Origin of the sequence: Vibrio panuliri (assembly GCF_009938205.1) — a bacterium.
In the GTDB taxonomy this organism is placed as follows: Bacteria; Pseudomonadota; Gammaproteobacteria; order Enterobacterales; family Vibrionaceae; genus Vibrio; species Vibrio panuliri.
Genome location: NZ_AP019654.1, coordinates 2,710,403 through 2,768,073 on the forward strand (window position 1 = coordinate 2,710,403; position 57,671 = coordinate 2,768,073).

Genomic DNA, 57,671 nt, shown 5'->3' on the forward strand with positions numbered 1-57,671 from the left:
ACACCGTCAACATCCGTCCAGATCTCACAACACTCTGCACGTAGACACGCAGCCAAAACTGCCGCCGAGTAGTCTGAGCCGTTGCGACCTAGCGTCACCAGCTCGCCTTTTTCATTACCAGCGGTAAAGCCGGGCATAATATTGACGTGGCCTTGTGGAAGCGGCTTCGCGCGGAAGTTCTCAGTCGACAGTTCTACATCAACTAACGCTTCAAGGTGTTCACCGCTCGCCAGTAAATACTCTACAGGGTCAATCAAGCTCGCAGCCTGCCCTTTCGCTTCTAAGACCGCTTTCATCAATTGAATTGAGACGCGCTCTCCTTTACTGATAATACGGGCGTTAACGTTGTCAGGACACATACCGAGCAACTTAATACCATTCACGAACTGGCGCAGTTGAGACAGTGACGCTTTGAGTTGATGGTTATAGCCACTAGGATCAAGATTCGGCAACGTTTGCTGAACTTCTGCCAATAGGCCGCGGAATAAATCCTCAATTTCAGCAATTTGCATTTCGGCATCACTGCCTTTTAGTGCAGCTTCAATCACTGCGACAAGTTTATTGGTGGTTTTGCCGGGGGCTGAAAGCACCACCGCGACTTCTTCTTGCTGTGCATTGTTGGCAATGATATCTGCCGCTCTCAAAAAGCGGTCAGCGTCCGCCAGTGATGAACCACCAAATTTTAAAACTCGCATCCCTTCCTCCGAATTCTCGATAAATTGGTATAAAAAAAGGCCTGTTCCATTTGGGATACAGGCCTTTTTTTGAATTTCTTACGCTTAGCAGCCTGCCCCAACGCGTGTCGTGTCGGTAATAATAATGGTTGTGGTCATTACGTTTAGGCTGTCAAATTGCATGGTTAAATATCTAATATGTGATTGCTTACTGATACGTTTACCTTATTTCCCAACATTTAGTCAACGAAAACTTTGTTTTTTAAGCTGAGAAATTACCCAAACTGGTGAGTTTATCGAGCAATTCTTGCTTGGAAACAGAACAGATATAGCAACTTTGATCATCTTTCGTTAAAAAACACACCTAGTTCTTTAGTTTTATGCTTTAATTGAGTATGCAGTGGATGTATAGACCAAGTAACATGGATTGAGGCGGCGTATGAAAAAACTAATTAGCCTGACTCTAGCCTTGCTTAGTTGCGGGGTGAGTGCTGCCGATCTTCCAAAACTGCAATTCACTCCAGATGAGTCTCCTCACAGAATGTTCCTATCAACCGACAGCAACAAGAACAGTTATGATTCTTGGACAATCGAAAGTGGGTATGCCTACAGTCTGTTTGACAAAGTCGACGTGTACGTGGGCACACGAATGGAGCAAAATAAAGAGAGTGGTTTTTTAAGCGGTTTAAGCTATCAAATCTCTCCCAAGCTATCGCTGAAAAGTTCGCTGCACTCTTATACCGATGAGAAAGCCCCACTAGGTCAAGAAAGTGGTATTGCCGCTGAAGTTTCAAGCCGTGTGCATCTTACTGAACATTTAGATTTGCACGCCACTCTCGATTATCAAGAGTGGCAGCAGGGTTTCGAAGTCGGTATCGGATTTCGTTTCTAGGGCCGTTAATTCCAGTTCAGCAATTCATTAGAAGTGAGTACGCCATTCCAGTCTGCGTAGATGTAATCGCCAGGCTTAATCAATTGATTACTGATGGTTAGCATCACATTGATTTCACCCGCTCCACGCTTTTCTGTCTTCAATGGACAAGTACCGAGAGCTTGAACACCTAGGTCCATTTCCGCGATCATTGCGGCATCACGAATCGCACCGTTGACAATTACGCCTTCCCAATTGTTTTCGATAGCGAGAATAGCCAGTTGATCGCCTAGCAAAGCGCGTTGACACGAACCATTGCCATCCACGACTAAAACTTTACCCGTACCATCACTTCCTAGTACTTCCCGTACTTTTGAATTGTCATGATAACAACGCACAGTGACAATCTGTCCCCAAAATGCGGTTCTATGCCCAAAGTTGCTTAGTGGTAAGTTTACGTAATTTATGTGACTTTCAAACTTGTCACAAATATCAGGTGTTATGTCTCTCATGTCTTCCTCCATGAATTGAAATTAATATCCTTATTTGATCCTATGTCGCCATTCCCCTAGGTTAATTTTTGTTCTATCTGGCAGGCAAGATAACAAATAGAGTTGGTCATCTTGAACAAAGTAGATAGCATTCTGCTGATATTTTTGTCCAAGCTCAATAGCTAAATTGATGGGAATTGGGCTGGCGAAACTCTCTTCACACCATGAGAAATCCACATTGCCTACCACAACAATGGCGAAATTATGTAGCGCCAGATCACACTGCAAACATCTATTTCTTATAAGGTTTTCTTGATCTGGTAGCCTCTGACTTTCCGGATTATTCGCCGTAACTATCACAAAATCGCCAGTTGGAATTGTATTTTCAAATTTGAAGTATGGATCACAGTAAGCTTTCCAAAAATGAGCATCTATCATCATATAACCAATATATTTACAACTGTCATTTACTATTAATATCTGTTACAAAGAATCTCTTGATATAAATCAACAAAGTGAATGGAATTAACATTTGAGCATTGTTAGCATGCTGTTAACTCTATAAAATCCGAGTCAAACGCCTAATAGTATGAATGAGGATAAGGAACCTCTTCTGAAAGAAAGTAACACCAAGGATGGCGGGCATGTAAAGAACGGTTTTTTTATAGTCTTTGGTTTATTGTCAAAATCAATTACCTGTAAGTAATGTTTTTGCCTAGAATTTATTCTATTAGCACATTTGTTTCACAAGTTTAGGTAACGCCAATGCAAACCCCGCAGATTCTTATCGTTGAAGATGAGCAAGTAACTCGTAACACACTAAAGAGTATTTTTGAAGCAGAGGGATACGCTGTTTTCGAAGCCAGTGACGGTGAAGAGATGCACCAGATTTTGACTGAAAGTCAAATCAACTTGGTGATCATGGATATCAACCTTCCAGGTAAAAATGGTCTGTTGCTAGCACGCGAACTTCGTGAGCAAGCTAACGTAGCACTAATGTTCTTGACTGGCCGCGACAACGAAGTCGATAAAATCCTTGGCCTTGAGATCGGTGCAGATGATTACATCACTAAACCATTTAACCCACGTGAGTTGACGATTCGTGCACGTAACCTACTAAACCGCTCAATGAACTCTAGCTCAGTTCAAGAAGAAAAGCGTAGCGTTGAAAAATACCAATTCAACGGTTGGGTGCTTGATATTAACAGCCGCTCATTGGTTAGCCCTGATGGCGATAGCTACAAGCTTCCTCGCTCAGAGTTCCGTGCACTACTGCACTTCTGTGAGAACCCAGGCAAAATCCAGACTCGTGCTGATCTACTGAAAAAAATGACTGGTCGTGAGCTTAAACCGCATGACCGTACTGTTGACGTAACTATTCGTCGTATTCGTAAGCACTTTGAATCAGTATCTGGTACACCAGAAATCATCGCGACTATTCACGGTGAAGGCTACCGCTTCTGCGGTGAGCTAGAAGATTAATCTTCAATTATTTTAAGAAAGGAGCCTAATGGCTCCTTTTTCATTTTCAGCGCTCTCGGAAGTAAAAAAAACGCCCATCGAAGATGAGCGTTTGATTGGGGTCTGCGTCAGGTTGAACTAACCTTTGCCACCTTTAATCGCGTTGATGATTTCACTGGTTGAACAGCCATCTTCAAAGTTAAGCACTTTAACTTCACCACCGTTAGCAATCACTTCTTTACCACCAGCAATCTCTTCTGGTTTGTAATCACCACCTTTAACCAATAAGTCAGGCAGAACTTCAGCAATTAAACGCTGCGGTGTATCCTCACCAAATGGAACCACCCAATCCACTGCACCAAGGCCAGCAAGAACGGCCATACGGCGATCTGTCGGGTTAACCGGACGACCAGGTCCTTTAAGACGTTTCACTGACTCATCCGTGTTTACAGCAACAATCAGGCGATCACCTAATTCTGCGGCGTGGTTAAGGTAAGAAACATGACCCGCATGTAGAATGTCGAAACAACCGTTCGTCATCACCACTTTCTCACCGCGTTCTTGTGCCTTTTTCACCGCTTCAATTAAAGCCGCTTCTGAAATCACACCAAAATCGGTGTCGTGGCTACCATGAATCGCTTCTGCCAGTTCAATAGTCGAAAGCGTTGATGTGCCTAGTTTACCCACAACAACACCCGCTGCAGCGTTAGCTAAAGCACATGCTTGATCTAGCGGTTTGCCAGCAGAAACAGAGGCTGCCAATACAGAAATAACCGTATCGCCCGCACCAGTTACATCGAACACTTCTTTGGCTTGAGTTGGTAAGTGGAACGGCTCTTGTCCACGACGGATCAACGTCATGCCATTTTCACTGCGTGTCACCAACAGCGCTTCGAAGTCATACTGTTCAATCAGACCGAGCGCTTTATCAATCAAATCTTGTTCTGATTTAACTTTACCCACTACCAGTTCAAATTCAGCCATGTTTGGCGTCAACAGCGTTGCACCACGGTAGCGTTCAAAATCTGCCCCTTTAGGGTCGATGAATACTGGAACATTTGCTGCACGAGCTTTTTGAATAAACTGTTGCACGTGTTCAAGCGCACCTTTGGCGTAATCTGACAACACCACCGCTTTTACTTTCGGTAATGCATGGTCCATTCGGTCTAGAATCAGTTCAGGGTCAACACCTTCGAACGGTTCTTCAAAATCTAGACGAATTAACTGCTGACCACGACTCAGTACACGTAACTTAGTAATGGTTGGCAAGTTTGGTAGTGATACGAAGTCACATTTCACTTTTAACGCCGACAATGTCTCATTGAGGACTTTAGCTGGCTCATCAATCCCTGTTAAACCAACGATATGAGCATGTCCACCCAGTGAGGCAATATTCATTGCTACGTTTGCAGCACCACCCGGACGCTCTTCGTTGTTTTCGACTTTCACTACTGGCACTGGCGCTTCTGGCGAGATGCGCCCTGTTGGACCATACCAGTAACGGTCTAGCATTACGTCACCAATAATTAGCACACCCGCTTGACTGTAGTCAGGTAGGATTGGTTTCATCATGTAACTCCACTATTTAATTCATGACAAAGTTTATCATAGCCCCTAAACGGGCTAAACCTTTAGATTCTTTACCCAGCAAGATAACGCTAGCCTAACCATTGTTGCCATGTATCGACCACGAGTTGGCGCTCTTGAGTGAATTTTTCGTCAGCCACATCCGCATCTAAGTTAAGCAAATTGCGTCGATGGATTTGGTCACGCATTGATGTGTAAGCGTTTGTCACTGCTAACGCTTGCCCTTCATCCATAATGCCTTGTGCAATCAAAGATTCAAAGATACGCACATTGTCAGACCACCGAGTTAGCTTCGGTTTTTGATGGCTAAAATTGAGCACCAGATATTGAGCAAGAAACTCGATATCAGTAATGCCGCCAGGGTCTTGTTTAAGCATAAACCGCCCAGCTTTCTTGCCTCCTAAATGGTCACGCATTTTGCTGCGCATATCGACCACTTGCTGCTTCAATTGTTGTGGCTCGCGCTCTAAACAGAGAATCGAATGTCGGATCTCATGAAACGCTTTTTGCAATGGCTCATCACCATAGATCATCCGCGCTCGAACCAAAGCTTGATGCTCCCAAGTCCATGCCTCGGTACGTTGATATTCTTCGAATGCATCAGTTGGACTGACTAAGAGACCCGAGGCTCCTGATGGACGTAAGCGAGTGTCCACTTCGTATAGAATGCCTGATGCGGTGCGGGTTGAGAAAATATGGATAATGCGCTGCGCCAATCGCAAATAAAACTGGCGTCCATCAATATCTTTCTTGCCGTCAGTATACGCACTGACAGGGCAATCATGCATAAACACGATATCAAGGTCAGAGTTATAACCAAGCTCCCATCCACCAACTTTACCATAGCCGACCACAGCAAAACCCTTACCTTCACGGTCTTTAAGATGGTTAGGCTGGCCATATTTCGCCACCATCTGCTGCCAAGCTTGATTCACGACACACTCAACAATCGCTTCAGATAAATAGGTTAAGTGATCACTTACTTTCATCACAGGAAGTACACCTGCGATATCCGCAGCAGCGATACGCAAAATACAGATTTGCTTAAACTGACGCAAAGCTTCCATCTGTTGCTCCATGTCATCTTCTGGAATACGCGCTAGATAATCACGTAACTCCGTGCGATATGACGTTAACGGAATTGGGTTGTACAGGTGCTGCGGGTCAATCAATTCATCCAATAGGATAGGGTAACGTCCAAGCTGCTCCGAAATCATCGGGCTGGCGGTGCACAACCGCACTAGTTGGGTCAGTGCTGCGCTATGTTCATCCAGCAACTCTAAGTAAGTCGTACGCGTAACAATTCGATGCAGTAAGTGGAGCACTCTCGGCAAGCCAAATTGTGCATCAGGGTGAGCAAATATCGCTTCAAACATCTTTGGCATTAATCGATTGAGCACTTCTCGACCTCGTGGTCCAAGAGTCTTTTTCGCCAAATCTTGTTTAAAACTAATTATGGTTTTCGCCATACTTTCCGGCTCTGCCACTTGGAGATCATTGACTAAGATGTTTTCAATCACATCACTGTGTTGTGCCATGTCCCAAAGCTCACTGAAGTGTTTTGCCACTTCTCCATGCTCTTCTTCATCATCTCCAATCAAGTGGGTAAATACGTTGTGAACATTCGCCATATTGAGCTGAACTTGCTCAAGCAATTGATCCCATTGTGAATACCCCATCGCAACCGCCAATTGCAATTGCTCAACCTCGCCATCAGGTAACGTTTGGGTCTGCTTGTCAGCCATAGCTTGCAGTAAGTTTTCCAACCGACGTAAGAAACGATAAGCGGTGCGCAAATGCACGACCTCTTCTTTTTTCAGCAATTCCAGCTCTTCGATAGCATCAAGCGTGACCAATAGTCCTCGTTGACGCAGACTCGGTTCGCGTCCGCCACGAATCAGTTGAAATACCTGCGCGATAAACTCGACTTCACGAATACCACCAGCGCCGAGTTTGATGTTGTTACTCAGCCCACGACGACGCACCTCACTGCTGATCATCGACTTCATTCGACGTAGTGATTGAATGGCACTGAAATCGATATAACGACGGAACACAAATGGACGCAGCATTTGACGCAGCTCCTGATACTCAGGATACATCTCACGCCCCATGACTCGCGCTTTAATCATCGCATAGCGTTCCCAGTCTCGCCCTTGCTCCTGATAGTAATCTTCCAGCGCCGCATAGCTCATGACTAAAGGCCCGCTGTCACCAAATGGGCGGATACGCATATCAACTCGGTAGCAAAAACCATCAAAGGTTTGCTGATCGAGCGCCTTGATAATCCGCTGTCCTAGGCGAGTAAAAAACTGTGCATTGGCAATGCTGCGACGTGCGCCTTGAGTTTCGCCATTCTCTGGATAGGTAAAAATCAGATCAATATCCGATGAGAAGTTCAGTTCGCCACCACCTAATTTACCCATACCAATAATCAACATAGGCTGTGCTTCACCTTGTTCATTACAAGGGGTGCCATAGAGTTCACAACAGGCTTGATATTGCCATTGATAGGTTTCAAAGATCATCGCTTCAGCAAGTTGCGAAACGTGTTCCAAGCTCTCTTCCAAACTCCAAGATGCAGAAAAATCACGCCAAGCAATATAAGCCATTTCACGATTTCTAAACTGACGCAAGACGCGCTGGCCACTCATTTCATCGCTGCATCCCATCAACTGCTCAGATAGCAATTGTCGATATAAACTCACTCGCTCTGATTGCGCTAACATCGCAGGCAATTCCGTACGAAGTTGCTCATCTTTTGCCAAAACATCAATAACAAATTGGCTCAGTCCGGCGACATATTCAAGTTGGTGATAAACATCTTCTGGCCACTGCTGATCTAAGTGGTAATGCGCTAAGTTTTCCAATGCAGACTGCGATATCGAGTTGAGAGATGAAGGCAACGGCATGATTCTTCCTTGTAGATGAAAGCTGTGTTTAAACTGGGTCAACGGCCCGTTTGATATGTGCGCTTAGTTATAACAAACTTTAGCCAATAAAAAACGCCTGCTAATCAATAGCAGGCGTTTATTCATTCAGTCTGTGAGATCACACCTTGAACGAGGCGATTTTGGTATCCAGCTCTTCGGCATTTTTCTGCATGATCTCAGACGTTTCGAGCAGCTCCGTCACCACGGTCACCGAGGCTTCAACCAGTTCACGAACATTGGTTAGGTTCTGGCTCATCTCTTCTGCCACACTGCTTTGCTGACCTGCAGCGGTAGCAATTTGGAAGTTCATATCATTAATTTGGTTAACTTGCGTCACAATGCCATCGAGCTCACTACCTGCATTGGTCACCAACTCAACGCCCTCTGCTGCCTCAACAACACTTTTCTCCATTAACTCAACCGCAGAGTTAGCACTGCTTTGCAGTTGTGAAATCATTTCCTGAATCTCAACGGTTGCTTGTTGAGTACGCTGGGCAAGATTACGCACTTCATCTGCAACCACGGCAAAACCGCGGCCAGCTTCACCCGCACGCGCCGCTTCAATCGCGGCATTCAGTGCCAATAAGTTTGTTTGCTCAGAAATTCCCTGAATGGTACCTACCACACTGCCAATTTTATCGACGCTCTCTTCAACTTGGTTGACCGCCTGCGCTGACGCAGCAATATCTTGCGACAGTTCGCTAATTTTACCTACCGTATCCTGAACGAAACGCTGCCCCGTCGCAGCTTGAGTCGAGGCACTCTCTGTCAACGATGAGGCATTTTGTGCGTGACCTGCCACTGTTTGTACCGTTGACGTCATTTCGTTCATCGCCGTTGCCAACTGATCGATTTCTTCAAACTCTTCTTCGGCCGATTCTTTCGTTTCCGACATACTTAACGTCATCACTTCCGTTAGGCCTGCCAGCTCTTGCGAAGAACTCACTTGAGTTTTAATCAGATCTTGCAGTTGCGCTCTGGTTTTTTCTAACTCACGTGCAACGTCACCATATTCATCGCGGCACTCTAGACGTACCACCGTTGATAAGTCACCACTTGCCATGCGTTTAATGGCTGCGCTGAGGTACTGAGTTTGACGCAGCATGATCCGCGCTGCAAAAAGAAGAACAAAGACAAATACGCCAATTAAGGCCATGGTCTGCCATACAACATCAACCAAATATGCTTCATAGTGTTCACGTGCGACGGCAGCATTGCCGGTTGCCGCAAGAAGTGAGTCGTAGAACGTCTCTGCGTCCCATAGTTGCTTGCCGATGATCAGTAAGGTACTGAACACCATCAGCATGGCCATCTTAGGGACGAGACGAATATCCGTAATCACTCGTTCCCATGGCTTAAATGCCATTGTTGTCATTGTTAGTTCTCCACTAAGTCATGTAATCTTTCTACAGCAGCGAAAAGAGCCTTCTAAAAAAATGGTTCTTTTGTATTAGTATCTATATTTATTTCGAGCCTCGTATGAATAGAAATGATATCAAAGACGAAACCAAACCGATGAGCTTGCTGTCACTAATTCTGTCATTCATGGCACTATTTGTGATATCTGCGTTACTGTTTTTTCCTATTAAAACCGAGACACGTCAAATTTTAATCGGCTTGGACTTCGTCATCTGTAGTATTTTTCTTCTACAACTAACGATTGATTTGATCCGCTCCGCAAACAAAAGGCTGTTTTTGAAAAAACACTGGATAGATTTCATCGCCAGTGTGCCGATGATCGAACCACTGCGCTTCGCACGGATTTTTCATATTTTGCGAGTCATCTTGGTGATTCGCTCGAGCCGCAGTATCGTCAAGCAAGTGTTGAGTAATCGAAAAGAGACCACTATCGCGTCAATCCTGTTGCTTTTAGTGGTGTTACTCACTCTGGGATCGAGCGTGATGCTATTTGTTGAGGGACATTCACCTGACGCCAATATCACCTCTGGGGCAGACGCCCTGTGGTGGGCACTCGTGACTATATCGACGGTTGGCTATGGGGATCATTATCCTGTAACTGAGCTAGGTAAAATCGTCGCGGCAGCGATTATTCTTTGTGGTGTGGGGTTGTTCGGTATGATTTCCGGCTTGATTACCTCGGTCATCACCTCGCCAAGTAAGATGCAGGCGCTAAAAGCAGAACAAAAAGAAAAACAAATGCTAATGCTGTTAGAACAGCAACAAGTCATCTTACAACGACTAGAGAAGCTGGAAAGAAAGATGAGCAAAGATATTGATAAGCTGCATCAAAACTGCGGTGACGCTTCTCATAAGGAAAACCACCACCACGACCAGTCGTAATGCGGCTAACCGGCATTAAAAAAGAGAGCTGACGCTCTCTTTTTACTTAATCTGATTACTCTTGCCAGTATGGTTCAGCCTCAATACAAATCACACGCGTCTGTTCCATTGCGTGTAAGATTGAGGTCTCTTGACGGAACAACCAGCGTTCAAGCTGCTCTCGCTCATCCCCTTCCAGCCTATCAACCATAAGCTCTAGTGGTTTCAGCGTTAACAAGTCATCAATGCCTTGTAGTAAGTCAGCCCATGGTAGGCGGAAACTCTTACGCTCGTCCGCATCATAGAGGCTGGCAAAACCAACACCCGTATACAAGTTACGCATTAAGCCATACTGCTGATCGATGTAGTCTTGTGGGTTCATCACTTTCTCTGGTGGGAAAGCTTGCATCAACTCATGCCATGTACGCTCAAGTTGCTCAACCGAAAATGGCAGTATGTTCTGAGCCATCGCTTGACGAGACTTATCGTCAAGGAAAGGTTGCCAGCCGCGAGTTAATATCCATCGGCTAAGATCAAGCAGCAATGCGGTATAACGAGCGGAGTTAAACTGTGCCAGCATATCCTCACGTGACGGTAACTCGTGTTGGATTTCACTCAACTCTTTGATCAGGAATTTACGCGCATCCAACTTACGTAATGCATGACCTTTATCTTCGAGTAAATCTTCTAGATAGTCGTATTGCTTGATCCACTCAAGATCTTGCTCAAGCCATTTCAGTTCTTGTCGAATCAATGCGCTCGCTTTACGAGGAACGATATCACCAAAGATGGTTAAGGTTTGACGAATAAAACTGATGGAGTTTTTTATCTCGTGTAACGCATCAATAGACTCACGTTCACAATAGATTTGCTCATGGTAATGCCAATGAGATAGCGCATGCTCAAGCGAGATAATCAAGCAAGACTCAACGGTGTCATTTTTATCTGTTGCCACCAAATCCATTGCTTGAACTTCATCGCCATCATAACCGTGGGCGAGACGATAACCGCGAGCCGCTTTACTTAAGTTGCCCAAGCGCATCCCGCCGTTATCGCTTAAACTACGCGCCAGCGTAAATAGCGCATCAGTTTGACCCGACTTCAGCTCTAACTCGACTTCACAGATGGTGTCACGTTCTTCACCCGCAAGCACTTCTCCTTGGTCGAACGCTACTTCAACTTGGCTGCCATCAGGCATCGCAATCAACCACTGTTCACGAGTAAAATTGGTGGAGAAAAGTGGAGCAAGTTCTGCTTGTAATGTTTCAATATCTTTACCCATCGGCCAAATATCGCCAGGGTGCAAAGTGAGATCTGGATCATTACAGGAATGTTCAGCGTTATATTCTGGGCGCTGATGTAAGCCGGCAACCACTCGTCCAGCTGTCTTTACCGTTTGCACGAACACTTCATCGAAACGGCGAATTCTAAGGCCAATATCGTGCTGTCTTAGCCAGTTTTCCGGTGTATCAAAATAAGTGTTACCCAGCTCACGACAGCTATGCTGAAGTATCTTTGCTTCAGAAATTTTTTGACGTAAAGTTTCTGAAAAATCTGGAGAAACAAAAAACTTCAGTTCTATCTCGGTTTCCATAGTTATACCTTTCAAAGCAGATAGAGACAGGATATTGCGATATTTCTTGCTCGGCAAGAGCGAAATATCGCTCAATTGATGATCTAAAACAGTTTTAATGATGGATTTAATGCGTTACCATGCGCGCCTTTATAGCCATCGCACAACATTTCACCCCTAAAGGGTGTATTGTTACTTATGGGTTATATTTAGTAGGTTGAATGACCATGCCAGTAAATACAATTATGGGGTTATTTGCAAAGTCCCCAATTAAGCCTTTGCAGCGTCACGTAGTGTGCGTTAATGAATGTTGCTCTCACCTAGTAAACTTCTTTGAGGTTTGTGCTCAAGGTGACTGGGAGAAAGCATCTGAAATTCGTGCTCAAATTTCTCACCTAGAGAAAGAAGCGGACGTACTCAAGCGCGAAATTCGTATCAAACTTCCTCGAGGTTTGTTTATGCCTGTGGATCGTAGCGACATGCTAGAGCTACTGACACAGCAAGACAAACTCGCAAATCTTGCTAAAGATATCGCAGGTCGCGTTTTTGGCCGCCGATTAGCAATTCCTGCTCCTCTTCAAGAAAACTTTATCGCTTACGTTAAACGTTGCCTCGATGCAGCTCAGCAAGCGCAGAAAGTGATCAGCGAGCTGGATGAACTATTGGAAACAGGTTTCAAAGGTCGAGAGGTCACTCTTGTAGCAGAGATGATCAATCAACTAGACAAGATTGAAGATGACACCGATGCGATGCAGATCCAACTTCGCCAACAATTAATGGCGATTGAACACGATTTGAATCCTATCGACGTGATGTTCCTTTATAAGATTTTAGAATGGGTTGGCGGTATTGCCGATCAAGCACAGCGCGTAGGTGCTCGATTAGAAGTGATGCTATCCCGCTCATAAATGTAAGTTAACTCAATAACGAGACATCTTTAAAACACACCCCAGTTAGGCGATGAGTATTTCGACGCTTAAGGGGTTTTCTCGTGTTTAAAATTTGGCTCCGCTTATTATCAAACAACTAGGTATTACGATGGATATCCTTGCGAACTATGGCACTGTCCTGATTATTGTTGCAGCTATTTTTGGTTTTATGATGGCTGTAGGTATTGGTGCTAACGATGTAGCTAACGCTATGGGCACATCTGTTGGCTCCAAAGCGCTAACGGTTAAACAAGCGATTATTATCGCGATGATTTTTGAATTCGCGGGCGCTTACCTAGCGGGTGGTGAAGTAACCGATACGATCCGTAAAGGTGTTATCGAAACTTCTCTATTCGCTTCACAACCAGACGTGCTTGTATACGGCATGATGTCTGCACTTCTTGCTGCAGGTACATGGCTATTGCTCGCTTCATACATGGGCTGGCCAGTATCAACGACTCACTCAATCATCGGTGCGATCATCGGTTTTGCGTGTGTATCAGTTGGCACTGAAGCAGTCGATTGGAGCAGTGTTCAAGGTATCGTAGGTAGCTGGATTATTACTCCAGTTATTTCTGGCTTCTTTGCGTATGTGATTTTCGTTAGTGCACAACGACTGATCTTCGATACAGAGAAACCTCTATTTAACGCGAAGCGCTTTGTACCAGTTTACATGTTCATCACGACAATGGTTATCGCACTGGTAACTATTAAGAAAGGTCTAAAACACGTAGGTCTGCACCTATCAAACACTGAAGCGTGGATGTGGGCAGCAGGTGTTTCTGCGCTAGTGATGGTAGGTGGTTACATCTACATTCAGAAGAAATTTGCTGACCGTGAAGACGACCATGGCTTCTCTGGTGTAGAAGGCATCTTCAGCGTATTGATGGTTATCACCGCTTGTGCGATGGCATTTGCACACGGCTCAAACGACGTAGCTAATGCGATTGGTCCACTGTCTGCAGTTGTATCTACAGTTGAACACCTAGGTGAAGTGACAGCGAAGAGCACAATTGCTTGGTGGATTCTTCCACTAGGTGGTTTCGGTATCGTTGTCGGTCTAGCGACACTAGGTCATAAAGTAATGGCAACCGTTGGTACAGGTATTACTGAACTGACGCCAAGCCGCGGTTTCGCAGCACAGCTTGCAACAGCATGTACTGTAGTGCTTGCATCAGGTACAGGTCTACCTATCTCTACTACGCAAACATTGGTAGGTGCGGTACTTGGCGTTGGTTTTGCTCGCGGTATCGCAGCACTAAACCTTGGTGTAGTACGCAACATCGTTGCATCTTGGATTGTGACATTACCAGCAGGCGCGCTGTTGGCTGTTATCTTCTTCTACGCTATCCAAGCCTCGTTTGCTTAATCAAATATAAGTCAGATCAATGTAAACTGACTGTCATTATTGACTCAAACACGCAGAAAGGGAGGCTAAGCCTCCCTTCTTTGTTGCACCGGAAATAGAAACTTCTTACTATTTGCATCTCGGGGTTTACCCTTCCCTGAAAGCTTGATGACTGTTAAAGGATTTACCGTGAAAAAACTGGTTTTAATGATCTTCGCTTGTATCATTGCAGCGCCTTCTGCAATGGCAAAAGATCGCTACATCTCTGATAATCTCTTCACTTACATGCATTCTGGTCCGAGTAATCAGTACCGCATTATTGGTAGTGTTAATGCAGGTGAGAAGGTTTCGCTAGTCGCGAACAACAAAGAAACTGGCTATAGCCAAATTGTCGATAACCGTGGCCGTAAAGGCTGGATTGCAACTAACTTTGTCACCACTCAAGAGAGCATGACAACGCGTCTTCCTCGTCTCGAGAAAGAGTTAGCGGAGGTTAAAGCCAAGTTAGCGAATGCCAATGAGCACGCCAATAAGGAAAAAGCGGGCTTGATTGATTCTCTAGAGACACGCAATAGCCAAATCTCTGAGCTAGAGAAAAGCTACGCAGAGATGAACCAACAACTGACAGCATCACAAACCGAAGTTCGCAATCTACGTGCGAAACTTGATACGCAAAAAGATGACCTACTGTTGAAGTACTTCACCTACGGTGGTGGTGTTGCTGGCATCGGCCTGTTACTAGGTTTGATCCTACCGCACATTATCCCGCGTAGAAAACGTTCGCCAGCAGGTTGGGCATAATTTAGATAGAAAGAAGGTCACCCTCGGTGACCTTCTTTTTATTTCAGCAGATACTATCCTTGCCAATCATACAGTGCCGGAATCTCTATACGCTGGTTGTCGAACTCCACAACACATGCTTGCGCTTCAATCGCAATCAACTGCACACCATCAGTTAACCACTCACCTTCCTGATGCTCTACACCATTCACTTTTACCCAACGCTTGTTGGGGTCGGATGAATAAACATGGGTTTGGAAGTTCAGAGCTGGCAATTTACCGGCCCACTGCGCCACTTCAGAATTGAGAGGCGAACTTTGCACTGTTTCACTCTCTTGCTCGATAGGCGAGTCAGATTGAATTGCCGCTTGAAGCCTTTGTGCAATATCAGGTGACAAGGAAGATAAGTCGATCCCTTCGAGCAAATCATCTGATTGCTCCGGCAACTCTTTTGCGGATGCCACTGTCGTAGAGGTGCTCTTTGATGAACTTTCTGGCTGAGTATCCTCCACAGAGTGCACTTGCTGGGGTAACTCAAATACTCTTCGCTGAGTATCAAGCAAAACGCCGACATCGGGGTAATCAAGAAGCAACGTCGGTGCAGAGACCTCTACCACTTCGACTCCTCCAGTATTGCTCGCAAGCCAGTTGTCACGCGCCTCAGAATAACGCATTGCTACCGAGGCCACCGTTGCCAACGCTGAAGGTACTAAAACAAGTGCTAGGCATACAGGCAGCGCTCTCGTCGGCTTTTGCGTCTGATTAGGTGCAACTTGCAAGTTATTGGGATTATGTTGTTGATAGCCCTGTTGAGACTCTTGCAGGGACTGTAATAGATTTGCCATTAAATGCCCTCCAAAACTGAAAGGTGTGGCGCACTATCACTTTGTGCGAGTAACTCCAAGCGTTGCAAGGTTCTTTGCCCCGCAATGCCATCAATACTCAAGCCTTGCCAGCGCTGGAATAAACTCACCTTCTGCTTGAGACTATCACCATACATATCGTTGTGTTCCAACGGCAATTCAAGCACCTTAGACAAAGCAGAATCAAGACTGGCAATCTGTCCACCCACCATGCCTGGCTTTAGAGTATTGGGCCACAAACGCTGCCAGATAAGATGGTATTCGCCATGCCAAATTTGCTCTAACCAGCGCCGTTCAAACTCAACTCGTTGGCTATCAATAAGTAATTGAACACGCTCTGGAGTGGCACGATACAGTACCGCATAACGAGTCTTATTTTGGTAAGTTAACGTCAATACCACCGGTAAGTTTTGCTCCAGTAACTGATTAAAGTCCCCACTTCGACGCTCGCAGCTAAATTGCGCTTCATCACTCTCTAGGCACATTTTATCGACCACCGAAGCTCGATAACCCCACGCATAGTAAAGTTCCGTTAATCCCTTAGCTAAAGACGACGGAGAGCTGAGTAACTGCCCAACTTCTACCGGAAAAATCTCTCGCTGCTCAACAATATTCGCTTTCGGTGGAAACTGGCTTTCTAGCTGGGCTTGAATATGAGAATCAAACAAAGCCGATGAATAGTGCCAACTCAACCCAGCGAGTAGCACCCCCAACGTTGCGGAAACTAGGTAGCGCCCTTTGTTCGATCTCTTTGGAACAACAATGCCTCTCGCCTTGGCAAAAGCAGGTTGGAAGCTCATCACTTCATCACAAGCATGGGTTACTGTGTTAACTGAAGGTTGCGCCTCTCCTAACTGATAAGCACGCTTTAACGCCGCATCACATACCAAGTTGATCAAGCGCGGAATTCCCTGTGTCGCCTCTGCAATCAACTTGAGTGACTTGTTCGAGAATAACTCGCTATTTCCGCCCGCGAGTTGCAAACGAAATTGGATGTATTTCGCCGTCTCGCTGCTGTCTAATGGCAATAGGTGATAACGCCCTGTAATACGTTGCGCTAACTGACGTAGCTGCGGCATTTGAAGTTTTTGCTGAAGCTCAGGCTGACCAATCAACAAGACCTTGAGCAATTTTCTTTGCTCAGTCTCCAGATTAGTCAACAAACGCAACTGCTCTAACACTTCCGCAGAGAGGTGTTGTGCTTCATCAATGATCACCAGAGTTTGCTTGCCGCTACGGTAGCTCTCTAGCAGAAACTGTTTGATAGTATCGGTGAGTAGTTTTATTGATGCACTTTCTGGGTATGGCAAACTAAACTCATCACAGATAGCTTGCAACAACTCAAGACTTGAGAAGGTCGGATTTAATATCGAACCGATTTGCGTCGAGTTATCTAAAGCTTGAACCATCGCTTTTGATACAGTGGTTTTACCTGTGCCCACCTCTCCGGTAAGCATGGCGAAACCACCACCATCTCCGAGACCCGCTTGTAGATGATAGATAGCTTCTTTATGACGCTGACTTAAATAGAGGAATCGTGAGTTAGGTACGATAGAAAATGGTAACTCAACAAAGCCAAAATGGTGGTTATACATATCACTCATCGCTGGGATTTTATTGGTAACGAAAGTACCATTGCCTACAGCAATAGGCAATGACGACTAAGAGTGAGAATAACGTGCAAAGATATCTTGTTGGTGGAGCAGTCCGCGATCATCTGCTTAACCTACCCGTCTATGATAAAGACTGGGTCGTTGTTGGCTCAACCCCAGAAGAAATGCAGGCACAAGGCTACACTGCGGTAGGAAAAGATTTCCCTGTGTTTCTGCATCCTAAAAGTAAACAAGAGCACGCGCTTGCACGTACAGAACGCAAAACAGGCGCGGGTTACACAGGCTTTCAATGTCATTTTGCACCAGATGTCACATTGGAAGAAGATCTTATGCGCCGCGACCTCACCATCAACGCAATGGCGCAAGATGAGCAAGGCAATATCATTGACCCTTACCATGGTCAGCAAGACCTAAAAAATCGCATTCTAAGACATGTCTCTGCGGCATTTGTAGAAGACCCACTCCGAGTACTCCGCGTAGCACGTTTTGCTGCGAAACTCGCTCATTTAGGCTTTACGATAGCACCTGAAACTCTGACGCTGATGACCCAGATCGTCGAGGATGGCGAACTTGAACACCTCACTGCTGAGCGCGTGTGGCAAGAGTGGCATAAATCTCTTTCCACACAAGAGCCGCAAGTGTTTCTTTCTGTATTGCGCCAATGTGGTGCACTCAACGTGGTCTTACCGGAAATTGACCGTCTATTTGGCGTGCCGCAACCTGAAAAGTGGCACCCAGAGATCGATACTGGTGTTCATACCTTAATGGCCGCCAAGCAAGCCTCACTTATCTCCGACTCCTGCACGGTAAGGTTTGCTGCTCAAGTGCATGATTTAGGTAAAGGAGTTACGCCACAAAGCGAATGGCCAAGCCATAAAATGCACTGCCATACTGGTGTGAAAATCATCAAGTCGCTATGTCAGCGAGTAAGGGTGCCAAATGAGTATCGCGACCTCGCTTTGATGGTGTGTGAGCAGCACTCTAATATCCATAGAGCGGCAGAACTTAAACCCGCAACCAAGCTCAAGATCCTCAACAAATTCGATGTGTGGCGCAAACCAGAGCGCCTCAATGATATCTTGCTTTGCTGCATGGCCGATCATCAAGGTCGCAAAGGTCTTGAACATATCGATTATCCACAAAAGGCCATTTTCGAAGCCGCTTTTCAAGCTGCCTTAAGCGTGCAAGTAAAAGATATCATCGCCGATGGTTTTAAAGGCGCTGCTATTCGTGAAGAGATGGAGAAACGCAGGGTGGAGGCGATAGCGGCTGTATAGCGATGCGAGGACCTGTCATCCTCAAGAGCGAGGTACGAGCGAGTTGGGGAGCTATCTTAAACTCGACCAAAAACGAGATTCCCTACTCGTGCTAACGCACTCTATGGAATGACAAACTTAAGGCAAGCAAAGCCTACAACCACCTCCGTGAGCGAAGCATTCTCTACTCTCGATTCTCACTTCTTCTGCACAAAAAAAGGCCCCACCGAAGTGGAGCCTTTCTAAAAAGCTATTTAGCTAAGCTTATAATTAAGCTTGACCTTTAACTTCTTTAAGACCGCTTCTTTGAAATATGGGGGAGCGCGCTCACCGTGAGCTTTCCTCCAAATACAAAAACGCCCCACCGAGGTGGAGCGTTTCAAAGCGTTAAGCTAATAACTTAGAAATCTAAATTATTGACCTTTAACTTCTTTAAGACCGTTGAAAGGAGCGCGCTCACCTAGAGCTTCCTCGATACGGATTAGTTGGTTGTACTTAGCAACACGGTCAGAACGGCTCATAGAACCAGTTTTGATTTGACCTGCAGCAGTACCTACCGCTAGGTCAGCGATAGTTGCATCTTCAGTTTCGCCAGAACGGTGAGAGATTACAGCTGTGTAACCTGCGTCTTTAGCCATCTTGATTGCAGCTAGAGTCTCAGTTAGAGAACCGATTTGGTTGAACTTGATAAGGATAGAGTTAGCGATGCCTTTCTCGATACCTTCAGCTAGGATCTTAGTGTTTGTAACGAATAGATCGTCACCAACTAGTTGAAGTTTGTCACCTAGTAGTTCAGTTTGGTGCTTGAAGCCAGCCCAATCAGACTCGTCTAGACCGTCTTCGATAGAAACGATTGGGAACTTGCTAGCTAGGTCAGCTAGGTAGTGGTTGAACTCTTCAGAAGTGAAAGTTTTACCTTCGCCTTTCATGTTGTAGATGCCAGCTTCTTTGTCGAAGAACTCAGATGCTGCACAGTCCATAGCAAGAGTAACGTCTTTACCTAGTTCGTAACCAGCAGCTGCAACAGCTTCTGCGATAACTTCTAGAGCTTCAGCGTTAGACTTAAGGTTAGGAGCGAAACCACCTTCGTCACCAACTGCAGTGCTGTAGCCTTTAGACTTAAGAACTTTAGCTAGGTTGTGGAATACTTCCGCACCGATACGTAGAGCTTCTTTAAGAGTTTTAGCGCCAACTGGTTGGATCATGAACTCTTGGATGTCAACGTTGTTGTCAGCGTGCTCACCACCGTTGATGATGTTCATCATTGGTAGAGGCATAGAGAACTGACCAGCAGTGCCGTTTAGCTCAGCGATGTGCTCGTATAGAGGCATGCCTTTAGCTGCAGCAGCTGCTTTAGCGTTAGCTAGAGAAACAGCTAGGATAGCGTTCGCACCAAATTTAGATTTGTTTTCAGTGCCGTCTAGTTCGATCATCACTGCGTCGATTGCAGCTTGGTCTTTAGCGTCTTTACCAACTAGAGCGTCAGCGATTGGGCCGTTTACAGCTTCAATTGCTTTAAGAACACCTTTACCTAGGAAACGTGATTTGTCACCGTCACGTAGCTCAAGAGCTTCGCGTGAACCTGTAGAAGCACCAGATGGAGCTGCTGCCATACCAACGAAACCGCCTTCTAGGTGTACTTCAGCTTCAACAGTTGGGTTACCACGTGAGTCGATGATTTCACGACCTAGAACTTTAACGATCTTAGACATTAATGTTTCCTCTCGTATAAATATAAATGTCGAAATTAAAGGGCAGTCGCAAACCTTCGCAACTGCCCGTATCCCTTTTACTTCTTACTTCAATTCACCGCGCGAGTTTTCTCCCGCAGCTTTTACGAAACCTGCGAACAGTGGGTGACCATCGCGAGGAGTTGAAGTGAACTCTGGGTGGAACTGAGCCGCTACAAACCATGGGTGAGCTGGGTTCTCAATCATTTCCACAAGCTTCTTATCCGCAGATAAACCTGAAACTTTCAGACCTGCTTTTTCTATTTGCGGGCGAAGATTGTTGTTCACTTCGTAACGGTGGCGATGACGTTCATGGATTGTATCGCTACCGTATAGTTCACGTGCTTTGGTGCCTTTTGCTAGGTGACACAGCTGTGAACCAAGACGCATTGTACCACCAAGGTTAGATGATTCTGTACGTTCTTCAACGTTACCATCTGCATCAACCCATTCTGTGATCAAGCCTACCACAGGGTACTTAGTCTCTTTGTTAAATTCTGTTGAATGTGCACCTTCCATGCCTGCTACATTACGTGCGTATTCAATCAGTGCAACTTGCATACCTAGACAAATACCAAGGTAAGGAACTTTATTCTCACGTGCGTATTGCGCTGCAAGGATCTTACCTTCGATACCACGGTCACCAAAACCGCCAGGTACTAGGATTGCGTCTAGACCTTCAAGAAGTTCGACACCTTTAGTCTCGACATCTTGAGAGTCTACGTACTTAATAGTGACGCTTAGACGATTTTTCAAGCCCGCATGTTTAAGTGCTTCGTTTACTGACTTGTAAGCATCTGGTAATTCGATGTATTTACCTACCATACCGATGGTTACTTCGCCAGTTGGGTTCGCTTCTTCATAGATTACTTGTTCCCACTCAGAAAGGTCGGCTTCTGGTGCAGTAATACCAAAACGAGAACATACTAGGTCATCAAGACCTTGGGCGCGAATTAGTTGAGGGATCTTGTAGATAGAATCTACGTCCTTCATAGAGATTACCGCTTTCTCAGGAACGTTACAGAATAGCGCAATCTTCTTACGCTCGTTCGCTGGGATCATACGATCGCTGCGGCAAACTAGGATATCTGGTTGGATACCGATTGAAAGCAGCTCTTTTACAGAGTGCTGAGTCGGTTTCGTTTTCACTTCACCTGCAGCTGCAAGGTAAGGAACGAGAGTTAGGTGCATGAACATTGCACGTTCACGGCCGATTTCAACTGCTAGCTGACGAATCGCTTCCATAAATGGTAGTGACTCGATATCACCTACCGTACCACCAACTTCAACGATCGCGATGTCATGACCTTGAGAGCCATTGATCACACGGTCTTTGATTGCATTTGTGATATGAGGGATAACTTGAATCGTTGCACCAAGGTAGTCACCACGACGCTCTTTAGCTAGAACGTCTGAGTAAACACGACCTGCGGTAAAGTTATTACGCTTAGTCATCTTAGTGCGGATGAATCGCTCGTAGTGACCAAGGTCTAGGTCTGTCTCTGCGCCGTCTTCTGTTACAAACACTTCACCATGTTGAGTTGGGCTCATAGTGCCTGGGTCAACGTTGATGTAAGGGTCAAGCTTCATCATAGTCACTTTAAGACCGCGAGCTTCAAGAATAGCTGCAAGAGATGCTGCTGCAATACCTTTACCTAGAGAGGATACAACCCCGCCAGTAACAAAAATGTAATTTGTCGTCATGTTTAACCTGAAATTGGTTGAATGAGGGAAAATGGATTTCTTCTGGACGGGATGTAAATATACCAGAAGCCCCTTACCGCCACAACGTGAAATCTATCACACCACGATTAATTATTTTTTGCTTCAAATCAAACTGAATGATTCAGATTAATTAAACTTGTAAATAGGATGAGTCAAATTTATCCCAAATACACCTAATTACATCATAATACTGCGTTCATCTTGTTTAACTTGTTGCCAAAATTGCTCCAATTCATCCAAAGTGCAGTCAGCTAAAACCCTGCCTGCTTGAGAAACTTTTTGCTCAACAGCAGCAAAACGGCGCGCAAATTTTAGATTTGCTTTAGCTAGCGCCACTTCGGGGTTAGCTTCTAAATGGCGAGCAAGATTGACGACCGCGAACATTAAATCGCCGAGTTCCAGCTCAATGTTCTCTTGTTTGCAATCGGCCAGCATCGATTCTTCAAGTACTTCATCAAGTTCTTCACGTACTTTTTCGACCACCGGACCGATGGAATCCCAATCAAATCCATAGCGCGCACATTTTTTCTGCATTTTTGTGGCACGTAATAATGCAGGTAGAGAATTTGGTATTGAGTCTAGAATACTTTGCTCAGTTTTGCCTGCTTGCGCTTTCTCTTTTGCTTTTTCGGCTTCCCAGTTGGCATTGATAGCTTCATCAGATTCAAACTCAACCTGAGAGAAAACATGTGGGTGACGACGAGTGAGCTTTTCATTGACCGTTTCCACCACATCAGAAAATTCGAATAGCCCTTGCTCTTTGGCAAGTTGGCTGTAAAAAATCACCTGAAACAGCAAATCACCCAGTTCCTCTTTTAAGTTCGGCCAATCTTGATTGTGAATCGCATCCACCACTTCATAAGTCTCTTCAAGAGTATGGGGAACAATTGTGTCAAAGGTCTGTTTGCGATCCCAAGGGCAGCCTTTTTGCGGATCACGCAGAGTGGCCATAATCTGTTCTAACTGTTCAATTGGATGACTCATTACCTTTCTCCTCTGCCCACCTCTCATGGCAAGCAGCTAATAAACAAAAAGGTGAGCAGCACAAACCACTCACCTTGAAATTTTTGTCTCACGCCGAGTTTGGAGTGACATTCTTGTTAAAAGCGAGATTCCCTATCACGTTCGTTCCTCACTGTAGGGAATGACAATATTTGGGCTCTCGCGTTTACCATCTAGCTCCTCACTCGTCCTTGAACTTTTCTAAGTAGTTGGCTGTTGGCTCTAGGCGGCGAGTTGATGTCGACTCCTGTCCACTATGTGATGGAGCGAAATCAACGAAGACAACAACGAGATACAGCCAAATAACCTAAACGCTTTTGCTAAGCAGTGGCTGTTAGCTCGCACAGTACAACGTTTCGCTATAGATTTGGCGTCGTAGCTAGGCAGCCAGTAAAAATATGCTCCTGAACATAGACTACTATGTGATGGAGATATTTTTATGCAGCTAACACCGCTACGACGTCAAAGATGACGCGAAAATTAGCCGAGGCGTTTAACTAGCATCACATCTCTTATCTGCTCAACGCGACTAATCAACCTATTCACCACTTCAACCGTGGTCACTTCTAGGTCAAAGTCTAGAATCGATAGCTGATTGCGGTAGTCCACTCGGCTCTTCATGCTATTGACTTTGACTTTTTCATTGGCAAATAGAGTGGTGATTTCTTTTAGCAAACCACTGCGCTCCATCGCTTCTACTCGTAGCGTTAGCGAATACGTACCGGCAAAGCCACTTCCCCAGACTGTATCGATTATACGTTCTGGGGCATGGTGACGAAGCTCTTCGAGCTGCTCACAATCGGCACGATGGACTGAAATGCCACGACCTTGTGTGATATAGCCTTTGATTTCATCACCTGGGATCGGCTGGCAACAGCGAGCAAGATGGGTCATCAGGTTATCGACGCCTTCGACAACGACGGCATCTTTATTCGGTCGACTTGGTGCTGATGGCTTGCTTTCCGCCTCTAGTAGTTTTTCTAGCGCTTGCTGATCTTCTTCTTCAGCGGTCGGTTTATTGACCAATGCATTGATATGGTTAATGATTTGGTTGATACGCAAATCACCACTACCAATCCCGACAAACAGCTCGTCTGAAGTATTCATATTGAAACGCTTGAGCGCGTATTGCTCAGCATCTTTTAGGGTTGCACCGATCTTCGCTAGCTCGTGCTCTAGTATTTCGCGTCCTGCTTCAAGGTTTTTCTCTCGGCTTTGTTTGCGGAACCAAGCGTTGATTTTGGCACGAGCACGACCTGAGGTAACAAACCCGGTCGATGGATTTAACCAGTCACGTGATGGGTTTGGCTCTTTTTGGGTGATGATTTCAACTTGATCGCCCATTTGCAACTTGTGGGTAAATGGCACGATACGCCCGCCCACTTTGGCACCGATACAGCGGTGCCCCACCATTGAGTGAATATGGTAGGCAAAATCGAGCGGTGTTGCGCCCATTGGCAAGTCAACCACATCACCACGTGGGGTAAAGGCATAGACGCGATCATCAAAGACTTGGCTACGGACTTCGTCCAGCATCTCGCCTGAATCCGACATCTCTTCTTGCCAATCAAGCAGTTTACGTAGCCAAGTAATTTTCTCATCGTAACCGCTGCGACCACTGCCGCCTTCTTTGTACTTCCAGTGTGCCGCAACCCCGAGCTCAGAGTCTTCGTGCATCTGTTTGGTACGAATTTGGATCTCGATGGTCTTGCCTTCTGGACCAAGAATCACTGTATGGATAGATTGGTAACCATTCGGTTTTGGGTTGGCAACGTAGTCGTCAAACTCACTCGGTAAATGCTTATATTTGGTGTGTACAACACCGAGGGCTGCATAACAATCTTGCAGTTTATCAGCAATAATCCGCACCGCGCGCACGTCGAAAAGCTCATCAAACTCTAAGCCTTTTTTCTGCATTTTGCGCCAAATACTGTAGATGTGTTTCGGTCGCCCACTCACATCAGCATTGATGGCTGAGACTTTCATCTCTTTAAGCAGGTCATCAACAAAATCTTTAATATACTGCTCACGCACAATGCGGCGCTCTGACAGTTGCTTCGCGATTTGCTTATAGGTGTCAGGTTGTTGATAGCGGAAAGCGTAGTCTTCGATTTCCCATTTAAGCTGACCAATGCCAAGACGGTTGGCTAATGGCGCATAAATGTTGGCGCACTCTTTAGCTACAGCACGGCGCACTTCATCCGGCGCTTTTTTCACTTCAATTAGATTACAGATACGCTCAGCCAGTTTGATGACCACGCAACGGAAATCATCCACCATCGCAAGTAACATGCGGCGCACATTATCTACTTGCGCAGACGCAGCACTTCCCTCTAGGGTCACGTTTAGTTGCCCCAATGCCGCCATCTCTTCGACACCATCAATCAGCTTGATGATCTCTTTGCTGAAATCTTCCTCGAGTTTCTCGCGCTGCAAAGCCCCACTGGAAACTAATGGAAATAGTAACGCCGCGATTAACGTGGGTTTATCCATTGAGAGCGTGATCAGGATTTCAATCATCTCTCGACCACGCCACAGCAACAATGGTGCATTGTCGTTACCTTGCAGGTAACTTTCACACTGATGATAAACTTGTGTTAAGCGCTGAGCAGTTTGAGGTTCCTGCTTTAAACTAGTAATCCACTTATCTAGTTCAAACTGTTCATCTTGATTTAAATGCGCGCTTCTTACCGCAACCATCTTTCTTCGTCCTAGTTGTTATTTTTATTTACCGACTAACCTTGTCTTATAGGCTATAAAACCTATCGTTAGTTCAACTTTTCCTAGCGCATGACAAATAGTGCCATTGACTCAAGGTGCCCCGTATGCGGGAACATATCTAGCATACCAAGCTTTTCTAACTGGTAGCCTTGTTCTAACAGGCTTTGGCTATCTCGGGCAAGCGTTGCTGGGTTACAAGAAACATAGACAACCCGCTGAGCGCCCAATCCTGCTAGTTGGTCTACTATACCACTCGCACCCGCTCTAGCTGGATCGAGCAGTATCTTATCAAATTTTTCACTAGCCCATGGTTGAGATGACATATCTTGTTCCAAATTTGCTTGATAGAACGATACATTATCGATCTGATTCAAACGGGCATTTTCACTGGCTTTCACTACCATGGCATCGACGCCTTCCACGCCAATCACCGATTTAGCCAGCTGCGCCATAGGTAAACTGAAGTTACCTAAACCACAGAACAGATCAAGCACATGATCCGCTTTGCTTAACTCAAGCCATGCTAATGCTTGCGCAACCATTTTTTGGTTCACGGTCTGATTGACTTGAATAAAGTTGTTCGGCGCAAATGGAATCTTAGTTCCTGTCTCTAAATAGTGCGCCTCTTCGCCAACCACCAAATCCAGTTGCTCGGCTTGCGGCATCAAATAAAGCGTTGCTTGGTGCTGTTTGGCAAAACTCTCTAGCTGTTGCTGTTCTTTACTGGTCAAAGGCTTGAGATGACGCAACACCATCACTTTGGTGTTATCACCTTTGACTAACTCCACATGACCAATTGAATCTTGGCGAGTAAAAGTTTGCAGCAATTGATATAGCTCTGGCAGCATCGCATTAAGATCAACGTCAAGTACTGGGCAATCAGTCACTGTCACGATCTGCTTACTCTGCTTGCGGCGAAAACCGAACTGCAGTTGACGCGTTTTCTTATCTAACATCACACTGATGCGAGCACGACGACGGTAACCTAAGCTTTCACCAGTGATCGGAGCACTCAGCTCAAGCGTCTGTCCTGAAAATTTACGCATTAATCCAGACAGAGCTTGTTGTTTATATTGCAGTTGAGCGGGCTCTTCAAGGTGTTGAAGGTTGCAACCTCCGCACTGATGATAATGACGGCAAAATGGCTGAACTCGCTCTTTGCTTGGCGTTTGCACCTTAATCAAATTTGCTTTTGCAAACTTACTCTTTGACTCGGTCAGTTGCACCAAAACTTGCTCTGTTGGCAGCGCTCCTTCGATAAACATAGGTTTGCCTGATTGAAAAGCAATACCTACACCTTGGTGATCGAGTTTTTCCACCTTAACGGATTGGTGTTTAGTATCTAATTGAGTTTTCTTCTTCGGTTGGAAAAAACGCGCCATGCTCTGTGCCTGTAGTGAATAACTTGATTTGCTCCTCAGACGTCACCTTTTCACGCCTGAGTCATTGTTTGTGCCGCTTGGGTTGATTATGCTTATCGTTTTGACGGCCTGTTTGGTTCCTATTGCGCAAATATGACTGCAATGAACCAAGCTGTGCTTATTTTCCCATATCCACACCACGATGTTTAGACAATAATGACCAGATATGGCTTACGCGCCCGCGTTATTACTCTTACTTTAGCGCCAACCCTTATCATTGGCTTACTTCTGAGTGCGATTTTTTCTTTTAACCGTTACCATGATTTGGAAAAACAGGTTATCAACTCAGGCTTGAGTATTATCGAACCATTGGCCATTGCCAGTGAAGATGGTTTAAAAAATAATAGCCGCGAGTCGGTGCGCCGCATCATTAGCTACGCCCACCGTAAAAACTCTAAGTTTGTCCGCAGTATCGCGGTATTTGATTACAACCACGAACTATTTGTTACCTCAAACTTTCATCCTAGTTTTGAGTCGCTAACCTTCCCGCGAAATGAACCGATCCCTTTGTTGGTGACATCAAACCTCAGAGACAATACCTTGGTGCTTCGTGCGCCGATTATCAGTGAGTCAGGTATTTTGTCGAGCCCACGAGGAAAAGAGAATAATCCAGCACTGGGTTATATTTCCGTCGAGGTCGACCTTTCGTCTCTACGCCTGCAGCAATACCAAGAGATTTTCTCCTCATTCCTCGTTTTGCTTACAGGTTTAGGGCTGTCGGCGTTCTTTGCCTTGCGCTTAATGCATGATGTGACGCGCCCAATTCGCCATATGAAAAATATGGTCGATCGCATCAGACGCGGTCACCTTGATGTGCGTATCGAAGGAAAAATGCATGGTGAGCTAGACCAACTCAAAAATGGTATCAACGCCATGGCCGTCTCTCTGTCGGAATACCATGTTGAGATGCAACACAGTATCGATCAGGCGACCTCAGACTTACGTGAAACTCTCGAACAGCTCGAAATTCAAAACGTTGAGTTGGATATCGCCAAAAAGCGCGCTCAAGAAGCGGCTCGAGTTAAATCTGAGTTTCTTGCCAACATGTCACATGAGCTTCGCACACCGCTCAACGGGGTCATTGGCTTTACCCGCCAAATGCTCAAAACCCAGCTGACCAATAGCCAAGCGGATTATCTACAGACCATTGAAAAGTCGGCGAACAACTTACTGACAATCATCAACGACATCCTCGATTTCTCTAAACTAGAAGCCGGTAAACTGGCGCTTGAGAATATTCCATTTGAATTCCAAGACACTTTGGAAGAAGTGGTGAGTTTGCAGGCCACCAGCGCCCATGAAAAAGGCTTAGAGATCACCTTAAAGATCGATCCTAAAGTTCCGAGAGGCGTGGTGGGTGACCCATTACGCATTCAACAAGTTTTAACCAATCTAGTCGGAAACTCGATTAAGTTTACCGAACGAGGCAATATCGATATTAGCGTCGAGCTACGCTCACAAAAAGATGACCTGATTGAGCTGCAATTTATGGTGCGAGACACGGGTATTGGTATCTCTGAGCGTCAACAAGCACAGCTATTCCAAGCCTTTAGCCAAGCCGACGCAAGTATCTCTCGCCGCTACGGTGGTACCGGTCTTGGTCTAGTTATTACGCAAAAACTGGTCAGTCAGATGGGCGGTGAGATTAGCCTAACCAGCCGTCTACACCAAGGTTCGACATTCTGGTTTACCTTACGTCTGCATGCGGCTGAAATGCCAATGAGCGATCTGGTTGAAGTGGAAGTACTTAACCAGCGTTCACTGTTGCTGGTTGAACCAAATATGCAAGCGGCCTCTATTACTCGACAAATGCTGGTTCAACATGGACTGGTGGTGACCTATCGTTCATCAATGCCTGATGATGTAGAGAGGTTTGACTATGTTCTGCTTAATCTTGCTCCTAACCGGAGTAATGAAATCGACAAAGTGGAAGCATTAGTAGAAAAAGCTCTTAAATTCGCGCCTCATGTGGTGGTGGGTACACCAAGCACCATGCTTGCGTTGTCTGATCACTTAATTCAAAAATATCAAATCCACTGTATTACTAAGCCATTGTCGCGTAAAAAGCTGCTACAAACTATGGCAGCAAATCAAGAGAGCTTGCCAGCAATCACTCAACAAGTGGTTTGCAGTGAGAAGTTACCTTTGACCGTCATGGCGGTTGACGATAACCCTGCTAACTTGAAACTGATCAGCGCCCTACTTGAAGAACGAGTCGAAACCGTCATCTCATGTACCAATGGGCAAGATGCGCTAAGACAAGCTCAGCAACGCCATTTTGATATCATTTTGATGGATATCCAGATGCCACATATGGATGGCGTGACCGCTTGTAGCAAGATCAAAAACACCTCATTCAACTCTAAAACGCCTGTCATTGCCGTGACTGCCCATGCCATGAGTGGAGAACGAGATCGCTTACTCAATGCCGGAATGGACGACTACCTCACTAAACCGATTGAGGAACATGTCCTACAGCAAGTATTAATGCATTGGAATCCGCATACCAAAGCCAATGAACTCGAGAAGCTTGAACTGCCTGCGCAAGGGGAGCCCATCGTGCAACCTCATTCAAACAGCAATGAGCATAGTAATATGATCATTGATTGGCAGTCTGCACTGAAACAAGCGGCAAACAAGGAAGATCTTGCCCGTGATATGTTGCAGATGTTGATCGACTACATTCCAGAAGTGAATGAGATTGTCGAGCAAGCATTAGAGGAAGATGACTGTGATATTGAGCAATTGATTCACCATGTGCATAAACTTCATGGCAGCTGCTCGTACTCTGGTGTACCAAGATTGAAAAAGGTATGTGCCGCGATAGAGAAGGCGCTGCGCTCAGGGAAAACGATCGAAGACATTGAGCCTGAGCTGTTTGAGCTGCAAGATGAGATGGAAAAAGTCACCGCAAGCGCTGAACCTTACCTTAAACCAACAGCATAAAAAAGAGCGCGATTATCGCGCTCTTTTCACAATACAGCTACCGACTTAGTTTTCGAATATTACCGTCGCAACAGCATAGTGCCGCTCATCAGAAATCGATAAATGGAGATGCTTTACTCCCATAGCGCTGGCCAATTGCAACGCTTTATTACTCAATGTTAGCTGTGGTTTACCCGCGTCATCATTGGTAATTGTAAAATCATGGAAGGTCACCCCCTTCGCGATCCCCGTACCAAGCGCTTTTGACGCCGCTTCTTTAGCCGCAAAACGCTTGGCGAGGAAACGCCCTTGCTGTTTGCTGTCGGCAAAACGGGTCATTTCCTCAGGGGTTAGAATGCGTTGAGCAAACGCCACACCAGTGCGGCTGAGTGCCTTTTCAACGCGTTCAATTTCAGCAATATCTGTGCCTAAGCCTTTAATCGCCATTGTCTACTTACGCGCTTCTACCATAAGTGCACGCATATCTTTCACTGCTTTTTCAAGGCCATCAAACGCAGCACGTCCAATGATTGAGTGACCAATGTTTAGCTCGTAGATTTCAGGGATTGCGGCAATGGCCGCTACGTTATGGTAAGTCAGACCATGACCAGCATTAACAGTAATGCCTAAGCCCGCCGCATAGCTTGCACCGGCAGCAATTTTCTTCAACTCAGCTTGTTGTTCAGCTTCATTTTCTGCATCAGCGTAGTGACCAGTATGCAGTTCAATAAATGGAGCACCACATGCTTTTGCAGCATCGATTTGACCGCGGTCAGCATCGATAAACAGAGATACTTTGATGCCAGCAGCGGTCAGTTTTTCGGTTGCAGCTTTCACTTTTTCAAAGTGACCAACCACATCCAAACCACCTTCAGTGGTCAACTCTTCACGTTTTTCTGGTACCAAGCACACATATTCAGGTTGAGTTTCAAGGGCAATCTCAACCATTTCATCAGTCACGGCCATTTCAAGATTCATACGCGTTTGTAGGGTCTCACGTAGGATGCGAACATCACGATCTTTAATATGACGGCGGTCTTCACGTAGGTGTACGGTAATGCCATCAGCACCAGCGCGCTCCGCAATTTCCGCAGCATGCACAGGATCTGGGTACTTAGTACCGCGTGCGTTACGTAGCGTTGCAATATGGTCGATGTTCACACCTAGGTAAATTGAGCTCATGTTTTAATACTCCGTGCTCTGGGAACCATTGATAAAAATAGCTCCCGACTTTTTAAAGGTTTGCCGCCAAGGTAAGGTTTGAGCGCGATACGAGTAAAGCGCTTTGCGGCTTGTAATTGTGGTTTGGTTATAAATCTACGCTCACTTATAGCGATAAGTTCATCACCCTTGAACGTGAGGTTATCAAGCCTGACCGATGCAATAAACCCTTTCTGATCACGATAACGATAAGTCATAGTCGGATCTATCGGTTCTCCACTGCCCGCGCAGTGCAAAAAATCGACACCGTAGCCCATTGCCGCTAAAAGTGCGAGTTCAAACCGTCTTAGTGCAGGCTCAGGATTGTCAGCTTGTGCCAGTTCTGTCAGGGCATGAAGATAGTCATGGAACAGACCAGGCATCGGCACTTCCGCCATCAGTACACGCCCAATCAACTCATTAACGTACATCGCTGAGTAGAGATTGATGCCGGTTAACGGCAAGCCTAAGCTGATGGGTTCGGCTTGACGCAAAGTTTTCATTGAGCCATTGCCGGACCATTTAAGCAATAACGGCGTAAATGGTTGCAGCGCTCCCTTAAGGTTCGAACGCTTACTGCGAGCCCCTTTGGACATAATTGTGACGCGACCATACTCCTCACTAAAGACATCGAGAATAAGACTCGACTCACTGTAAGGTCGACGGTGCAACACAAAACAACGCTGTAAGCCTTCAGAAGACATTTATTACCATCCAATTGCAAAATAAGGAGCCACTGGGCTCCTTATTATTACTCACATTACGAAGCAAAGTTTGCTTGCTGATCGTAATTATAAATCGTCGATATAACCCAATGAACGCAGTGCACGCTCATCGTCAGCCCATCCCGATTTCACTTTAACCCAAGTTTCTAGGTAAACCTTACGACCAAACAGCTCTTCCATATCCAGACGAGCTTCACGTCCGATGGTTTTGATCTTCTCGCCACCTTTACCAATCACCATTTTCTTCTGGCCGCTGCGTTCAACTAAGATCAGCGCATTGATATGGAAACCATCCGTCTCTGGGTTGTAATCGAAACGCTCGATTTCAACCGTCACTGAGTAAGGCAGCTCTTCACCGGTAAAGCGCATCAGTTTTTCACGTACGATCTCAGATGCCATAAAGCGCTGAGAACGGTCAGTTACGTACTCTTCTGGGAAGTGATGTACTGCTTTTGGTAAGTGATCACGTACGTGCTTACGCAGCACTTCCATGTTCTTACCGTGTTTTGCAGAGATTGGCACAACGTCGACGAAGTCCATCTTCTTCGACATATCCATCATATGCAGCATAACGTCGTTACGGTCAGCGACAACGTCTACTTTGTTGACACACAAAACAACTGGGAAATTTGCGTTGCGCAGTTTGTTCAACACCATTTCATCGTCGTTAGTCCAGTGTGTACCATCCACTAAGAAGAACACTAGGTTTACATCACTCAGCGATGAGCTTGCCGCACGGTTCATCAAGCGGTTGATAGCACGTTTTTCTTCAATATGAAGTCCTGGTGTATCAACGTAAATTGCTTGGTAATCGCCTTCGGTATCCACGCCCATAATACGGTGACGCGTCGTTTGCGGTTTACGTGAAGTGATCGAGATCTTCTGTCCCAAAATACGGTTCAGTAGTGTCGACTTACCAACGTTTGGGCGACCTACAATCGCGACAAAACCACAGTGCTGGTTTTCTGGTGAGCTTGCCACTTGCTCGTTACCCGACGCAAAGTATGCATCGATATCAAATTCGTTATTGTCTGAATCAGCCATTGGTTAATTGCTCTAATGCCGTTTCCGCAGCCGCCTGTTCTGCCTTGCGACGACTGGTACCTTTACCAATTACAGGTGATCCAATACCTGCAACTTCACACGACACAGTAAACTCTTGGTTGTGTGCCTCACCTTTAATATTAGTCACTGTGTAGACAGGCAGCGGTTTTCTGCGACCTTGTAGGAACTCTTGAAGGCGAGTTTTAGGGTCTTTCTGTGATACACCTGGCTTAATTGCTTCTAGGCGAGTTTGGTACCAGCTCAACACAATACCGCGCACCGTTTCAATGTCGCTATCTAGGTAGATAGCGCCAATGATGGCTTCAACAGCATCGGCAAGAATTGAATCACGACGGAAGCCGCCACTTTTCAACTCACCTGGACCTAATTTTAAGTAATCTCCTAGGACAAACTCTCGCCCTAGCTCAGCCAATGTGTTACCACGCACAAGCGTTGCACGCATACGGCTCATATCACCTTCGTTAACCTTTGGAAAACGGTGATAAAGATCATCAGCAATGACAAAACTTAAAATTGAATCGCCCAGAAACTCAAGACGTTCATTATGCTTACCATTCGCGCTACGGTGAGTAAGCGCTAGGTTGATAAGCTCGGCTTGCTGGAAGCGGTAGCCAAGCTTTTTCTCTAGTATTGCGATTGGAGAATTCATACTCTCTCGTTAATCAAATCAGTCATCTCTTTAGCCGTTACCATTGTTACCCTGCAGTCAACCTCCAAGGTAACAACGTCAACGCTGACAGAGATTTAGTTAATCCCACCGATGCGATTAAAGCGCACTCCGGTAGGAATCCAAGTAGGCAGAATACTATCGTCACTGCGATCAAACTCAAAGCTGATCCAGATACCAACAGCTTTACCTACTAAATTAGCTTCTGGAACAAAGCCCCAGTAGCGGCTGTCAGCACTATTGTCACGGTTATCACCCATCACAAAGTAGTGACCTTTTGGTACAACCCACTCATTAACACCTGGACGAGGTTGGTAAGCCTCGATACGGTCGCGACGCAGCGGGTTGATAAGAATTTGGTGCTCTTGCGCTCCCAGTTGTTCATTCAACTGCATCATAGGCACGCCATTTTGTACAAATGGGCTCTCTTCAACATTGAATAGTTTTACTGGTTTGCAGCTATTTTCACCCGTTTTTTGAATACAGACTTGCTTGTCTTGGCTGTAACGAACAATATCGCCCGGCAGACCAACCACACGTTTGATGTAATCAATACTTGGTTGAGGTGGGTACTTAAATACCACGATATCGCCACGCTCTGGTTTACCGGTTTCAACCAGTTGTGTGCGCCATACAGGGTCTTTTAAACCGTAAGCGTATTTTTCTACCAGAATAAAGTCACCAACCAGCAGTGTTGGCATCATTGATCCTGATGGAATCTGAAACGGTTCATAAACAAATGAACGCAAAACCAATACAAAAGCAATCACAGGGAAAATCGAAACACTATTTTCAATCCACCAAGGCTGAGCTTTGATTTTCGCAACTGCCGCAGCATCTAGGCCGTTGGTCTGCGCTTCCACTTCCGCTAGCTTTAGCTGTCGTTTTTTCGCAAACACGAGCTTTTCCAGTGCCCAAACTACACCCGTTACTAACGTAACCAGCACTAAGATAAGTGAAAAAGTATTCGCCATTGACTTCCCTTACTTTCAAAAATGCGAAAGTGAAAGAGCCGAAACCCTTTCACTTACTTTGATTATAATACTGAGCAAATGCTCAATTTATTAATCTTTACCAACATGAAGAATTGCTAGGAACGCTTCTTGAGGCAGCTCTACGTTACCGATCTGCTTCATGCGTTTCTTACCTTCTTTCTGTTTCTTCAACAGTTTCTTCTTACGACTCACGTCACCACCGTAACATTTTGCCAGTACGTTTTTACGTAGCTGTTTCACGGTTGAGCGAGCAATAATGTGGTTACCAATTGCCGCTTGAATCGCAATATCGAACATTTGACGAGGAATGAACTCTTTCATTTTCTCAACCAACTGACGACCACGAGTTTGTGATTGATCTTTATGGGTGATCATCGCTAGCGCATCCACTTTGTCACCGTTCAACAGTACGTCTACGCGTACCATGTTCGATGCTTCAAAGCGCTGGAAGTTATAGTCTAATGATGCATAACCACGAGACGTTGACTTTAAGCGGTCAAAGAAGTCTAGAACCACTTCTGCCATTGGGATGTCGTAAGTCACAGCCACTTGGTTACCGTGATATACCATATCTACCTGAAGACCACGTTTCTCAACACATAGTGTGATTACGTTACCCAAGTAGTCGGTTGGCACAAGGATATTACAACGAGCAATTGGCTCGCGAATTTCTTCAATATCGTTTACCGCTGGCAATTTTGCAGGGCTATCGACATAGAACACTTCACCGTCGGTTTTCTCTACTTCGTAGACTACCGTTGGTGCTGTGGTAATAAGATCAAGATCGTATTCACGCTCTAGACGCTCTTGGATGATTTCCATGTGCAGCATGCCAAGGAAACCACAGCGGAAACCAAAGCCCAGAGCTGCAGAGTTCTCTGGCTCGTAGAATAGCGATGCGTCGTTTAGGCTCAGTTTACCAAGTGCATCACGGAACGCTTCATAGTCATCAGAAGAGACTGGGAACAAGCCTGCATACACTTGAGGTTTTACTTTTTTAAAGCCTGGTAGTGGTGTCTCACTGCCGTTTTTCGATAGCGTCAGCGTATCACCAACAGGTGCGCCAAGGATGTCTTTGATACCACAAACAACCCAGCCAACTTCACCAGTGCGTAAAACATCAGTATCAACTTGCTTAGGCGTAAAGATACCTAGGCGATCGACACCCCAAGTTTGACCTGTGCTCATCACTTTGATCTTGTCGTTTTTCTTCAGAACGCCATTTTTAATACGTACTAATGAAACAACACCAAGGTAGTTATCAAACCAAGAGTCAATAATTAGTGCTTGCAGTGGCGCATCAGCGTCCCCTTCTGGGGCAGGGATTTTATCAACGATAGTTTCAAGAACATCATCGACACCCAGACCTGTTTTCGCACTACAACGAGTAGCTTCCATCGCGTCGATGCCAACGATCTCTTCAATTTCTTCTGCGACACGCTCTGGATCCGCAGCAGGCAAATCGATCTTGTTAAGGATTGGCACAACCTCAAGATCCATTTCAATTGCGGTATAACAGTTCGCCAGTGTCTGTGCTTCTACGCCCTGACCTGCGTCAACCACCAATAGTGCACCTTCACATGCAGCCAAAGAGCGCGATACTTCGTAAGCGAAGTCAACGTGTCCTGGCGTATCGATGAAGTTAAGCTGGTAAGTTTCACCATCTTTAGCGGTGTAGTTTAGAGTCACACTCTGTGATTTGATGGTGATACCACGCTCACGTTCTAGATCCATTGAGTCAAGAACTTGCTCTGCCATTTCGCGATCGGTTAGACCACCACATACTTGGATCAGACGGTCAGATAGGGTCGACTTACCATGGTCGATGTGGGCGATAATCGAAAAGTTACGAATGTGCTTCATGATTTGGGGTGACTAAACTCTGTAAAATAGGACATAAGAAAGCCGTCGTTTGACGGCATTTCAATCAAGTTGGCAGATTCTATCCAATTTTGATCCCCAAGTCACTTGAGGATTTCACTGGATAGGTTCTCCCAATACTCTTAATAATATGACTTGTTGCGAAGATTGTCGCTCGATGCGTCCCGCAAGGCGTTTGGCTAAGGCGATTCCCCCAGCAGCAAACAAGGCTGATAGCAAGATTACCACGCCTTCACCTAACCCAAGCCAAGGGGCAATCCATAGGTGGGCTAAAGCGGCGCCAGCAATCAAAGCGAACAAAGGCGTTAAATATACGATCGCCGCTGATTGCAGCAGGCTTTTTTCCGCCATACCAATCTCAACGACCTGTCCTACGCTTAATGCTTGTTGGGTAAACAATTGCCAATGCAGTATTTTTTTACCCACTGCTTTAGAGACAATGCCGGTTCCACAACTTTTTTGAGATGAGCAGCTAGAGCAGCTTGTCTGCTGCTCACAACTCAGTTCAACATCATACCCTGATGATTTTTGGGTCACCGCAGAAACGGTGGCCAATGCCGTCATCATAAGTTTACTTCTCTGTTGGTGCGTTTATCGTAACTGATTGAGCAATACGTTTCGCGGTTTCAGGCGGAATATCGCCGACCACCGAGATTTCAGCATCTCCACGGACGTAAGAGTGTAATGTCCGGCGACCTTGGCGAACGATTTGCCCCTTCAAGGAATGATCGTCACGTTGTGAAACATAGATGGAGAAACTAAACAAACCATCACTGTACATCTGACTTTCAACCATTCTATCGGTCACGCCCATCCGATAACGATTGAGTTCTTTCGCCTCAAACCCTTTCGGAATCCAACTCACTGTCCAAAATGACTCACGCTCTTGAGCTTTCGGCAGCGAGATCACTTGCGGCAGCTTGACGTTCTTCAAGCCACTCATAATTTCGACCAGACGGTCACTCACACTATAAGCAATCGTACGGTACTGTTCGAGAACTTCACCATCGCGGTCGATCAAGTCTGCTCGCAACGGCAGCTTGGTTTTTTCATCAACCCAAAGGATATAGCTGTAACGCAAACCATCTTTAGGTACGACGCGCAGAACTTGGCATGCGGTCCCCGCTTCACGAGCACGGCCGACTTTAATAAAATCATAGTACTCGCTCAGTTCATCTGCATCTGAGTTTAAAAGCGGTATAGTCGGCGCCACCATTTCACCCGATTCAATGGTAAAAGGTTCGACACCCGGCTCAATATAACTCACCTCGTTACCGCGACGAATCACCTCGCGAACGGGACCGCTGAGATAGACGAGATGTGCATAATGCTCCTGCTCGCCACGAGCATGACGATAGAGCAAAGGTTCAATACTGTTTTTCTTAATCAGGATGTAAGACAGTTCATAATTAAGTTGCTGACTGGCTTCGTTCATTTGATGCAACAAAGCCTCTGCAGCTTTTTCGTCTGCAAAGGCCATTGGAGAAGTCAAACTGAACAGTGTCAGCGCACTGATCAGGAATTTTTTCATTCAACTACCGTATCTGGGTCGACATTAAGATCTACTGCGTTTCCACTGTGGAGTCTTAGTTGAAGTTCATAGTCTTGCAGCATCGCATTTATACGACGACGCTGTTCTTGTACATTGAGACTGTTCTTCGGCGCTTGCTCAACACTTTCACGCGTTAAGCTAACAGGCTCCGCACTACCAGCAAAAGGCACAGTTTGCAGTACTGGTAGCTGATCAGCTTCAGTAGTTGCGCTGCTTCCATGTTGCTGCACCCCTAAAATCACTGCCAAAGAGACACACGCAGCAATACCCACTTGCCCAAACTGTGTTAGCCAGTTTGGTAAGTGTAGCGCAGCCACTCTTGGCTTCGGTTGAGACTCTATACGAGCATCATTGATATTTGTGACATTATCGGTACTAAACGGAGTATGAGCCGGTTCATTTTCTAGCGCTAAAGCAACGCTTTCAGCAATATTCCACTCAGGCTTTGCTGGAGCTTCACCACGAAGCACATCACCAATAAGATGATAGTTCTTCCAAGCTTCTAAGCCTTGTTGGTCACTCTCTAGCTCTGCTATAAAAGCTTTGTCGACCAACTCTCCATCCATGAGTGCTGAAAGTTTCTCTTTGTCAGCCATTATTTTCACCATTAAAAAGTTGCTACTAGCGTTGCAGAAGAGGTTGGATTTTTTTCTCCACCGCTTCACGTGCACGGAAAATACGCGAACGTACTGTTCCTACTGGGCAATCCATAACTTCGGCAATCTCTTCGTAACTCAAACCATCGAGTTCACGTAGAGTCATCGCAGTTTTTAAATCATCAGGTAGTGCTTCTATCGCACTGAAAACTACTTGCTTCAATTCCTTGGACAACGTTAAGTTCTCAGGGTTCGATATTTCTTTCAATGCACTGCCATTTTCGTAATATTCAGCTTCTTCAGTGTCCACATCTTGCGCTGGAGGCCTACGGCTTTGTGCCACTATGTGGTTCTTCGCAGTATTAACAGCAATACGATACAACCAAGTATAAAATGCGCTTTCACCGCGAAAACTAGGTATTGCTCGATAAGCTTTAATAAATGCTTCTTGCGCTACGTCAGGCACGTCTCCCGGATTGCTTACGTAACGAGAAATAAGATTGCAGACTTTGTTTTGATACCTCAAAACTAATAAATTGAATGCTTGCTTATCTCCATTCTGAACTCGCTCAATTAATACTTGATCGGTCAGTTGCTCGTTCATTCGAGCGGGTACTCCTATTGTTTTAAATTCTTACCTCAAACAAGGTATGAATATTAATTATGCAAAATGTAGTATTGACACCACTGCTTACTTGAGCACTATTGTGACCAAGTAAAAAAATGAAAGTTCAAACAATTTTCATTTTTTCTTAAGGAAGTGATAAGTCAATGTCGTCTTTTGCTAGATTGTGAGGACGATGTGAGCGAAAAGCAATGACAATAAAACACAATTACGGTGTATGGAGTGTTATTATTGTTACCGATTTGACTTCGGTGGAGTGACACCACTCTACGATAACTCAGGATTTTAAAACTTTTATGAACGCAAACCGTGAACATCAGTGTGATGTGTTAGTGATAGGTAGTGGTGCTGCCGGTCTATCGTTAGCGTTGCGTGTTGCCGAGCACGGCAAAGTCATTGTGTTAAGTAAAGGACCACGCAGTGAAGGTGCAACCTATTACGCTCAAGGCGGTATCGCAGCCGTCTTTGACGAGTCAGACAGTATCGATTCTCATGTTGAAGATACGTTAATTGCCGGTGGCGGAATCTGTGAAGAAGAAACTGTTAAGTTCATCGCAGAGAACGCAAAAGAATGTGTGCAATGGCTGATCGATGGTGGTGTACCCTTTGACCGTGTTGAAAATGACAGTGATGAAAAACCTCGCTACCACTTAACGCGCGAAGGTGGTCATAGTCACCGCCGTATTTTGCATGCCGCTGACGCAACCGGTATGGCAATGCAAACATCTCTGCAAGATAATGTTCATAATCATCCTAATATCACCGTATTAGAGCGCCACAATGCGCTTGACCTCATTACTGAGGATAAAATCGGTGGCGACAATAAAAAAGTCGTGGGTGCTTACATATGGAACCGCAACCAAGAGCATGTCGAAACTGTGCGCAGCAAATTTGTCGTACTGGCGACAGGTGGCGCATCTAAGGTGTACCAATACACCTCTAACCCTGATGTCTCTTCTGGCGACGGTATTGCAATGGCTTGGCGCGCTGGTTGCCGTGTTGCAAACCTTGAGTTCAACCAATTCCACCCAACTTGCCTTTTCCACCCAGAAGCGCGTAACTTCCTGCTAACCGAAGCCCTACGTGGTGAAGGTGCTTACCTGCGCCGTCCTGATGGTTCTCGATTTATGCCGGACTTTGACGAGCGTGCAGAACTCGCTCCTCGTGACGTCGTTGCTCGAGCCATCGATTATGAGATGAAACGTCTAGGTGCTGACTGTATGTACCTTGATATCAGTCATAAGCCTGCCGAGTTTATCGAGAAGCATTTCCCAACCATCTACACTCGTTTGATGGACTTGGGCATTGATATGACCAAAGAACCGATTCCAATCGTTCCAGCGGCCCACTATACCTGTGGCGGTGTGATGGTGGATAAAACGGGCAGCACTGACTTGCAAAACCTTTATGCCATTGGTGAAGTGAGCTACACGGGTCTGCATGGTGCCAACCGCATGGCGTCTAACTCGCTGCTTGAATGTGTGGTGTATGCGGCCGCGGCTGCCAGTGACATTATTCGCAACCACCAAGACGTTGCGATGCCACCTGCACTGCCATGTTGGGATGAGAGCCAAGTCAGCAACAGCGATGAAGAAGTGATCATCCAGCACAACTGGCATGAACTGCGTCTGTTTATGTGGGACTATATGGGGATTGTGCGCACCAATAAACGTCTTGAGCGTGCACTGCGCCGTATCCAAATGTTGCAGCAAGAAACTCATGAGTACTACAGCAACTTCCGTGTTTCTAACAACTTACTTGAGTTACGTAACCTCCTGCAAGTCGCCGAACTAATGGTGCGTTGTGCAATGGAACGTAAAGAGAGTCGTGGCCTGCACTATACGCTTGATTACCCAGATCTGTTGGAAAACAGTGGGCCAACAATCTTGGTACCAGAAAAACTCAAATAATAGAAAAGGAGCCTAAGGCTCCTTTTTTAGTAGCAAGACCAAGTGCCAGTAATACTCTGGCACCACGCTATCGCGCCATATTAGATACCAGCGCTTATCCAAACGAATCGCAAGCACCCAAGCCGACAAGATCAGTAATCTCCCTGTTAGCTCACTGCGATGTTGGTTTATCTCAACCTCTCCGGTAGAAAAGAAGGTCACGGAACCGCTTAATGTCGGAGCGAGAAAGTTTTCTTGGTAAGCATACCCAACCATTTTTACCATTAAGTAAGCCGCGACAACGATTGGAAGTGGACTTGTCACCATAAAACAACAGGCCAGCACCAGCATGCTGGCGTTGGCCTGTTGAGAAAAGTGACTTGAACGAATAAATAACTTAACGAACTTTGCTGAGGTTGTGGGCGACAATTTTATCTACCATCGACGCATGACTTAAGTTCTCACTGCGACCATGCCCCATTACCCAAGCAAAAAGATCGGGGTCATCACACTCTAGCAACGATACAAAATCTCGTTGCTCTGTCTCAGTTAATGCATCAAAACACTCTTCGAAAAACGGCATAATGACGACATCCAGTTCTAACATACCTCGGCGGCATGCCCATTTAATGCGCGCTTTTTCTTCTGCGGTGTACATTCTCATTCCTCACCTGATACGTTGTTATAATTTCGAGTGTAACAAGCAAGTACGTTGACCACCACTATCTGTGCAACACTAGTGTCACAATTTTTGTAGAATCAACCTGCTGGCGATACACGTAGAATCGACGCATGTAATAATTGCAGCACCACCGCAATTAGATCTAATATTTGTCTTTCAGCACACGACCAAGGTAAACACTATGGATTGGCTTAACGACTTTGCCCCTCTATCGCACCAAGCCAGCGATACTCTGCCAGAACTTATGCTCACTCATCTCAATTCATGGGGCGTAGTGACATTGATTGGTGATGATGCCAAATCTTATCTGCAAGGTCAGGTCACTTGCGATGTGGTTCAACTCGATGCTAGCGAGTCGACTTTTGGTGCGCATTGTGACGCCAAAGGCAAAGTGTGGTCTATTTTCCGCCTTTTCCACCATCAGAACGGTTACGCACTGTTTGAACCTAAGTCTTCGATAGAAAAACAGCTTGCTGAAATCAAAAAGTACGCAATTTTCTCCAAAGTCACCATCGAGCAAAGCGATAGCATCCTGCTCGGTGTGATGGGTGAAAAAGCAGACCAGTGGATCGATACTCTCAGTGAGCAACAAGGCAACGTACGTGCAATTGAAGGCGGCACTGCGGTACGAATCGATGCGCAACGTTGGCTGCTTGTGCTTAACCAAAATGTGGCAGTAGCTCTCGTCGAGTCAGCGCAAGCAACATGCGTTGCTGAGTCACTCTGGTGCCGATTTGATATTGAAGCAGCTTTGCCGATTGTTGAGCAAGAAGAGCAAACGCAACACATTCCACAAGCCTTGAATCTACAAGCTCTGGGCGGAATTAGCTTTAAAAAAGGATGTTACACAGGCCAAGAGACTGTTGCTCGAGCTAAATATCGTGGCATCAACAAACGAGCAATGTATATCGTCAAAGGACACGCTGCCAACGCACTTGAAGAGCATACTGAATTAGAACGTGCAGTTGGTGAGAACTGGCGTAGTGCAGGTAAATTAATGGCACATTACCGTTTTAATGACGGTGAAACCATTGGCCTTGTCGTGCTACCCAACAATCTAGAAGCAGACACTCCACTTCGTCTTGCTCATCAACCTGAGTCAATTTGGGCGATTCAACCATTACCATACTCACTCGATGACGAATAACCTTGTAACCCAAGTCACCGAGTTCCTCGATATTCAGCAGGTGGAGTACCGCCTGCTGATGCATCAAACGGCGGCTGTCAGCATTGAAGATGCTGCCAAGCAACGAGGTATTCGCCCTTCGCAAATGGTCAAAGCTATTTTACTGCGCGATATGGGCGATCAATATGCCCTCGCTTGTGTGCCTGGCGATCGCTCTGTCGACCCCAAAAAAGTACGTGCTGTATTAAATTGTCGTCGTATGACTTGTGTGGATTTAAGTTTGGTCGAGGCGATCACTGGCTACGCCATCGGCACAGTCACCCCTCTGTTACTCAAGCAGCCAATGCCTGTTATTTTCGATCACACCATCCTCGATGAAAAACAAGTCACCATTAGCAGCGGTTCTAAGCTCGCCGGCATCTCTTTAGCGTGTGAAGATTTAATCGAGTTGTGTCACCCGATGTTCGCCTCAATACATCGCTAGAACTCACATTTCATACTTATCTCATTCATCAGACAAACATCGAGTTGCGATTAATATCGCAACAAGAGGTATGACTAGATTGTATTTATATTCACAACATAAACATAAATAGTCATCGATGTTTTTTTGTACTATTCTGACAACACTGTTAGCACATCAGCATTGCAGTGAGACAAGCCCCCCAAATTTAAGGCAACTCATTGCACAACTGGAGTACTAATGGTGAAAAAGTGAGTAGTGGTTTTCACGCTATCCACTTTTTGTGTAATGCATCTGTGACTATTCGCCCGCTTGAAGCGGGCTTTTTTTTGGCGTTAATTTTACTTTTTATTAACATGGTTGAGTATCTTTGTACTACGCTTACAGCAGTGAACAACAGAGATTTGGCTAACCAGACTGGTCAAACTTGTTGGGTTCCGACTACAGAACAAATATGAGGTAAACGTCACGCTAATTTGGAGATGTGTCGGTAGATTTGCTTACAGCAACACAATTCTCCAATTTGTTACAAATAACTGCACATTCCCCCATTACTATCACACTTTTTACGGCGGGGAATTCGTATAATCACAGTGCTTGCTAAACATGAAGGATACATTTATGAGACTGTTTAAGCGCTATACTCCAAGTATGATTGCTAAACACGTAAGTCGGCTATTTAAAGGAAGAATCTATATCTATGGTGTAGGTAAGTTTGAGTTTGACAATGGAAAACTTGTCCTTCCGGAAAGGGCAGAGCGAAGACACTATCAAGCCGTCAAAGAAGTGAATCAAGAGATTATGAAATTGCGCTGCGCGTATGCATAAAATCACCAATTTCAAAAAAACAGGGTTGGCTCGCGCCAACCCTGTTTTATTTAAGACTGCGTTGATGAGAATGACTGCTTAGCTAAATCAGGTAAATCCCCTTTCAAGCCTAATGCTCGCTTCATGATCTCATCTTTTGCTCCAGGCAATTGTCCTGCTAGCTTTAAACCAATGCCACGAATGAGCTTCTTGGCCGGATTGTCGCCTTCAAATAGATCCTTAAAACCCTGCATTGCCGCAATCATTTTCGCCGCTTCAGCTTTGCGCCAACGCTCATACCCGCGCAGATTTCGCTTGGTACCGATATCTTGTCCCTGTTGCCACACGGCCAGGATCTCTTGGGCTAAACTCGCCGCATCCAACAGCCCCAAGTTAACACCTTGCCCTGCCAACGGATGGATGGTGTGAGCGGCATCGCCAACTAAAGCAATACGCTCCGTCACAAAATCACGGGCGTAGCGCATCTTAAGTGGAAAGGCGAATCGCTCCCCAACCACTTCACACATCCCAAGTCGAGCACCAAACTCTGCCGTTAGGGCTTTGTTGAACTCTTCTTTCTCCATCGCAACTAAGCGCTCTGCACGACTCGGATCCGTTGACCAAACAATTGAACTCATTTGGCTACCAACCATCGGCAGAAATGCCAATGGGCCTTGTGGCGTAAATATCTGGCGCGCCACTTTTTCATGAGGCTCCTGAGTCCAAACATTCGCAACAATCGCACTGTGCCCATAGTCCCAATGGGTTAATGGAATATCTTGCTGACGACGAACCCATGAATTAGCACCATCAGCGCCCACGACCAATTTCGTTGTCAGTGACTGACCATTATCAAGCGTCAACCACACTTCACTTTCCCCCACGGCCATAGTTTGGCACTGGGCAGGCATAAACAAGCTCACATTGGTCTGCTTCTGCACTTGTTCCAATAAAGCGAGTTGAATCACTCGGTTTTCGACGATATGTCCAAGATTCGGTTGAGCGAGCTTCTGCGCATCAAACTCTATCCGAGCAAAGCTATCCTGTTCCCATACTTCCATCGCCATATAGGCTGCCGCTCGACGATCAACAATACCCTGCCAAGCGCCCAGATTGCGTAAAATCGTCTCACTCGAACGACTCAATGCCGAGACACGCACATCCGGCAGTTCAGCTAGCTCACTATCAGGCGCACGACTTTCTATCACTGCGACTCTAAGCTCTGAGTCTTTCAGCGCCGCCGCGAGCGCCAAACCCACCATGCCACCACCTACGATGGCAATATCTACGCTTTGCATCATTTTCTATTGAATCCTTTTTGGCGCTATCGCGCGACTAAACCTAATGTTCGTTGCAGTAATGGGGTCTTCAGTGGCGGAATATTATCCATCAAAGCTAAACCGATGTTGCGTCCGACTCTTAATGTTAAATAATCATTGGAGAACAGATGAACAAGCGATGATGTCAGCGAAATAGTATGAGTACGATCAGCTTCTCTACGTTGTTTAAACGCGCTGAGCACTGAGTATTGACCAACGTCATCCAATGAGTGCATCAGTTCCTCAGCCAAACTTGCCACATCACGAATGCCCAAGTTAAAACCTTGTCCCGCAATCGGATGCAAAGTCTGAGCGGCATTGCCGACAATGGCAAAGCGATGTGAGGTATTTTGCTCACGATAACGAAGCAGTAGCGGATAGCTCGCTCTTGCCCCAACGTGAGTCAGCTTACCGAGTCGCCAACCGAACTGCTGTTGTAACTGCGCTAAGAAAGCACAGTCATCAAGTTCAGTCATGTGCTGTGCAACCTCTGGTCTGACACACCAAACCAATGACATTCTGCCATCACTCATCGGCAGCAAAGCAACCGGGCCTTGTTGAGTGAAACGCTCAAAAGCTTGGCCTTGATGAGGCATTTCAGTCCGAATATTGGCAATCACTGCAACTTGGTTGAAATCATGTTCACGCAGCGCAATACCGAGCTGTTCACAACATGAAGAGATTGCACCATCTGCCGCAACCAGCAATTGGCATTGCAAGGCCACACCGCTTTGAAGTGTCACGATATTATGATCTTGTGTGCGCTCAACTTGCGCGACGGCATCTGGGGTGATCAATTCAATCTGCGGAGAATGCAAAACTTTGTCATGATAGATGCGTCCGACATCCGCCAGCTCAACCACATAACCAAGTGCTTGAATCCCAAGCTCTCGATGATCGATTTCAGTCATACCAGCATGGGAACGATCCGAAACATGAATGTGTTTTATCGCTGTGGCTACAGGTTCGATATCATGCCACAAGCCGAACTGGCGCAATATTTGAACCGTACCAAATGAGAGCGCTATCGAGCGAGAATCAAACCCAGGGTGAGCTTGATGGTCAACCGGAAACGGCTCAACAACAGCAACACGTAATTTGCCATTCGACAGCGTATCAAGTGCCAATGCGAGCGTCATACCCGCCATCGCTCCACCAGCAATTACCACATCAAACTGCTTCATCTTTTTAACCCGATTAATGAATGGTTGGCGCAGACTCTTGCTGAGTTGGTTTTTGACCAAACTCAGCGTGAATGGTCAACACGCAAACTTTTACGTGTTCAATCACTTGCTCAAGCAGCAAAGCTTGCTCTTGCATGTCATCTTCTTCATCAATACCAAGTTTGGCTATTTCTTCTAAATCATTCAGTGCTTCTTTCGCTTGCTTAGACGCTTTCTTGAGGTCGGTCCCTACCAACCCCAGACCTGAAATGAAATGATTCACCCAATCAGCAACACCGTCAGCCATATCAAACAGAGTGGCGCTCGCCTCTTCATCAGGCAAGAGTAATGACAATTCCATGTCACTACCTGTCACTTCTTTAATCGTAGCATCCAACGTTTGCTGCGCAAGCGTCAGCGCTTTGTCCGGCCATCCCATACCTTCATTGGTATAGTCAAAAATCAAAGGCTGCCAGCTTTTATCCGTTAAGCTCAGACCGCCACTTAACATGCCAGTTAGAAGACCGTGAAGCTCAGACGGGTTCACCGCCAAGCCAGCAGACTGCATTTCACTCGCGAAGGTTAAGTAATCGGGAAGGGTGATGTTACTCATGGATAAACCTAATTTTGCAAAATAATACTCAATCCTACCACTTCAAAGGATAAGCGAAAATGTACATCGCGTTAATAATGAGCGCCTTTTACACAAATTGCCCAATTACTGTGTGATTGCCCTTTGTTTTCGCTTTGTTGCACGGGAAAGACTTGAATCTTAACAAGGCTTTTTCTATAGTTTCCCCCTCGGTGATGGTCTGCATTATCACCTTAATTTAAGTGTAGAGTGGATATGAGTAGCCAAGCGGTAGAAGTTGAAATTTTAGGTAAGTTAACCCGAGTTAACTGCCCAGCGGGTCAGGAAGAAGCGCTGCTTCAAGCTGCCAAACGACTGAATGATCGTTTGCAAGATATGACCGACAAGACAAAAGTGACCAATGAGGTGCATCTGCTGACCATCGCGGCACTGAACTTCTGCTATGACTTGGAAACTCGCGATAACTCAACACATGAACAACAAGAGCTGCAACTGCAACTCAATGAGCGAATGGAGAAGCTCAACACATCACTTGATGAAGCGCTAAGTAAAGTACAGCCAGGAAAGCCGTCACCAATAGCGGAATAATTTTAACTTGATTGCAGAACGACTGGATAAACGAGTTCAGTGTTGTACAATCAAGAATCCAGATTTACCCTGGAGTGTGCGTTAGTGGGATTACGTCCCTGAGCCGATAAGCAATCCTAAAGGATTAGTACTTGACGGCTATTGAGCAAGCTCGGCATGCACCGAGAAGCCTACGGTCATCATTGCTGATCCGCCTTGAACCAGCTGGTTCAAGGGTCAAAATCTCCAACGGCACTCTGGGGTATCCTTCGATACCCTTTTAATTTGGGTATCTGCATGAATCTCTCAAGACAAGAATTTCGCCAGCAAATTCGCCAACTCAGACAACAACTCTCCCCACAGTTTCAACAGCAATCGGGCGCTCAACTGGTCGAACAATTTTCTACTTTGCCAGAACTGTCCAACGCACAACATATTGCCCTCTATTTAAGTGCTGATGGCGAAGTGGATACCCAACCACTCATCAAGTGGCTATGGCAACAAGGCAAACAGGTCTATCTACCCGTTATTCATCCTTTTTCTAAAGGTCATCTACTTTTTCTTCATTACCAAGCCAATACTGAAATGGTATTGAATCAATACCGAATTCTTGAACCTAAGCTCAAACAGTACTTAATCCAACCAGTGCATAAACTCGATATCATTTGCACACCTTTAGTTGCCTTTGATTCAACGGGGCATCGCCTTGGAATGGGCGGGGGATATTATGATCGCACCTTAGAGACTTGGTTTCAGAGTGGTCAGGGAGCCAAACCCATCGGCTTGGCGCACGACTGTCAGCATGTCAGTCGTTTACCCATCGAATCATGGGATGTACCACTACCAAAAATAGTGACACCGAGCAGGATATGGCTCTGGGAATGATATATAATCCCGCGCGCAAACGTTAACTATTCCATCCAGTTAGGAGATGAGCATGACTCAAGATGAAATGAAAAAAGAAGCGGCTTGGGCGGCGCTTAAGTATGTAGAGCGAGACAGCATTGTAGGCGTAGGTACGGGCTCGACAGTCAATCACTTCATCGACGCACTGGGTTCAATCAAAGATGACATCAAAGGTGCAGTATCAAGCTCAGAGGCTTCCACGCAGCGTCTCATCGATCTCGGTATCGAAGTATTTGATTGTAACGATGTAATGAAGCTTGATATCTATGTTGATGGTGCAGATGAAATAAACGCACATCGCGATATGATTAAAGGCGGCGGTGCAGCATTGACGCGCGAGAAAATTGTCGCAGCTATTGCCGATAAATTTATCTGTATCGTTGATGACACTAAAGCTGTCGATATTCTTGGTCAGTTCCCACTACCAGTGGAAGTGATTCCTATGGCGCGCTCATACGTTGGCCGCGAACTGGTAAAACTGGGTGGCGATCCTGCATACCGTGAAGGTGTTATCACTGACAACGGCAACGTGATCCTTGATGTGCATAATATGGAAATCGTCAATCCAAAAGAGATGGAACGTGCCATTAACGCCATCCCTGGTGTTGTGACTGTTGGTCTATTTGCAGCTCGTGGGGCTGACGTCGTGATTACAGGCACACCAAACGGTGCAAAAATCGAAGAATAGTAGAACTAACGTCGCGCCTTAACTCACCCCATTTCTAGCACTGAGTTAAGGCAAATTTGACGGTTATATTTCTGTTATTTCATTACAAGCGGCTCAGCAATGAGCCGCTTTTGTCTTTTATTCGCTTAAAAATTATTCTTTATTCCGTAATTTTCTTACCCAAATTAATTTTTTTTTGTTAACTTAATGAGCAGAAGACGCACAATGAAAACGTTTGCGCTCAATAAAAGCGGTTGTTCAACGTTCTGTTTTGACCCTTTTAAAGCCATGTGCGCCAGTTAAGCCCCCTTTCCCCCATTTTAAGGACGAAAATAATGGCCAAAGTTTCACTGGAAAAAGAGAAAATAAAAATACTGTTGTTAGAAGGTCTCCACCCTTCTTCTGTCGAAGTACTACAGGCAGCGGGTTATACCAACATCGAATACCACAAAGGCTCCTTATCGGAAGAAGAGCTGTTAGAAGCGGTTAAAGATGCGCATTTCATCGGTATACGCTCACGCACAAACTTATCCCAGCAAGTAATCGATGCGGCTGAGAAGCTGGTCGCGATTGGTTGTTTCTGTATCGGTACCAATCAGGTTGATCTCAATGCTGCAGCGGTACGCGGTATTCCAGTGTTTAACGCACCATTTTCCAACACCCGTAGCGTGGCGGAGCTGGTTCTCGGTCAAATCCTACTGCTACTCCGAGGTATTCCTGAAAAGAATGCCCTTGCTCATCGAGGCATTTGGAAGAAGAGTGCCGATAACTCTTACGAAGCACGCGGCAAACGCTTAGGTATTGTTGGCTACGGCCATATTGGTACTCAATTGGGTATCATCGCAGAAAACCTAGGGATGCGAGTTTACTACTACGATATTGAAAACAAACTCTCGCTAGGCAACGCAACACAAATTGCGACGATGAGTGAATTACTCAATAAATGTGATGTTATCTCGCTGCATGTTCCAGAAACGCCTGAGACCAAAAACATGATGGGCGCGGACGAGTTTGCTCGTATGAAGCCTGGCGCCATTTTCATCAATGCCGCTCGTGGTACAGTGGTCGATATTGAGGCGCTATGCCATTCATTAGAGGCCGGCCATATTTCTGGCGCAGCCGTTGATGTATTCCCGACAGAGCCAAAGACTAATGCCGATCCATTTGAGTCGCCTCTGCAGAAATACGACAATGTACTGCTAACACCACACGTAGGTGGTTCAACACAAGAAGCCCAAGAAAACATTGGTGTTGAAGTGGCGGGTAAGCTGGCGAAGTACTCGGATAATGGCTCAACCTTATCGAGCGTTAACTTCCCAGAAGTTGCACTTCCAGAGCATCGTGATTGCTCGCGCTTGCTGCATATTCACCAAAACCGCCCTGGCATCTTGACGCAAATTAACACCATCTTCGCTGAAGAAGGGATTAACATTGCGGGTCAGTATCTACAAACTGCAGCGGACATTGGTTATGTTGTGATTGACGTAGAGACTGAGCGCTCTAAAGAAGCCTTAGAGAAGCTAAAAGGTATCGAAGGCACAATTCGAGCACGTATCCTGCACTAAGCTTTATGCTAAAGATAACAGTAAAAACCACCGCGATTGCGGTGGTTTTTTATTTCAGTCTTGTGGCAGGTTAGGGCTTTAATGCCCGCTCACCGCGCGCAATCCCAACGACGCCACTGCGTGCCACTTCAAGCACATCCGTCACTTCAGACAATGCTTGGATAAAGGCGTCCAGCTTTTCTCCCGTCCCTGTTAACTGCACCGTATATTGCGCCGCAGTGACATCAACGATCTGTCCACGGAAAATATCAGCGGTTCGTTTCACTTCGGCTCGCGCAAAACCACTTGCTTTGACTTTCACCAACAGCAATTCACGCTCAATATGCTCAAGCTCTGTGACCTCTTGAACTTTCAGTACATCAATTAACTTATGCAGTTGCTTTTGGATCTGCTCTAACTCCATGTCGTCAGAGATAGTAGTGATATTGAGTCGCGACAGTGTTCCATCGTCCGTCGGTGATACCGTCAAAGATTCGATGTTATAGCCGCGCTGAGAAAACAACCCAACCACGCGAGACAGGGCGCCCGGTTGGTTTTCCAATAGTAATGAAATGATATGTCTCATGTTAGGTACGCTCCGTCTTGCTTAGCCACATCTTATCCATCCCTTCGCCTTTAATTTGCATAGGGTAGACATGCTCTGTTTCATCAACATTGATATCAACAAATACCAAACGATCTTTCATCTCAAGAGCTTGCTTTAGCCCAGCCTCAAGTTGATCCGGAGTCTCGATGCGAATACCCACATGGCCATACGCTTCTGCTATCGCAGCAAAATCCGGTACGGAACTCATGTATGAGTTGGAGTGGCGACCTTGGTAAATAATATCTTGCCACTGTTTGACCATTCCTAAGAATCGGTTGTTCAAATTGATAATCTTGACCGGAATATCGTATTGCATCGCGGTCGACAATTCTTGAATGTTCATTTGAATGCTGCCGTCACCGGTGACCACCACCACCTCTTCATCAGGCTTAGCAAACTTAACGCCCATCCCCGCTGGCAAACCGAATCCCATTGTGCCTAAGCCACCTGAGTTGATCCAACGACGAGGCTTATTGAATGGATAATACAGCGCTGCGAACATCTGATGCTGGCCCACGTCGGAGGCCACATAAGCGTCCCCATTAGTAAGCTTGTGCAAAGTTTCAATCACTTGCTGCGGCTTAATTCGTTCAGATGACGTGTCATAACTCAAACACTGCCTGTCTCGCCACGTTTGGATTTCATCCCACCAACGATTCAATGCCGATTCGTCATTACTTCCCCCTTGCTCCACCAGCAAATTCACCATAGCCTCTAGCACCTTATCGGCTGAGCCAACAATGGGAAGATCCGCTTTGACGTTTTTGGAGATCGAGGAAGGATCGATATCGATGTGCATGATCCGCGCGTTAGGGCAATATTTCTCTAGGTTATTGGTCGTCCGATCATCAAAACGGACACCGACACCAAAGATTAGGTCGGCATCATGCATTGCCATATTGGCTTCATAGGTGCCGTGCATCCCCAGCATACCTAATGAGTTTTTATGTGTCCCAGGGAAAGCACCTAACCCCATCAAGGTACTGACCACTGGCAAATTCAGTGTTTCAGCCAACTTCAGCAACGGTTGATCGGCTTCAGAAATCACCGCTCCGCCACCGACATAAAGCACGGGTTTTTTCGCTTCTAGCAGCGCTTTTAGCGCCTTTTTGATCTGCCCTTTATGTCCGCTTGTTGTCGGCTTGTATGAGCGCATTGAGATGGTTTCAGGGTACTTATATGGCAACTTCACCAACGGGTTCATCACATCCTTTGGCAAGTCAATCACTACCGGCCCTGGACGACCTGTCGTTGCAATGTAAAAGGCTTTTTTAACCGTTTCAGGAATGTCTTCTGCTTTTTTGACCAAAAAACTGTGTTTTACCACCGGTCGAGAAACCCCAACGATATCGCACTCTTGAAAAGCATCGTTACCTATCAAGTTGTTTGGTACGTTGCCAGAAATCACGATCATTGGGATGGAATCCATATACGCCGTCGCGATACCCGTAATGGTATTGGTTGCGCCAGGGCCAGAGCAGACCAGTACGACTCCCGGCTTACCCGTCGCTCGAGCGTATCCATCCGCCATATGCGTCGCGGCTTGCTCATGACGAACTAAGACATGTTTGATTTGATCGGTTTTTGCATGAAGCGCATCATAAATATCCAAAACGGAGCCGCCTGGATAACCAAAAATTTGCTCAACGCCTTCTTCGATAAGAGATTGCACCACCATCTCATTACCGGACAACATCGCTGCCATATTGTTCTCCTTATCTGCTCGCAGCCTATTTGGTCAAATGGCTGTGCAGTTGTCACATAGTCTAGGGCTTACTTTTAGCCTAATAGAAAGACTTCCACTTCTTCTCTATGCCTTGCGTTCGGTCATAACAAAACACAAGATACGGCAACAAATGTAACGTTTTATTTTCAAAGATGCTATTGCGACCTTTCTCCCAATCCCCATACAATTCTGAAAAACAACGACCAAGCAGTTTAACAACAAGAGTTACACCTCACTGTTAGCATCAAATGACAAAAATCCCGACAAAAAAGGCGGATAATTTTTCACCACCTCTGTGGCAAAAAAAATCCCCGCATACCAATGCGGGGACTTGTCTGGTCAGAAATAACGGCAAGCGTTATTTATTACCGTGCTTGTCGTCGTACATCTCTTCGATTTCATTTTGATACTTATCGTGGATTACTTTACGACGTAGCTTCTGAGTTGGCGTTAATTCACCATCATCCATGGAGAACGCTTTTGGCAGCAATTTGAACTTCTTCACCTGCTCAAACTTAGCCAGTTCTTTCTGTAGTTCATTAACTCGCTTCTCAAGCATCTCAATAATTTGATTGTGCTTAATCAACTCAACACGGTCATGGTATTTGATATTCAGCTCTTTGGCATACTCTTCCAAGCTGTCGTAACAAGGCACTATCAGCGCAGATACAAACTTACGAGTATCGGCGATAACCGCAATCTGCTCGATAAAATGGTCTTTACCGATCGTGCCTTCCACCATTTGCGGTGCAATGTACTTGCCGTTTGACGTTTTCATCAGCTCTTTAATGCGATCAGTAATAAATAGGTTACCGTTCTCATCAATATGACCTGCATCGCCAGTTTTTAAGAAACCGTGTTCATCGAAAGTCTCAGCGGTTTCCTTTGGCATTTTGTAGTAGCCACGCATAACCATTGGACCACGAACCAAAATTTCATTGTCTTGACCAATCTTAACTTGTGCGCCCGGCATCGACATACCGATCGAATCTGGGTTAAAACATTTATCGTCCCAACATGAGATTGTGGCGGTGGTTTCTGTCATACCGTAGCCAAGTTTGACGTTGATACCCAATGCATGGAAGAAGCGACCGATAGTCTCATCAAGCTTAGCTCCGCCACATGGCATAAAGTTAATACGACCGCCCAACAAGGCACGCAGCTTTGACAACACCAATTTATCCGCCAACTTATGGGCACGTTTAAGCATAAATGATGGTTTGTGCCCTTCTTGATGACACACCGCCATTTTCGCCCCCATGTTTACTGCCCAAGTGAACATCACCTTACGCATAAACGGTGCTTTAGCGACCTTTTCATGAATCGCTGAGAAAATCTTCTCGTAGAAACGAGGAACCGCACACATCACTGTTGGACGCACTTCACTTAAAGCATCGCGAACCTGCATGGTGTCTTGTAGGTAGCAGTTAGTGGCACCTTTATACAGAACGTAAAAAGTCCATGCACGCTCAAACACATGAGAAAGTGGCAGAAAACATAGCGAAACATCTTGCTGAGATAAACTTAAGCGTTCATCGTGACCTTGCAACTGTGCGCCAATGTTAGCGTAATCCAGCATCACCCCTTTCGGTTGCCCTGTCGTGCCCGAGGTGTAAATCAATGTGAAAAGATCATCGAAATTTGCATCAGCGAGTCGCTGTTCAAATTCAGCTCGATACTCATCATTACCTTTGGCAATAAAGTCATCCCAAGTAAGTGCAAACTCGCAATCACCAAAGTCGATGTCATTAGACATTGCCACTACAAGTTCTAGCTCTTCACACTGCTCAAAAATCGAAGCTGCTGCATCAAACTGAGACTGCTCACCAACGAACAGCACTTTGACATCCGCATTTTGCAAAATATAAGCAGATTGAGCGGCCGTGTTGGTTGGGTAGATAGGAACTGTCACACCACGCAATTGCATTGCGGCGATATCCGCAATAGTCCACTGTGGCATGTTATTAGAGAAAATCCCTATCTTGTCTTGGACTCTCAATCCCTGAGCCAATAATGCAAGGGACACAGCATCCACTTGCTGACCAAATTGCGCCCAACTCATGCCTTGCCACAAACCTTCAACTTTGTGTTTTAGTGCAGTACGTTGGTTACCTTTTGCAATTTGCTCGCGAATTCGTTTAACGATGTGAAAATCTAAATTGGCCATCTTTTCTACCTTTAAGCTTACACCTGTAAGCCTTTTTGCGCGCACAGTGTACATTTCAAGCAAAAAAAGGCAACTGACACGTATCAAACTTATACGAAAAAGCCCCGAAGAGATGACTCATTCGAGGCTTTTATATACTAACACTTTGGTCATTTAAGCAATTAGTTAGAAATAAGCAGATCGTAAAGCAACGTTATTTCAATCAGTTGCGTAGCGCTTAAACTTACTCGCCTTCGCGGCAAACTTCCATCAAGCGATCTCGTAACCAAATATGTCCTTGGTCTTTTTCATTAGACTCGTGCCAGCTCAAGTAACCACTGATGGTCTTATTGCTCAGTGGTGTAGGCATGATCTGCAGTTGATCTTTATTGGCTGCATTTTCAACCATCCAACGCGGTGCGATCGCGATTAACTCTGATTGCCCCACCACGTAAAGAAGGTTACTTAAACTTGCTCCTTCATAAGAAGCGCTGACATCAACACCTTGATATGCTTGCTCAGAGATCCCTTGTTGACCATCGACTTTAGATAGCTTTGCGTGTCGCTCGTTTAGTAGTGCGTCGCTTGAAATAACGTGCTGTAAGCGAGGGTGTGATTGACTTGCAACAACAACCAACTCATCTTTGAATAACTCAACATTGTGTACGCCTTGCTCTGTAAAGCAACGGTAATCAATCACCAAGTCCAGTGCTTGGTTACGCATCCGTTCCGTAATGTTCTCATCATATTCAGCATCAACATGCAACTTCACTTGAGGAGCATGCTCTTGGATATAAGACAAGATGCGCGGAGCAAATCGCATATCACATGGGCTACATAATGAGAGGTTAAATTGGCGTGCAGATGTTTCTGGAGCAAAGTCCGCGGTTGGCAATTGACTGCGAATCAGCTGTAAAGCTTGGCGAATAGGCACAAACAGCTGTCTTGCTCGTTGTGTTGGCTGGATGCCGCGACCTTGACGAATAAACAACTCATCACTGAACATCACTTTTAGGCGCGCAACCGCATTACTTACGGCAGGCTGAGACATGCCTAGATTGTGTGCTGCACGAGTAATGTTCTGTTCCTGCATCACAGCATCAAACACAGTCAGCAAGTTTAGGTCTACGCTACGCAGCACAGACTCCATACGATTATTAATAGGAGAAGTTACAGTGGCTTTGATATCAGTCATCGATCGAGTCCCAAGAGTCTAATAAGAAAAACAGCTAAGAAAACAACCGCACTCTTAGCCAAATTGAACAGGTGAATTATTCATTTTTCAGATAATTACTTATTAATTGGGACTATTGACTAATTGAATATAGCTTGGCAAATCAATTGAGAACAGATCATAAATTTTTAGTATGAATCAATGGAATTTCTTTTAAATCAAAGTTTTAATTATATATATAAAAAAGACTAAATTGATGTTTATACCAGCTAAAAACCTCTCATTAACACTTGGTAATAAATGAAACAAAAACTATTTCAAGGCATTACAAGGTAAACCACTAAACATTGATAACGTAACTCGGAAAATCAACCTTCCCCCATAATTGCTGCCTCAACTGCTCCGTGTTATCCCATTCTTTATTGAGTATCCAGTCAGTAATTGCGCCTGCTACATCAGGATAAACCACACGCTCACCCGGAGTTTCATCCAGCCAACGGCGTACCACACTAGCATCAAGATGCTCCATACTGCTCGCCAAGCCGAGTTGCTCTAATGTTGCTACATTTGATAGTTGCTCGAACTGACCACCAAGCGGCTTTAAGAGTAGTTTTTTTCCCAGTGTCAGCGCCTCTGATGGCAATTCAAAGCCACCATTGGCGATAATGCCGGAGCAACGATTGAGATAATGGTGGAACTTGTCAAAGCTCAGTGGATTAAAGTGAATATTCTCAATCTGCGTCGGCTCAATTATATGTGGGTGAAAACAGATAAATGCTTGGTTTGAAAAACGCAACAACAAGT

At 45.6% G+C, this 57,671-nt stretch carries 51 protein-coding genes, 1 other RNA gene and 1 other annotated feature (2 of these 53 running past the window's edge); of the genes, 17 read left to right on the forward strand and 35 right to left on the reverse strand.

Annotation, left to right across the window (positions count from 1 at the left end):
• Window positions 1–695, reverse strand: partial view of a bifunctional aspartate kinase/homoserine dehydrogenase I gene (gene thrA, locus GZK95_RS12305; RefSeq protein ID WP_075711110.1) — the 5' portion only. Its footprint begins 1,765 nt before the window's first position; 695 of the gene's 2,460 nt are visible here — the first part of the coding sequence; its start codon is at window positions 693–695; its stop codon lies off the left edge, out of view.
• Window positions 696–725: 30 nt separating this feature from the next.
• Window positions 726–844: a sequence feature (Thr leader region), on the reverse strand.
• A gap of 269 nt (window positions 845–1,113) precedes the next feature.
• On the opposite strand from thrA, the gene GZK95_RS12310 reads away from it, so the two are divergent.
• A complete protein-coding gene (locus GZK95_RS12310) occupies window positions 1,114–1,566 on the forward strand; it encodes a ribonuclease regulator (RefSeq protein ID WP_075711112.1) in 453 nt (150 codons plus the stop codon).
• Window positions 1,567–1,571: 5 nt separating this feature from the next.
• Here the strand turns inward: GZK95_RS12310 and GZK95_RS12315 are convergent, their stop codons facing one another.
• Window positions 1,572–2,057 (reverse strand): putative 4-hydroxy-4-methyl-2-oxoglutarate aldolase, encoded by a 486-nt coding sequence (locus GZK95_RS12315; RefSeq protein WP_075711114.1) that lies wholly within the window; start codon window positions 2,055–2,057, stop codon window positions 1,572–1,574.
• Window positions 2,058–2,087: 30 nt separating this feature from the next.
• Window positions 2,088–2,477, reverse strand: a complete 390-nt coding sequence (locus GZK95_RS12320) for a DUF3293 domain-containing protein (RefSeq protein ID WP_075712963.1) — start codon at window positions 2,475–2,477, stop codon at window positions 2,088–2,090.
• Window positions 2,478–2,801: 324 nt separating this feature from the next.
• Here GZK95_RS12320 and arcA point away from each other — a divergent pair, with 324 nt between their 5' ends.
• Window positions 2,802–3,518 (forward strand): two-component system response regulator ArcA, encoded by a 717-nt coding sequence (gene arcA, locus GZK95_RS12325; RefSeq protein ID WP_075651371.1) that lies wholly within the window; start codon window positions 2,802–2,804, stop codon window positions 3,516–3,518.
• A 117-nt stretch (window positions 3,519–3,635) separates the two neighbouring features.
• Here the strand turns inward: arcA and hldE are convergent, their stop codons facing one another.
• From hldE to GZK95_RS12340, 3 genes are all read right to left on the reverse strand, one after another.
• Window positions 3,636–5,066: a bifunctional D-glycero-beta-D-manno-heptose-7-phosphate kinase/D-glycero-beta-D-manno-heptose 1-phosphate adenylyltransferase HldE gene (gene hldE / locus GZK95_RS12330; protein WP_075711118.1), complete on the reverse strand. Its 1,431-nt coding sequence runs from the start codon at window positions 5,064–5,066 to the stop codon at window positions 3,636–3,638.
• 89 nt (window positions 5,067–5,155) lie between these two features.
• A complete protein-coding gene (gene glnE, locus GZK95_RS12335) occupies window positions 5,156–7,996 on the reverse strand; it encodes a bifunctional [glutamate--ammonia ligase]-adenylyl-L-tyrosine phosphorylase/[glutamate--ammonia-ligase] adenylyltransferase (RefSeq protein WP_075712961.1) in 2,841 nt (946 codons plus the stop codon).
• A gap of 139 nt (window positions 7,997–8,135) precedes the next feature.
• Complete coding sequence (locus tag GZK95_RS12340; RefSeq protein ID WP_075711122.1) at window positions 8,136–9,392, reverse strand: methyl-accepting chemotaxis protein; 1,257 nt, start codon at window positions 9,390–9,392, stop codon at window positions 8,136–8,138.
• Between the two features lie 104 nt (window positions 9,393–9,496).
• Between GZK95_RS12340 and GZK95_RS12345 the strand changes: the two genes are divergently transcribed.
• On the forward strand, window positions 9,497–10,318 hold the full coding sequence (locus tag GZK95_RS12345) for a potassium channel family protein (RefSeq protein ID WP_075711124.1): 822 nt from the start codon (window positions 9,497–9,499) through the stop codon (window positions 10,316–10,318).
• A 55-nt stretch (window positions 10,319–10,373) separates the two neighbouring features.
• Here the strand turns inward: GZK95_RS12345 and GZK95_RS12350 are convergent, their stop codons facing one another.
• Window positions 10,374–11,891 (reverse strand): CYTH and CHAD domain-containing protein, encoded by a 1,518-nt coding sequence (locus GZK95_RS12350; RefSeq protein ID WP_075712959.1) that lies wholly within the window; start codon window positions 11,889–11,891, stop codon window positions 10,374–10,376.
• A gap of 206 nt (window positions 11,892–12,097) precedes the next feature.
• Here GZK95_RS12350 and GZK95_RS12355 point away from each other — a divergent pair, with 206 nt between their 5' ends.
• The 3 genes from GZK95_RS12355 to GZK95_RS12365 all read left to right on the forward strand — a co-directional run bounded on the left by GZK95_RS12355 (window position 12,098) and on the right by GZK95_RS12365 (window position 14,948).
• On the forward strand, window positions 12,098–12,778 hold the full coding sequence (locus tag GZK95_RS12355; protein WP_075711128.1) for a TIGR00153 family protein: 681 nt from the start codon (window positions 12,098–12,100) through the stop codon (window positions 12,776–12,778).
• A 130-nt stretch (window positions 12,779–12,908) separates the two neighbouring features.
• Entirely contained in the window at window positions 12,909–14,168 is a 1,260-nt protein-coding gene (locus GZK95_RS12360; RefSeq protein ID WP_075711130.1) for an inorganic phosphate transporter, read from the forward strand.
• A gap of 168 nt (window positions 14,169–14,336) precedes the next feature.
• On the forward strand, window positions 14,337–14,948 hold the full coding sequence (locus tag GZK95_RS12365; RefSeq protein WP_075711132.1) for a TIGR04211 family SH3 domain-containing protein: 612 nt from the start codon (window positions 14,337–14,339) through the stop codon (window positions 14,946–14,948).
• 53 nt (window positions 14,949–15,001) lie between these two features.
• On the opposite strand, the gene GZK95_RS12370 is transcribed toward GZK95_RS12365, so the two are convergent.
• Both GZK95_RS12370 and GZK95_RS12375 read right to left on the reverse strand, forming a co-directional pair.
• Window positions 15,002–15,772, reverse strand: coding sequence for a general secretion pathway protein GspB (locus tag GZK95_RS12370; protein ID WP_075712957.1), 771 nt, complete (start codon window positions 15,770–15,772; stop codon window positions 15,002–15,004).
• The gene (locus GZK95_RS12375; protein WP_075712985.1) at window positions 15,772–17,385 is read right to left on the reverse strand and encodes an ExeA family protein; all 1,614 of its coding nucleotides are present in this window, start codon (window positions 17,383–17,385) and stop codon (window positions 15,772–15,774) included. Before GZK95_RS12375 ends, GZK95_RS12370 begins: the two co-directional genes overlap by 1 nt.
• A gap of 59 nt (window positions 17,386–17,444) precedes the next feature.
• Here GZK95_RS12375 and GZK95_RS12380 point away from each other — a divergent pair, with 59 nt between their 5' ends.
• Window positions 17,445–18,680, forward strand: a complete 1,236-nt coding sequence (locus GZK95_RS12380; protein WP_408646682.1) for a multifunctional CCA addition/repair protein — start codon at window positions 17,445–17,447, stop codon at window positions 18,678–18,680.
• A 392-nt stretch (window positions 18,681–19,072) separates the two neighbouring features.
• Here the strand turns inward: GZK95_RS12380 and eno are convergent, their stop codons facing one another.
• The 5 genes from eno to rlmD all read right to left on the reverse strand — a co-directional run bounded on the left by eno (window position 19,073) and on the right by rlmD (window position 27,219).
• A complete protein-coding gene (gene eno / locus GZK95_RS12385) occupies window positions 19,073–20,371 on the reverse strand; it encodes a phosphopyruvate hydratase (RefSeq protein WP_075712955.1) in 1,299 nt (432 codons plus the stop codon).
• Window positions 20,372–20,455: 84 nt separating this feature from the next.
• The gene (locus GZK95_RS12390) at window positions 20,456–22,093 is read right to left on the reverse strand and encodes a CTP synthase (protein WP_075712953.1); all 1,638 of its coding nucleotides are present in this window, start codon (window positions 22,091–22,093) and stop codon (window positions 20,456–20,458) included.
• A 198-nt stretch (window positions 22,094–22,291) separates the two neighbouring features.
• A complete protein-coding gene (mazG, locus tag GZK95_RS12395) occupies window positions 22,292–23,098 on the reverse strand; it encodes a nucleoside triphosphate pyrophosphohydrolase (RefSeq protein WP_075708913.1) in 807 nt (268 codons plus the stop codon).
• A gap of 498 nt (window positions 23,099–23,596) precedes the next feature.
• The gene (gene relA, locus GZK95_RS12400; protein ID WP_075708912.1) at window positions 23,597–25,816 is read right to left on the reverse strand and encodes a GTP diphosphokinase; all 2,220 of its coding nucleotides are present in this window, start codon (window positions 25,814–25,816) and stop codon (window positions 23,597–23,599) included.
• A gap of 83 nt (window positions 25,817–25,899) precedes the next feature.
• Window positions 25,900–27,219 carry a 23S rRNA (uracil(1939)-C(5))-methyltransferase RlmD gene (rlmD, locus tag GZK95_RS12405; RefSeq protein ID WP_075712951.1) on the reverse strand — a complete coding sequence of 440 codons (1,320 nt, stop codon included), beginning with the start codon at window positions 27,217–27,219 and terminating at the stop codon, window positions 25,900–25,902.
• Between the two features lie 195 nt (window positions 27,220–27,414).
• Between rlmD and barA the strand changes: the two genes are divergently transcribed.
• Window positions 27,415–30,204: a two-component sensor histidine kinase BarA gene (gene barA / locus GZK95_RS12410; RefSeq protein ID WP_075712949.1), complete on the forward strand. Its 2,790-nt coding sequence runs from the start codon at window positions 27,415–27,417 to the stop codon at window positions 30,202–30,204.
• Window positions 30,205–30,249: 45 nt separating this feature from the next.
• Here the strand turns inward: barA and acpS are convergent, their stop codons facing one another.
• The 11 genes from acpS to rpoE all read right to left on the reverse strand — a co-directional run bounded on the left by acpS (window position 30,250) and on the right by rpoE (window position 39,468).
• Window positions 30,250–30,630, reverse strand: coding sequence for a holo-ACP synthase (gene acpS / locus GZK95_RS12415; protein ID WP_075712947.1), 381 nt, complete (start codon window positions 30,628–30,630; stop codon window positions 30,250–30,252).
• A gap of 3 nt (window positions 30,631–30,633) precedes the next feature.
• The gene (gene pdxJ, locus GZK95_RS12420) at window positions 30,634–31,365 is read right to left on the reverse strand and encodes a pyridoxine 5'-phosphate synthase (RefSeq protein ID WP_075708908.1); all 732 of its coding nucleotides are present in this window, start codon (window positions 31,363–31,365) and stop codon (window positions 30,634–30,636) included.
• Entirely contained in the window at window positions 31,362–32,087 is a 726-nt protein-coding gene (recO, locus tag GZK95_RS12425) for a DNA repair protein RecO (protein WP_075708907.1), read from the reverse strand. Before recO ends, pdxJ begins: the two co-directional genes overlap by 4 nt.
• 87 nt (window positions 32,088–32,174) lie before the next feature.
• Window positions 32,175–33,152, reverse strand: a complete 978-nt coding sequence (era, locus tag GZK95_RS12430) for a GTPase Era (protein WP_075708906.1) — start codon at window positions 33,150–33,152, stop codon at window positions 32,175–32,177.
• Window positions 33,145–33,822 (reverse strand): ribonuclease III, encoded by a 678-nt coding sequence (rnc, locus tag GZK95_RS12435; RefSeq protein WP_075708905.1) that lies wholly within the window; start codon window positions 33,820–33,822, stop codon window positions 33,145–33,147. The genes era and rnc overlap by 8 nt, the downstream gene beginning before the upstream one ends.
• 95 nt (window positions 33,823–33,917) lie before the next feature.
• Window positions 33,918–34,814 carry a signal peptidase I gene (gene lepB, locus GZK95_RS12440; protein WP_075708904.1) on the reverse strand — a complete coding sequence of 299 codons (897 nt, stop codon included), beginning with the start codon at window positions 34,812–34,814 and terminating at the stop codon, window positions 33,918–33,920.
• A 90-nt stretch (window positions 34,815–34,904) separates the two neighbouring features.
• A complete protein-coding gene (gene lepA / locus GZK95_RS12445) occupies window positions 34,905–36,698 on the reverse strand; it encodes a translation elongation factor 4 (RefSeq protein WP_075708903.1) in 1,794 nt (597 codons plus the stop codon).
• A gap of 114 nt (window positions 36,699–36,812) precedes the next feature.
• Entirely contained in the window at window positions 36,813–37,283 is a 471-nt protein-coding gene (locus tag GZK95_RS12450) for a SoxR reducing system RseC family protein (protein ID WP_075708902.1), read from the reverse strand.
• A gap of 4 nt (window positions 37,284–37,287) precedes the next feature.
• Window positions 37,288–38,247 carry a sigma-E factor regulatory protein RseB gene (gene rseB / locus GZK95_RS12455; protein ID WP_075708901.1) on the reverse strand — a complete coding sequence of 320 codons (960 nt, stop codon included), beginning with the start codon at window positions 38,245–38,247 and terminating at the stop codon, window positions 37,288–37,290.
• Window positions 38,244–38,864: a sigma-E factor negative regulatory protein gene (locus GZK95_RS12460; RefSeq protein ID WP_075708900.1), complete on the reverse strand. Its 621-nt coding sequence runs from the start codon at window positions 38,862–38,864 to the stop codon at window positions 38,244–38,246. Before GZK95_RS12460 ends, rseB begins: the two co-directional genes overlap by 4 nt.
• A gap of 25 nt (window positions 38,865–38,889) precedes the next feature.
• Complete coding sequence (rpoE, locus tag GZK95_RS12465) at window positions 38,890–39,468, reverse strand: RNA polymerase sigma factor RpoE (RefSeq protein ID WP_075708899.1); 579 nt, start codon at window positions 39,466–39,468, stop codon at window positions 38,890–38,892.
• 317 nt (window positions 39,469–39,785) lie between these two features.
• Between rpoE and nadB the strand changes: the two genes are divergently transcribed.
• On the forward strand, window positions 39,786–41,399 hold the full coding sequence (nadB, locus tag GZK95_RS12470) for an L-aspartate oxidase (RefSeq protein ID WP_075708898.1): 1,614 nt from the start codon (window positions 39,786–39,788) through the stop codon (window positions 41,397–41,399).
• A gap of 12 nt (window positions 41,400–41,411) precedes the next feature.
• Here the strand turns inward: nadB and GZK95_RS12475 are convergent, their stop codons facing one another.
• Window positions 41,412–41,807, reverse strand: coding sequence for a hypothetical protein (locus GZK95_RS12475; RefSeq protein WP_075712945.1), 396 nt, complete (start codon window positions 41,805–41,807; stop codon window positions 41,412–41,414).
• Entirely contained in the window at window positions 41,776–42,036 is a 261-nt protein-coding gene (locus GZK95_RS12480; RefSeq protein WP_075708896.1) for an FAD assembly factor SdhE, read from the reverse strand. The genes GZK95_RS12475 and GZK95_RS12480 overlap by 32 nt, the downstream gene beginning before the upstream one ends.
• A gap of 205 nt (window positions 42,037–42,241) precedes the next feature.
• Here GZK95_RS12480 and ygfZ point away from each other — a divergent pair, with 205 nt between their 5' ends.
• The 3 genes from ygfZ to GZK95_RS12495 all read left to right on the forward strand — a co-directional run bounded on the left by ygfZ (window position 42,242) and on the right by GZK95_RS12495 (window position 44,477).
• Window positions 42,242–43,207, forward strand: a complete 966-nt coding sequence (ygfZ, locus tag GZK95_RS12485; protein WP_075712943.1) for a tRNA-modifying protein YgfZ — start codon at window positions 42,242–42,244, stop codon at window positions 43,205–43,207.
• On the forward strand, window positions 43,197–43,670 hold the full coding sequence (locus tag GZK95_RS12490; RefSeq protein WP_075712941.1) for an aminoacyl-tRNA deacylase: 474 nt from the start codon (window positions 43,197–43,199) through the stop codon (window positions 43,668–43,670). Before ygfZ ends, GZK95_RS12490 begins: the two co-directional genes overlap by 11 nt.
• A gap of 600 nt (window positions 43,671–44,270) precedes the next feature.
• Complete coding sequence (locus tag GZK95_RS12495) at window positions 44,271–44,477, forward strand: DUF1107 domain-containing protein (RefSeq protein ID WP_075708893.1); 207 nt, start codon at window positions 44,271–44,273, stop codon at window positions 44,475–44,477.
• A 50-nt stretch (window positions 44,478–44,527) separates the two neighbouring features.
• Here the strand turns inward: GZK95_RS12495 and GZK95_RS12500 are convergent, their stop codons facing one another.
• Genes GZK95_RS12500 through GZK95_RS12510 form a run of 3 tightly spaced genes read right to left on the reverse strand, consistent with a single transcriptional unit; the run spans window position 44,528 to window position 47,551 of the window.
• Complete coding sequence (locus GZK95_RS12500; protein ID WP_075708892.1) at window positions 44,528–45,757, reverse strand: FAD-dependent 2-octaprenylphenol hydroxylase; 1,230 nt, start codon at window positions 45,755–45,757, stop codon at window positions 44,528–44,530.
• 23 nt (window positions 45,758–45,780) lie between these two features.
• A complete protein-coding gene (gene ubiH / locus GZK95_RS12505) occupies window positions 45,781–46,959 on the reverse strand; it encodes a 2-octaprenyl-6-methoxyphenyl hydroxylase (protein ID WP_075712939.1) in 1,179 nt (392 codons plus the stop codon).
• 13 nt (window positions 46,960–46,972) lie between these two features.
• Window positions 46,973–47,551, reverse strand: a complete 579-nt coding sequence (locus tag GZK95_RS12510; RefSeq protein ID WP_075708890.1) for a YecA/YgfB family protein — start codon at window positions 47,549–47,551, stop codon at window positions 46,973–46,975.
• 234 nt (window positions 47,552–47,785) lie between these two features.
• Here GZK95_RS12510 and GZK95_RS12515 point away from each other — a divergent pair, with 234 nt between their 5' ends.
• The 5 genes from GZK95_RS12515 to serA all read left to right on the forward strand — a co-directional run bounded on the left by GZK95_RS12515 (window position 47,786) and on the right by serA (window position 51,235).
• Window positions 47,786–48,118 carry a cell division protein ZapA gene (locus GZK95_RS12515; RefSeq protein ID WP_075708889.1) on the forward strand — a complete coding sequence of 111 codons (333 nt, stop codon included), beginning with the start codon at window positions 47,786–47,788 and terminating at the stop codon, window positions 48,116–48,118.
• 63 nt (window positions 48,119–48,181) lie between these two features.
• A non-coding RNA gene (ssrS, locus tag GZK95_RS12520) (6S RNA) lies at window positions 48,182–48,365 on the forward strand.
• Window positions 48,366–48,394: 29 nt separating this feature from the next.
• A complete protein-coding gene (locus GZK95_RS12525) occupies window positions 48,395–48,982 on the forward strand; it encodes a 5-formyltetrahydrofolate cyclo-ligase (RefSeq protein WP_075712937.1) in 588 nt (195 codons plus the stop codon).
• A gap of 52 nt (window positions 48,983–49,034) precedes the next feature.
• Window positions 49,035–49,691, forward strand: coding sequence for a ribose-5-phosphate isomerase RpiA (gene rpiA / locus GZK95_RS12530; RefSeq protein WP_075708888.1), 657 nt, complete (start codon window positions 49,035–49,037; stop codon window positions 49,689–49,691).
• A gap of 314 nt (window positions 49,692–50,005) precedes the next feature.
• Window positions 50,006–51,235 carry a phosphoglycerate dehydrogenase gene (serA, locus tag GZK95_RS12535; RefSeq protein ID WP_075708887.1) on the forward strand — a complete coding sequence of 410 codons (1,230 nt, stop codon included), beginning with the start codon at window positions 50,006–50,008 and terminating at the stop codon, window positions 51,233–51,235.
• 70 nt (window positions 51,236–51,305) lie between these two features.
• Here the strand turns inward: serA and ilvN are convergent, their stop codons facing one another.
• From ilvN to GZK95_RS12560, 5 genes are all read right to left on the reverse strand, one after another.
• Window positions 51,306–51,800, reverse strand: a complete 495-nt coding sequence (ilvN, locus tag GZK95_RS12540; RefSeq protein WP_075708886.1) for an acetolactate synthase small subunit — start codon at window positions 51,798–51,800, stop codon at window positions 51,306–51,308.
• Window position 51,801: 1 nt separating this feature from the next.
• Window positions 51,802–53,526, reverse strand: a complete 1,725-nt coding sequence (locus tag GZK95_RS12545; RefSeq protein WP_075712935.1) for an acetolactate synthase 3 large subunit — start codon at window positions 53,524–53,526, stop codon at window positions 51,802–51,804.
• Between the two features lie 379 nt (window positions 53,527–53,905).
• A complete protein-coding gene (locus GZK95_RS12550; RefSeq protein WP_075712933.1) occupies window positions 53,906–55,714 on the reverse strand; it encodes an AMP-dependent synthetase/ligase in 1,809 nt (602 codons plus the stop codon).
• Window positions 55,715–55,937: 223 nt separating this feature from the next.
• Window positions 55,938–56,888: a transcriptional regulator LeuO gene (gene leuO / locus GZK95_RS12555; protein ID WP_075708883.1), complete on the reverse strand. Its 951-nt coding sequence runs from the start codon at window positions 56,886–56,888 to the stop codon at window positions 55,938–55,940.
• 319 nt (window positions 56,889–57,207) lie between these two features.
• Window positions 57,208–57,671, reverse strand: partial view of an MJ1255/VC2487 family glycosyltransferase gene (locus GZK95_RS12560; RefSeq protein WP_075713413.1) — the 3' portion only. The gene runs 583 nt beyond the window's last position; 464 of the gene's 1,047 nt are visible here — the last part of the coding sequence; the start codon falls outside the window, past its right edge; the stop codon is at window positions 57,208–57,210.

Excerpts from the sequence above, each read along its gene's own strand:
- GZK95_RS12550 (WP_075712933.1), bottom strand. The coding sequence starts at position 55,714 with ATGGCCAATTTAGATTTTCACATCGTTAAACGAATTCGCGAGCAAATT.
- GZK95_RS12375 (WP_075712985.1), bottom strand. The coding sequence starts at position 17,385 with ATGTATAACCACCATTTTGGCTTTGTTGAGTTACCATTTTCTATCGTA.
- rpoE (WP_075708899.1), bottom strand. The coding sequence starts at position 39,468 with ATGAACGAGCAACTGACCGATCAAGTATTAATTGAGCGAGTTCAGAAT.
- GZK95_RS12320 (WP_075712963.1), bottom strand. The coding sequence starts at position 2,477 with ATGATGATAGATGCTCATTTTTGGAAAGCTTACTGTGATCCATACTTC.
- GZK95_RS12310 (WP_075711112.1), top strand. The coding sequence starts at position 1,114 with ATGAAAAAACTAATTAGCCTGACTCTAGCCTTGCTTAGTTGCGGGGTG.
- GZK95_RS12370 (WP_075712957.1), bottom strand. The coding sequence starts at position 15,772 with ATGGCAAATCTATTACAGTCCCTGCAAGAGTCTCAACAGGGCTATCAA.
- GZK95_RS12460 (WP_075708900.1), bottom strand. The coding sequence starts at position 38,864 with ATGGCTGACAAAGAGAAACTTTCAGCACTCATGGATGGAGAGTTGGTC.
- GZK95_RS12495 (WP_075708893.1), top strand. The coding sequence starts at position 44,271 with ATGAGACTGTTTAAGCGCTATACTCCAAGTATGATTGCTAAACACGTA.
- barA (WP_075712949.1), top strand. The coding sequence starts at position 27,415 with ATGACCAGATATGGCTTACGCGCCCGCGTTATTACTCTTACTTTAGCG.
- GZK95_RS12380 (WP_408646682.1), top strand. The coding sequence starts at position 17,445 with ATGACGACTAAGAGTGAGAATAACGTGCAAAGATATCTTGTTGGTGGA.
- GZK95_RS12450 (WP_075708902.1), bottom strand. The coding sequence starts at position 37,283 with ATGATGACGGCATTGGCCACCGTTTCTGCGGTGACCCAAAAATCATCA.
- lepA (WP_075708903.1), bottom strand. The coding sequence starts at position 36,698 with ATGAAGCACATTCGTAACTTTTCGATTATCGCCCACATCGACCATGGT.
- relA (WP_075708912.1), bottom strand. The coding sequence starts at position 25,816 with ATGGTTGCGGTAAGAAGCGCGCATTTAAATCAAGATGAACAGTTTGAA.
- lepB (WP_075708904.1), bottom strand. The coding sequence starts at position 34,814 with ATGGCGAATACTTTTTCACTTATCTTAGTGCTGGTTACGTTAGTAACG.
- eno (WP_075712955.1), bottom strand. The coding sequence starts at position 20,371 with ATGTCTAAGATCGTTAAAGTTCTAGGTCGTGAAATCATCGACTCACGT.
- nadB (WP_075708898.1), top strand. The coding sequence starts at position 39,786 with ATGAACGCAAACCGTGAACATCAGTGTGATGTGTTAGTGATAGGTAGT.
- arcA (WP_075651371.1), top strand. The coding sequence starts at position 2,802 with ATGCAAACCCCGCAGATTCTTATCGTTGAAGATGAGCAAGTAACTCGT.
- GZK95_RS12500 (WP_075708892.1), bottom strand. The coding sequence starts at position 45,757 with ATGATGCAAAGCGTAGATATTGCCATCGTAGGTGGTGGCATGGTGGGT.
- GZK95_RS12315 (WP_075711114.1), bottom strand. The coding sequence starts at position 2,057 with ATGAGAGACATAACACCTGATATTTGTGACAAGTTTGAAAGTCACATA.
- era (WP_075708906.1), bottom strand. The coding sequence starts at position 33,152 with ATGGCTGATTCAGACAATAACGAATTTGATATCGATGCATACTTTGCG.
- rnc (WP_075708905.1), bottom strand. The coding sequence starts at position 33,822 with ATGAATTCTCCAATCGCAATACTAGAGAAAAAGCTTGGCTACCGCTTC.
- GZK95_RS12480 (WP_075708896.1), bottom strand. The coding sequence starts at position 42,036 with ATGTACACCGCAGAAGAAAAAGCGCGCATTAAATGGGCATGCCGCCGA.
- mazG (WP_075708913.1), bottom strand. The coding sequence starts at position 23,098 with ATGAGTCATCCAATTGAACAGTTAGAACAGATTATGGCCACTCTGCGT.
- GZK95_RS12390 (WP_075712953.1), bottom strand. The coding sequence starts at position 22,093 with ATGACGACAAATTACATTTTTGTTACTGGCGGGGTTGTATCCTCTCTA.
- recO (WP_075708907.1), bottom strand. The coding sequence starts at position 32,087 with ATGTCTTCTGAAGGCTTACAGCGTTGTTTTGTGTTGCACCGTCGACCT.
- GZK95_RS12525 (WP_075712937.1), top strand. The coding sequence starts at position 48,395 with ATGAATCTCTCAAGACAAGAATTTCGCCAGCAAATTCGCCAACTCAGA.
- GZK95_RS12345 (WP_075711124.1), top strand. The coding sequence starts at position 9,497 with ATGAATAGAAATGATATCAAAGACGAAACCAAACCGATGAGCTTGCTG.
- acpS (WP_075712947.1), bottom strand. The coding sequence starts at position 30,630 with ATGGCGATTAAAGGCTTAGGCACAGATATTGCTGAAATTGAACGCGTT.
- GZK95_RS12350 (WP_075712959.1), bottom strand. The coding sequence starts at position 11,891 with ATGGAAACCGAGATAGAACTGAAGTTTTTTGTTTCTCCAGATTTTTCA.
- GZK95_RS12490 (WP_075712941.1), top strand. The coding sequence starts at position 43,197 with ATGACGAATAACCTTGTAACCCAAGTCACCGAGTTCCTCGATATTCAG.
- GZK95_RS12355 (WP_075711128.1), top strand. The coding sequence starts at position 12,098 with ATGCCAGTAAATACAATTATGGGGTTATTTGCAAAGTCCCCAATTAAG.
- leuO (WP_075708883.1), bottom strand. The coding sequence starts at position 56,888 with ATGACTGATATCAAAGCCACTGTAACTTCTCCTATTAATAATCGTATG.
- GZK95_RS12340 (WP_075711122.1), bottom strand. The coding sequence starts at position 9,392 with ATGACAACAATGGCATTTAAGCCATGGGAACGAGTGATTACGGATATT.
- rpiA (WP_075708888.1), top strand. The coding sequence starts at position 49,035 with ATGACTCAAGATGAAATGAAAAAAGAAGCGGCTTGGGCGGCGCTTAAG.
- GZK95_RS12515 (WP_075708889.1), top strand. The coding sequence starts at position 47,786 with ATGAGTAGCCAAGCGGTAGAAGTTGAAATTTTAGGTAAGTTAACCCGA.
- hldE (WP_075711118.1), bottom strand. The coding sequence starts at position 5,066 with ATGAAACCAATCCTACCTGACTACAGTCAAGCGGGTGTGCTAATTATT.
- pdxJ (WP_075708908.1), bottom strand. The coding sequence starts at position 31,365 with ATGAGCTCAATTTACCTAGGTGTGAACATCGACCATATTGCAACGCTA.
- ubiH (WP_075712939.1), bottom strand. The coding sequence starts at position 46,959 with ATGAAGCAGTTTGATGTGGTAATTGCTGGTGGAGCGATGGCGGGTATG.
- rlmD (WP_075712951.1), bottom strand. The coding sequence starts at position 27,219 with ATGGCGCGTTTTTTCCAACCGAAGAAGAAAACTCAATTAGATACTAAA.
- serA (WP_075708887.1), top strand. The coding sequence starts at position 50,006 with ATGGCCAAAGTTTCACTGGAAAAAGAGAAAATAAAAATACTGTTGTTA.
- GZK95_RS12545 (WP_075712935.1), bottom strand. The coding sequence starts at position 53,526 with ATGGCAGCGATGTTGTCCGGTAATGAGATGGTGGTGCAATCTCTTATC.
- rseB (WP_075708901.1), bottom strand. The coding sequence starts at position 38,247 with ATGAAAAAATTCCTGATCAGTGCGCTGACACTGTTCAGTTTGACTTCT.
- glnE (WP_075712961.1), bottom strand. The coding sequence starts at position 7,996 with ATGCCGTTGCCTTCATCTCTCAACTCGATATCGCAGTCTGCATTGGAA.
- GZK95_RS12360 (WP_075711130.1), top strand. The coding sequence starts at position 12,909 with ATGGATATCCTTGCGAACTATGGCACTGTCCTGATTATTGTTGCAGCT.
- ygfZ (WP_075712943.1), top strand. The coding sequence starts at position 42,242 with ATGGATTGGCTTAACGACTTTGCCCCTCTATCGCACCAAGCCAGCGAT.
- GZK95_RS12510 (WP_075708890.1), bottom strand. The coding sequence starts at position 47,551 with ATGAGTAACATCACCCTTCCCGATTACTTAACCTTCGCGAGTGAAATG.
- ilvN (WP_075708886.1), bottom strand. The coding sequence starts at position 51,800 with ATGAGACATATCATTTCATTACTATTGGAAAACCAACCGGGCGCCCTG.